The organism is Micromonospora sp. II (assembly GCF_001709195.1).
Classification (GTDB): Bacteria; Actinomycetota; Actinomycetes; order Mycobacteriales; family Micromonosporaceae; genus Micromonospora; species Micromonospora chalcea.
Genome location: NZ_LYXF01000024.1, coordinates 57672 through 115342 on the forward strand (window position 1 = coordinate 57672; position 57671 = coordinate 115342).

Annotated in this window: 21 protein-coding genes (2 of these 21 cut by a window edge); 17 read left to right on the top strand and 4 right to left on the bottom strand. The window is 74.2% G+C overall.

All coding sequences use genetic code 11. The features are described 5' to 3' along the window. The 7 genes from A8711_RS12380 to A8711_RS12410 all read left to right on the top strand — a co-directional run. A protein-coding gene (locus A8711_RS12380; protein WP_069088281.1) for a type I polyketide synthase crosses the window boundary here: on the top strand, nucleotides 1–4693 show its 3' portion. 9440 nt of this gene lie to the left of the window's left edge; only the last 4693 of its 14133 coding nucleotides appear in the window; the start codon falls outside the window, past its left edge; its stop codon occupies nucleotides 4691–4693. A gap of 47 nt (nucleotides 4694–4740) precedes the next feature. Next, nucleotides 4741–15690 carry a type I polyketide synthase gene (locus A8711_RS12385; RefSeq protein WP_069088282.1) on the top strand — a complete coding sequence of 3650 codons (10950 nt, stop codon included), beginning with the start codon at nucleotides 4741–4743 and terminating at the stop codon, nucleotides 15688–15690. A gap of 36 nt (nucleotides 15691–15726) precedes the next feature. Beyond that, on the top strand, nucleotides 15727–20721 hold the full coding sequence (locus tag A8711_RS12390; protein ID WP_069088283.1) for a type I polyketide synthase: 4995 nt from the start codon (nucleotides 15727–15729) through the stop codon (nucleotides 20719–20721). 46 nt (nucleotides 20722–20767) lie between these two features. Further along, entirely contained in the window at nucleotides 20768–30265 is a 9498-nt protein-coding gene (locus tag A8711_RS12395) for a type I polyketide synthase (RefSeq protein ID WP_069088284.1), read from the top strand. Nucleotides 30266–30290: 25 nt separating this feature from the next. Further along, entirely contained in the window at nucleotides 30291–35750 is a 5460-nt protein-coding gene (locus tag A8711_RS12400; RefSeq protein WP_069088285.1) for a type I polyketide synthase, read from the top strand. Between the two features lie 87 nt (nucleotides 35751–35837). After that, the gene (locus tag A8711_RS12405; RefSeq protein ID WP_030498869.1) at nucleotides 35838–36890 is read left to right on the top strand and encodes an ABC transporter ATP-binding protein; all 1053 of its coding nucleotides are present in this window, start codon (nucleotides 35838–35840) and stop codon (nucleotides 36888–36890) included. Then, nucleotides 36887–37726: an ABC transporter permease gene (locus tag A8711_RS12410; RefSeq protein WP_043322806.1), complete on the top strand. Its 840-nt coding sequence runs from the start codon at nucleotides 36887–36889 to the stop codon at nucleotides 37724–37726. Before A8711_RS12405 ends, A8711_RS12410 begins: the two co-directional genes overlap by 4 nt. A gap of 108 nt (nucleotides 37727–37834) precedes the next feature. On the opposite strand, the gene A8711_RS33065 is transcribed toward A8711_RS12410, so the two are convergent. Further along, on the bottom strand, nucleotides 37835–40657 hold the full coding sequence (locus tag A8711_RS33065; RefSeq protein WP_043322809.1) for a LuxR family transcriptional regulator: 2823 nt from the start codon (nucleotides 40655–40657) through the stop codon (nucleotides 37835–37837). A 513-nt stretch (nucleotides 40658–41170) separates the two neighbouring features. Then, nucleotides 41171–44026, bottom strand: a complete 2856-nt coding sequence (locus A8711_RS12420) for an AAA family ATPase (protein ID WP_069088286.1) — start codon at nucleotides 44024–44026, stop codon at nucleotides 41171–41173. Between the two features lie 1272 nt (nucleotides 44027–45298). On the opposite strand from A8711_RS12420, the gene A8711_RS12425 reads away from it, so the two are divergent. Then, nucleotides 45299–46672: an AMP-binding protein gene (locus A8711_RS12425; RefSeq protein WP_069088287.1), complete on the top strand. Its 1374-nt coding sequence runs from the start codon at nucleotides 45299–45301 to the stop codon at nucleotides 46670–46672. 42 nt (nucleotides 46673–46714) lie between these two features. On the opposite strand, the gene A8711_RS12430 is transcribed toward A8711_RS12425, so the two are convergent. Further along, nucleotides 46715–47152 (bottom strand): cold-shock protein, encoded by a 438-nt coding sequence (locus A8711_RS12430; RefSeq protein WP_069088288.1) that lies wholly within the window; start codon nucleotides 47150–47152, stop codon nucleotides 46715–46717. Nucleotides 47153–47308: 156 nt separating this feature from the next. On the opposite strand from A8711_RS12430, the gene A8711_RS12435 reads away from it, so the two are divergent. Next, nucleotides 47309–47971, top strand: coding sequence for a 4'-phosphopantetheinyl transferase (locus A8711_RS12435; protein ID WP_064445435.1), 663 nt, complete (start codon nucleotides 47309–47311; stop codon nucleotides 47969–47971). On the opposite strand, the gene A8711_RS12440 is transcribed toward A8711_RS12435, so the two are convergent. Next, nucleotides 47968–49380 (bottom strand): acyl-CoA synthetase, encoded by a 1413-nt coding sequence (locus A8711_RS12440; RefSeq protein ID WP_069088289.1) that lies wholly within the window; start codon nucleotides 49378–49380, stop codon nucleotides 47968–47970. The two genes, A8711_RS12435 and A8711_RS12440, sit on opposite strands and share 4 nt — an antisense overlap. 197 nt (nucleotides 49381–49577) lie before the next feature. Between A8711_RS12440 and A8711_RS12445 the strand changes: the two genes are divergently transcribed. The 8 genes from A8711_RS12445 to A8711_RS12480 all read left to right on the top strand — a co-directional run. Further along, entirely contained in the window at nucleotides 49578–50243 is a 666-nt protein-coding gene (locus A8711_RS12445; RefSeq protein WP_043322821.1) for an HAD-IA family hydrolase, read from the top strand. Nucleotides 50244–50547: 304 nt separating this feature from the next. Continuing rightward, nucleotides 50548–51489: an ABC transporter ATP-binding protein gene (locus tag A8711_RS12450; protein ID WP_043322824.1), complete on the top strand. Its 942-nt coding sequence runs from the start codon at nucleotides 50548–50550 to the stop codon at nucleotides 51487–51489. Further along, nucleotides 51486–52223, top strand: coding sequence for an ABC transporter permease (locus A8711_RS12455; protein WP_043322827.1), 738 nt, complete (start codon nucleotides 51486–51488; stop codon nucleotides 52221–52223). The genes A8711_RS12450 and A8711_RS12455 overlap by 4 nt, the downstream gene beginning before the upstream one ends. Before the next feature lie 254 nt (nucleotides 52224–52477). Continuing rightward, complete coding sequence (locus tag A8711_RS12460; RefSeq protein ID WP_030498879.1) at nucleotides 52478–52720, top strand: DUF5988 family protein; 243 nt, start codon at nucleotides 52478–52480, stop codon at nucleotides 52718–52720. A gap of 20 nt (nucleotides 52721–52740) precedes the next feature. Beyond that, nucleotides 52741–53121 (top strand): glyoxalase/bleomycin resistance/extradiol dioxygenase family protein, encoded by a 381-nt coding sequence (locus tag A8711_RS12465; RefSeq protein WP_064445437.1) that lies wholly within the window; start codon nucleotides 52741–52743, stop codon nucleotides 53119–53121. A 457-nt stretch (nucleotides 53122–53578) separates the two neighbouring features. Continuing rightward, nucleotides 53579–54142 (top strand): dihydrofolate reductase family protein, encoded by a 564-nt coding sequence (locus tag A8711_RS12470; protein ID WP_043322832.1) that lies wholly within the window; start codon nucleotides 53579–53581, stop codon nucleotides 54140–54142. A gap of 178 nt (nucleotides 54143–54320) precedes the next feature. Further along, a complete protein-coding gene (locus tag A8711_RS12475; RefSeq protein WP_255365611.1) occupies nucleotides 54321–56552 on the top strand; it encodes a hypothetical protein in 2232 nt (743 codons plus the stop codon). 141 nt (nucleotides 56553–56693) lie between these two features. After that, nucleotides 56694–57671, top strand: partial view of a glycosyltransferase gene (locus A8711_RS12480; protein WP_369830113.1) — the 5' portion only. 144 nt of this gene lie beyond the right edge of the window; only the first 978 of its 1122 coding nucleotides appear in the window; the start codon lies at nucleotides 56694–56696; the stop codon falls past the right edge of the window.

The window sequence follows — 57671 nt, forward strand, 5'->3', positions numbered from 1 at the left end:
CGACCCCGACCCCTATTCCACCGGCACCTCCTACGTCCGCAGCGGCGCCTTCCTCTACGAGGCGGCGGAGTTTGATGCCGGTTTCTTCGGGATTTCCCCCCGCGAGGCGTTGGCCATGGACCCGCAGCAGCGGTTGTTGCTGGAGGTTTCGTGGGAGGCGGTCGAGCGGGCAGGGGTTGAGCCTGGGGTTCTGCGGGGTTCGCGAACAGGGGTGTTCGTGGGCACGAATGGTCAGGACTATGGGGCCCTGCTGATGGTGGCGGGGGACGAGGTGGAGGGCTTCGCGGGAACGGGCAACGCCGCGAGTGTGGTGTCGGGTCGGGTGGCGTACGCGTTGGGGTTGGAGGGGCCGGCGGTGTCGGTGGACACGGCGTGTTCGTCGTCGCTTGTGGCGTTGCACCTGGCGGTGCAGTCGCTGCGGCGTGGCGAGTGCGACCTGGCCCTCGCCGGCGGCGTGACCGTGATGGCGACGCCCGGGCTGTTCGTGGAGTTCTCCCGGCAGCGGGGCTTGGCGGCTGACGGCCGGTGCAAGGCGTTCGCGGCGGGTGCGGACGGCACGGGCTGGGGCGAGGGTGTGGGCGTGCTGCTGGTGGAGCGGTTGTCGGACGCGCGGCGCAACGGTCACGAGGTGCTGGCGATCGTGCGGGGCAGTGCCGTCAACCAGGACGGCGCCTCGAACGGGCTGACCGCCCCGAACGGCCCGTCGCAGCAGCGGGTGATCCGGCAGGCGCTGGCCTCGGCGCGGCTCTCCGCGGCCGACGTGGACGTGGTCGAGGCGCACGGCACCGGCACCACGCTCGGCGACCCGATCGAGGCGCAGGCCCTGCTCGCCACGTACGGGCAGGAGCGCGACGAGCCGCTGCTGCTCGGCTCCGTCAAGTCGAACATCGGCCACACCCAGGCCGCCGCCGGCGTCGCCGGTGTGATCAAGATGGTGCTGGCGATGCGGGAGGGCGTGGTTCCCGCGACGCTGCACGTGGACGAGCCGTCGCCGCACATCGACTGGACCTCCGGGGCCGTCGAGCTGGCGATCGAGTCGCGGCCGTGGCCGGCCGTGGACCGGGCGCGCCGGTCGGCGGTGTCGTCGTTCGGCATCTCCGGCACGAACGCCCACGTGATCATCGAACTGCCCGAGGACCTGCCTACCGAGAGCGCGGAACCCGAGACCGCCACCGGCCGGAGCGCGGGGCTCGTGGCTTCCGACGTCGTCGTCTGGGCGGTGTCGGGGCGGTCGAAGGGCGCCCTGGCCGGTCAGGCCGCCCGCCTGGCCCGCCACGTCCGCGCGCACGCTGCCATCGACACGGCGGCGGTGGGCTGGTCTCTCGCCGCCACCAGGTCGGTGTTCGACCAGCGGGCGGCAGTGGTCGGGTCGGGCATGGAGGAGTTGCTGGCGGGGCTGGACGCTCTGGCGTCGGGGTCGCCGGCGGGGAACGTCGTTGCCGGCGCCGCCGTGTCCCATGGTGCGGGTGCGGTGTTCGTGTTCCCGGGTCAGGGTGCGCAGTCGGCGCGGATGGCGGCGGGTCTGGTGGGTCGTACGCCGGTCTTCGACGCGCGCCTGGCGCAGTGCCAGCGGGCTCTCGCGCCGTACCTGGATGTGGATCTGGTGTCGGTGTTGACCGGTGACGACGAGTCGTGGCTGGCGCGGGTGGAGGTCGTGCAGCCGGTGCTGTGGGCCGTCGGTATGGCGCTGGCGGCGGTGTGGCAGCACGCCGGGGTCACCCCGGCGGCGGTGGTCGGTCACTCGCAGGGTGAGATCGGTGCGGCCTGTGTCGCCGGGATTTTGTCGTTGGAGGATGCGGCGAGGGCTGTGGCGTTGCGGTCGCGGGCGCTGACGGTGCTGCGGGGTACCGGCACGATGGCGTCGGTGGACCTGTCTGCCGAGGCGGTCGCCGAGCGGTTGCCGGCGTTCCCGGGCGTCGGGGTGGCGGCGGTCAACGGCCCGTCCACGGTCGTGGTGTCGGGTCCGCCGCAGCCGGTTGCCGACCTGGTGGAGTCGTGCCAGGTCGACGGGGTGCGGGCGCGGTTGATCCCGGTGGACTACGCGTCGCACTCGGCGGCGGTGCAGGAGGTCGCCGAGCGGTTGCGCGCCGACCTGGCCGACGTGACGCCGCGACAGGGCAACGTCCGGCTCGTGTCCACCCTCACCGGGGACTGGGTGGACCCGTCCTCGATGACGGCGGACTACTGGTACGACAACCTGCGGCAGACGGTGCGGTTCGACGCCGCCGTGCGGGTGGCGGTCGAGGCGGGTCACACGACGTTCGTGGAGATCAGCCCGCATCCGGTGCTGACGATGCCGGTGACGGCGATCCTGGACGACGCCGGCGTGAGCGGGCATACGTTGGGCAGCTTGCGTCGTGGTGACGACGATCCGACGCGGTTGCTGACGAACCTCGCGACCGCCCACGCGATCGGCCTGCCCGTCGACCTGACGGCCGTGCTCGCCGAGACCGACGTGGTGGCACTGCCCACCTACGCCTTCGACCGCGGCCGGTTCTGGCCCACCGCCGTGACCGGGCAGGACGGCGCCGAGGAGACCCCGAACGGCGTCGACGCCGCGTTCTGGGCGGCCGTCGAACGCGAGGACCTGGCCGCGCTCGCGGAACTCACCGAGCAGGACGCGACGGAATCCCTGGAACGGCTGGGCGGGGCCCTGCCCGTGCTCGCCTCCTGGCGACGCCGGCAGCGCAACCGGTCCGCCCTGGACGACCTGCGCTACCGCACCGTCTGGCAGCCGTACACCGGCACGCCCGTCAGCTTCCTCCCCGGCGCCTGGTGGGTGATCGCCGACGCGCGGCACCCGGAGGAGGGCGAGGCCGCCGTCGCCGAGCTGTCCCGCCGGGGCGCCGACGTCCGGCTGGTGTCGCTGCCGGAGAACCTGACCGACCGGGCCGCCCTCACCGCACACCTGAGCGGTGTCACCCGTACCTCCGACGGCGGAACGGCTCCGGTCGACGGGGTGCTGTCCCTGCTCGCCCTCGCCGACGGCGCGGTCGACGACACCCAGCCGGTGCCGCCGTTCCTCGCCCGGTCGCTGGCGCTGATCCAGGCGCTCGGGGACCTCGACGTCGCCGCGCCGCTGTGGTGCGTCACCCGGGGCGCCGCCGGCACCACCCGGGGCGGCACCGCCGGCCGTCCGGAGCAGTCGCTGCTCTGGGGCCTCGGCCGGGTCGTGGCCCTCGAACACCCCGAGCGGTGGGGCGGCTTGGTCGACGTTCCGGCCACCCTGGACGACCACGGCTGGGACCTGCTCTGCGCCGCCCTCGCCGGCCTCGACGGCGAGGACCAGCTAGCGGTCGACGGCGCCACCGTCCTCGTCCGCCGGCTGGTACGCGCGCCCGGCGGGGAGGCACCCACCGACGAGGCCGGCTACCCGGGCACGACGCTGGTCACCGGCGGCACCGGCGCGCTCGGCGCGGAGGTGGCCCGCTGGCTGGCCGCCCGGGGCGCCGAGCACCTGATGCTCGTCAGCCGCCGCGGCGCGGACGCCCCCGGCGCCACGGCACTCGTCCGTGAGCTGACCGGGGCGGGCACCCGGGTGACCGTCGCGGCCTGCGACGTGGCCGACCGGGCCGCGCTGGCCAAGCTGCTCGACGAGGTGCCCGCCGACGCGCCGCTGACCAGCGTCGTGCACGCCGCCGGCGTGCTGGAGGACGGGGTGCTCGACGGGCTCACCCCCGACCGGCTCGCCACCGTCCTGCGACCCAAGGTGCTCGGCGCCCTGCACCTGCACGAGCTCACCCTCGGGCGGGAACTGCGCGCGTTCGTGCTGTTCTCCGCGATGGCCGGCCAGCTCGGCGCCGCCGGTCAGGGCAGCTACGCCGCCGCCAACGCCTACCTCGACGCGCTCGCCGAGCAGCGGCACCGCCAGGGCCTGCCGGCCACCTCGGTCGCCTGGGGCCCCTGGGCGGCCGGCGGGATGGCCGCCACCGACCAGGCCGTCGAGGAGCGCCGCCGGCGTACCGGCGTGGCCCGCCTCGACACCGCGCTCGCGCTCACGGCGCTCGCCCAGTGCGTCGCGCGGGGCGAGCCGGCGACGATGGTGACCGAGATCGACTGGGCCCGCTACGTGCCCGGCTTCGTGGCCGTGCGGCCCAGCCCGCTCATCGCGGGTGTGGCCGAGGCACGGCGGGCCGTCGCCGAGCGGGCCGAGGACACCGGCGTCTCCGCGGAGTCCCTGGCCGCCCTGCTCGCCGGGCAGACCGACGCCGAACGACGCAAGACCCTGCTGGAGCTGGTACGCGGGCAGGCCGCCGCGGTGCTCGGGCACGCCTCGATGGACGCCGTCGAGCCGGACCGGGCGTTCCGCGAACTCGGCTTCGACTCGCTGACCGCCGTGGAGCTGCGTAACCGGCTCACCGCGGCGACCGGCGTGCGGCTGCCCGCCACCGTGGTCTTCGACTACCCGACCGCCGYCGGGCTGGCCGAATACGTGCGGGCCGCGATCGTCGACGGCGGCGTGGCCGGGGTCGCACCGGTCTTCGGTGAGCTGGACAGGTTGGAAGCGGCACTCTCCGGCTCGGCGCCGGACCGCAGCGCCCGAATTCGGATCACCGAACGGCTGCGGGCGCTGCTGGCCTCCCTCAACGAGGCCGACGCCCCGGCGGACGGCGACACCGTCGCCGAGAAGCTCCAGGACGCGACGCCGGACGAGGTCTTCGACTTCATCGACCGCGAGCTGGGGATGTCCTGACGTGATCGCTGCTGCGACGACGGGTCAACACAAGGAGTGCGCGGTCCATGGCTGACGAGGCGAAGCTTCTCGACTACCTCAAGCGGGTCACCGCTGACCTGCACCAGGTGCGCCAGCGCCTGCGCGAGGTGGAGGCCGGTGAACAGGAACCGGTCGCCATCGTCTCCATGAGCTGCCGCTTCCCCGGCGGGGTGCGCTCTCCCGAGGACCTGTGGGAGGTGGTCGCGTCCGGCCGGGACGTGGTCACCGACTTCCCCGAGGACCGCGGCTGGGACCTCGGGTCGCTCTACGACAGCGACCCTGAACAGAGCGGCACGTCGTACACGCGGCAGGGCGGCTTCGTCCACGACCTGGCCGACTTCGACCCGGGCTTCTTCGCGATCTCCCCCCGCGAGGCGCTGGCGATGGACCCGCAGCAGCGCTGGCTGCTGGAGACATCGTGGGAGGCCCTGGAGCGGGCCGGCATCGACCCGCACTCGCTGCGCGGCAGCCGCACCGGCGTCTTCGCCGGCAGCACCGGCCAGGACTACGGCACCGTGCTGATGGGCGCCGCGCAGGGCCTGGAGGGGCACCTGATGACCGGCAACGCCGGCAGCGTGGTCTCCGGCCGGATCGCCTACACCTTCGGGCTGGAGGGCCCGGCGGTCACCATCGACACCGCCTGCTCGTCCTCGCTGGTCGCCCTGCACCTGGCGGGGCAGGCGCTGCGGCAGCGGGAGTGCACCCTGGCGATCGTCGCCGGGGTCACCGCCATGTGCACCCCGGCCGCCTTCGTCGAGTTCTCCCGGCAGCGCGGCCTCGCCGCCGACGGCCGCTGCAAGGCGTTCGCCGCCGCCGCCGACGGGACCGGCTGGTCCGAGGGCGTCGGCGTCCTGGTGCTGGAGCGGCTGTCGGACGCGCAGCGCAACGGCCACCCCGTCCTCGCCGTGGTGCGGGGCAGCGCCGTCAACCAGGACGGCGCCTCCAACGGCCTGAGCGCCCCGAACGGGCCGTCGCAGCAGCGGGTGATCCAGCAGGCGCTGGCCAACGCCGGCCTCGCCACCGGCGGCGTGGACGTGGTGGAGGCGCACGGCACCGGCACCCGGCTCGGCGACCCGATCGAGGCGCAGGCGCTGCTCGCCACGTACGGGCAGGACCGGGGGGACTCGGCGCCGCTGCTGCTCGGGTCGGTCAAGTCGAACATCGGTCACGCCCAGGCCGCCGCCGGTGTCGCCGGTGTGATCAAGATGGTCATGGCGATGCGGCACGGCGTCGTACCGCCCACCCTGCACGTGGACGAGCCGACGCCCGAGGTCGACTGGTCGGCCGGCGAGGTGTCGCTGGTGACCGAGGCGACGCCGTGGCCGGCGGTGAGCCGGCCGCGCCGCTCGGCCGTCTCCTCGTTCGGGGTGTCCGGCACGAACGCCCACACCATCCTGGAGCAGGCTCCGGCGCCCCAACAGTCTCCGTCGGCCGCCGCCGCGTTGCCGGTCGAGCGGCCGGTCGTGCCGGTGCCGGTGTCGGCCCGGGACGCGGCCGGCCTCGCCGCGCAGGCGGGCCGCTGGGCGGCCCGGATCGCCGCCGACGAGACCCTGCGGCCCCTGGACGTGGCCTTCTCGTCGGTCACCTCACGCTCCACCCTGGAGCACCGGGCCGTGGTCTCCGCGACCGGCCGTGAGGAGTTGCTGGCCGGGTTGCGTGCCCTGGCCGCCGGGCAGCCGTCGGGTGCGGTTGTCGTGGGCCAGGCCGGCGGCCGGGGTCCGTTGGCGGTGCTGTTCTCCGGCCAGGGTGCGCAGCGCGCCGGCATGGGCCGGGAGCTGTACGCCGAGTTCCCGGTGTTCGCTGCGGCCCTCGACGAGGCGTGCGGGCACCTGGACAGAGCCCTGCCGCGCCCGCTGCGTGAGGTGCTCTTCGCCGAGCCGGGTTCGGCTGAGGCGGAGCTGCTGGACCAGACGGTGTTCACGCAGGCCGGTCTGTTCGCGGTCGAGGTGGCGCTGTTCCGTCTCGTCGAGTCCTTCGGCGTCGCCCCCGACCTGGTCGGCGGCCACTCGATCGGTGAGGTCACGGCCGCGTACGTGGCGGGGGTGCTGTCGCTGGAGCACGCCTGCGCGTTGGTGGCGGCGCGGGGCCGGTTGATGCAGGCGCTGCCGACCGGTGGCGGGATGCTGGCGGTCGCGGCGGCCGAGGCCGATGTGGCGGCGGCGCTGGACGGGTTGGCCGGTGTAGGGATCGCGGCGGTCAACGGTCCGCAGGCTGTTGTGGTCTCCGGTGCCGTCGAGGCCCTCGACGAGGTGGAGCGGGTCTGGAAGGACCGGGCTGTGCGGACGCGTCGGCTCGCGGTCAGCCACGCGTTCCACAGTCCGTTGATGGAGCCGATGCTCGCTGATTTCCGGGCCGTTCTCGACGGGTTGGAGTTCGCCGCGCCGGTGCTGCCGGTCGTGTCGAACGTGACCGGTGCCCTGGCCGGCGATGAGATCCGCACGCCGGAGTACTGGGTGCGGCACGTGCGCAAGGCGGTGCGGTTCGCTGACGGGGTCGCCGCGCTGCGCGCCGCTGGGGCGGACACGTTCCTGGAGGTCGGCCCACGTAGCGTGCTGACCGCGATGGCGGCCGACATCCTGCCCGCCGACGACGCCGTGCTCGCCGTGCCGGCGCAGCGCGCGGACCGGCCCGAGGTGCACGGGCTGCTGGCCGGGCTGGCCGAGTTGCACGTGCACGGGGTTGCGGTCGACTGGCGGCAGTGGTTCGCCGACACCGGCGCGCGGCGCGTCGACCTGCCCACGTACGCCTTCCAGCACCAGCGCTACTGGCCCGAGGCGGGCGCCGGGTGGACCGGCGACGTCACCGCCGTCGGCCTGCGCCCCGCGCAACACCCCCTGCTCGGGGCCGCCGTCGGCGTCGCGCACGCCGAGGGATTCCTGTTCACCGGCCGGCTGGCCCGGCGTACCCACCCGTGGATCTGTGACCACGTCGTCTTCGACACCGTGCTGCTGCCCGGCACGGGCTTCGTCGAACTCGCCCTCCAGGCCGGCGCGCACGTCGGCGCGGACCACGTCCGCGAACTCACCCTTGAGTCGCCGCTGATCCTGCCGGAGACCGGGGGCGTCGACATCCAGCTCTGGATCGGCCCGGCCGACGAGACCGGCTGCCGGTCCGTGTCGCTGCACTCCGCCCAGGACGGCGAGCCGGCCGAGGGCGCGGGCGAGCGGACCTGGACCCGCAACGCCAGCGGCGTGCTGGCCAGCGGCCCCGCCGCCCCGGGCGGCCCCGCCGGTTGGTCCGACCTGACCACCTGGCCGCCGCCGGGCGCCACCGAGGTCGGCACCGACGACCTCTACCTGAACCTTTCCGCCCAGGGCTACGACTACGGTCCGTCCTTCATCGCCCTGCGCTCCGCGTGGCGGCGCGGCGACGACCTCTTCGCCGAGCTGGCGCTGCCCGAGGCCCCCGCCGCCGAGGCCGGCGGATACGGCCTGCACCCGGCCCTGCTCGACGCGGCGCTGCACACCCTCGGCCTGACCACGCCGGCCGGAGAGCCTTCAGGGGCGGGCATGCCCCCGGGGTACGGCCGGCTGCCGTTCTCCTGGAACGACGTCGCCCTGCACGGCGCCGGGGCCGCGGCGGCCCGCGTCCGGGTCTCGCACACCGGCCCCGACAGCATCTCGCTGCTGCTCACCGACGTCGCCGGTGCGCCCGTCATCTCCGTCGGCTCCCTGGTCCTGCGGCCGGTCTCCGCCGACCAGCTCCGCACCGCCTCCGGCGGCGGCACCGAGTCGCTCTTCCAGGTCGATTGGGCGCCGCTCGCGCTGCCCGCCAGCCCGTCCACTGTCGACTGGGCGGTCATCGGCGACGCCGCGGCGCTCACCGACGCGGTCGCGGCCACCGGCACGGCCGTGGCGGCGTACCCCGACCTGACGGCCCTGGCCACGGCGATGGACGACGGCACGGACGCGCCCGCCGTGCTGGTCCTGCCGTTGCTCGACCCGCCCGCGTCGGCGGACGTGCCGCGCGCCGTCGCCGAGGCGACCCACCGGGTGCTTGCCGTGCTCCAGCAGTTCCTCGCCGAGGAGCGCTACGCGGTGTCCCGGCTGGTGGTGCTGACCTCGGGCGCGGTCGCCACCGACCGGGACGCCGACCTGACCGACCTGGCCGGCACCGCCGTGATCGGCCTGCTCCGCTCCGCCCAGTCGGAGAACCCCGACCGGTTCGTGCTTGTCGACGTCGACGACGTGGCCGGCTGTGCCGCCGCGCTCGTCCCGGCCGTCGCGACCGACGAACCGCAGGTCGTGATCCGCGCGGGTGTCGCCGCCGGCGCCCGGCTCACCCGGGTTCCCGCCCCGGCCGAGCCGCCGGCCGCCCCGTTCGACTCCGACGGCACCGTCCTGATCACCGGCGCCACCGGCACCCTCGGCCAGCTGATGAGCCGGCACCTGGTCAGCACGTACGGCGTCCGGCACCTCATCCTCACCAGCCGGCGCGGCCGCGCCGCCGGGGGCGTCGCGGAGCTCTGCGCCGAGCTGGAGGCGCTCGGCGTGAGCGTCACCGTCGCCGCCTGCGACGTCGCCGACCGCGCCGCCGTGGCCGAGCTGCTGGCCGGCATCCCGGCGGAGCACCCCCTCACCGCCGTCGTCCACGCCGCCGGCGTCCGCGACGACGGCGTCATCTCCTCGCTCACCCCCGAGCGGATGGACGGCGTGCTGCGGCCCAAGGTCGACGCCGCGTGGCACCTGCACGAGCTGACCGCCGACCTCGGCCTGAAGGCGTTCGTCTCGTACTCCTCGCTGGCCGCCACCGCAGGCGGCCCGGGCCAGGGCAACTACGCCGCCGCCAACGCGTTCCTCGACGGGCTGGCCCACCACCGCAAGGCGCGCGGCCTCGCCGCGCTCACCCTCGCCTGGGGCCTCTGGGCCGACCGCAGCGGCATGACCACCGAGCTGGACGACGTCCACCTCAACCGGATCTCCCGCTCCGGCGTCGCCGCCATGGAGGCCGAGGAGGGGCTCGCGCTCTTCGACGTGGCCTGCCGCACCACCGACGCCGCGCTCGTCCCGGCCCGGCTGGACCTCGCCGCGATGAAGGTGCAGTTCGCCGGCGGGAGCATCCCGCCGCTGTACCGGGCGCTGATCCGCACGCCCGCGCGCGCCGCCGCGGCCACCACCGGCGCGTCACTGGTGCAGCAGCTCGCCGGGCTGGGCGACGCCGAGCGGGCCGCCGCGCTGGTCGAGATCGTCCGCGGGCAGGCCGCCGCCGTGCTCGGCTACCCCGACCCGGCGGCCATCGAGCCGCGCCGGGCGTTCAGCGAGTTCGGCTTCGACTCGCTGACCGCCGTCGAGATGCGCAACCGGCTCAACAACGCCTTCGGGATGCGGCTGCCGGCCACCCTCGTCTTCGACTATCCGACCCCGCACGACCTGGCGGGCTTCCTGGGTACGGAGATCGCCGGCACCCCGGTCCCCGTGCGACCCGCGACGACCACCGTGCCGGTCGGCGACGACGAGCCCCTCGCGATCATCGGCATGGCCTGCCGGCTGCCCGGCGGCGTGTGGTCGCCCGACGACCTGTGGCGGCTGGTGGTCGACGGCGTCGACGCGATCAGCGACCTGCCGACCGACCGTGGCTGGGACCTCGACAGCCTCTACAGCCCCGACCCCGACGCCCCCGGCACCTTCTACGCCCGCGGCGGCGGCTTCCTCAGCGGCGTGGACCGGTTCGACCCCGGGTTCTTCGGCATCTCGCCCCGCGAGGCCCTGGCCATGGACCCGCAGCAGCGGCTGCTGCTGGAAACCACCTGGGAGTCCTTCGAGTCCGCCGGCATCGACCCGGCCGACGTACGGGGCAGCAGCACCGGCGTCTTCGTCGGCACCAGCGGCCAGGACTACGGCTCGCTGCTCGCGTACTCGCCGGAGGCCGCCGAGGGCTACATGCTGACCGGGATGACCAGCAGCGTCATCTCCGGCCGGGTGGCGTACACGTTCGGACTGGAGGGGCCGGCGGTGTCGCTGGACACGGCCTGCTCCTCGTCGCTGGTGGCCCTGCACTGGGCCGGTCAGGCGCTGCGGCGCGGCGAGTGCGACATGGCCCTCGCCGGTGGCGTGATGGTGATGGCCACCCCGACCGCCTTCGTCGAGTTCTCCCGGCAGCGCGGCCTGGCCGCCGACGGCCGGTGCAAGTCGTTCGCCGCGTCCGCCGACGGCACCGGCTGGTCCGAGGGCGTGGGCATGCTGCTCGTGCAGCGGCTCTCCGACGCGCGCCGGCAGGGCCGCACCGTGTACGCGGTGGTGCGCGGCTCGGCGATCAACCAGGACGGCGCCTCCAACGGGCTGACCGCCCCGAACGGTCCGTCGCAGCAGCGGGTGATCCGCCAGGCGCTGGCGTCGGCCCGCCTTACCACGGCCGACGTGGACGTGGTCGAGGCGCACGGCACCGGCACCACGCTCGGTGACCCGATCGAGGCGCAGGCCCTGCTGGCCACGTACGGGCGGGAGCGGCCCGCCGACCGGCCGCTGCTGCTCGGCTCGATCAAGTCGAACATCGGCCACGCCCAGGCCGCCGCCGGGGTGGCCGGTGTGATCAAGATGGTGCAGGCCATCCGGCACGGCCTCGTCCCGGCGACGCTGCACGTGGACGAGCCGTCCCCGCACATCGACTGGACCTCCGGCGCCGTCGAGCTGGCCACGGAGTCGCGGCCGTGGCCGGCGGTGGACCGGCCGCGCCGGGCGGCGGTGTCGTCGTTCGGCATCTCCGGCACGAACGCCCACGTGATCATCGAGCAGGGTGACGAGCCGGTCGACGCCGCACGCGTGGACACCCGGCCCGGCCTCGTGGATTCCGGCGTCGTGGCATGGCCGCTGTCGGGGCGGTCGAGGGAAGCCCTGACCGGCCAGGCGGCCCGGCTGGCCCGGCACGTACGCGAGCACGGCGAGGTCGATGCGGCGGCGGTGGGCTGGTCCCTGACGACGACCCGGTCGACGTTCGACCACCGGGCGGCAGTGGTCGGGTCGAGCACGGAGGAGTTGCTGGCGGGGCTGGACGCTCTGGCGTCGGGGTCGCCGGCTGGCAACGTGGTCGCGGCGACGTCGTCGTCGCACGGTGCGGGCCCGGTGTTCGTGTTCCCGGGTCAGGGTGCGCAGTCGGCGCGGATGGCGGCCGGTCTGGTGGGTCGTACGCCGGTCTTCGACGCGCGGTTGGCGGAGTGCCAGCGGGCGTTGGCGCCGTATCTGGACGTGGACCTCGTGTCGGTGCTCACCGGTGACGACGAGTCGTGGCTGGCGCGGGTCGAGGTCGTGCAGCCGGTGCTGTGGGCCGTCGGCGTCGCCCTCGCCGCCGTGTGGCAGCACGCGGGTGTGGTTCCGGTGGCGGTGATCGGTCACTCGCAGGGTGAGATCGGCGCGGCGTGTGTGGCGGGGATTCTCTCCCTGGAGGACGCGGCGAAGGCGGTGGCGTTGCGCTCCCGGGCCCTGACCGCGCTGCGGGGCACCGGGACGATGGCGTCGGTCGACCTCCGCGCGGACGCGGTGACGGAGCGCCTGCCGGGCTTCCCCGGGGTGGGCGTCGCGGCGGTGAACGGCCCGTCGACGGTCGTGGTGTCGGGTCCGCCGCAGCCGGTCGCGGATCTGGTGGCGGCGTGTCAGGCCGACGGGGTGCGGGCGCGGTTGATCCCGGTGGACTACGCGTCGCACTCGGCGGCGGTGCAGGAGGTGGCCGAGCGGTTGCGCGCCGATCTGGCCGACGTGAGCCCGCAGCCGGGGCACACTCGGCTCGTCTCGACGTTGACGGGGGACTGGGTCGATCCGGCGTCGGTGGACGCCGGCTACTGGTACGACAACCTGCGGCAGACCGTGCAGTTTGACGCCGCCGTGCGGGTGGCGGTCGAGGCGGGTCACACGACGTTCGTGGAGATCAGCCCCCACCCGGTGCTGACGATGCCGGTGACGGCGATCCTGGACGACGCCGGCGTCACCGGGCACACCCTGGGCAGCCTGCGCCGCGGTGACGACGACCCGACGCGGCTGCTGACCAACCTCGCCACCGCCCACGCGATCGGCCTGCCCGTCGACCTGACGGCCGTCCTCGCCGGGACCGACCCTGTCGCCCTGCCCACGTACGCCTTCGACCACCAGCGGTACTGGGTCGAGCCGCCGGCGCACCGGGCGCAGGACGTCAGCTCCGCCGGTCTCCAGGACGCCGGGCACCCGCTGCTCAGCGCCACGCTGACGTTCCCCGACAGCGAGCGGATGGTCTTCACCGGGCGGCTGTCGGTGCGTACCCACCCGTGGCTCGGCGAGCACCGGGTGATGGACAACATCCTGCTGCCCGGCACCGCCTTCGTGGAACTCGCCACATACGCCGGTGCGCAGGCCGGCTGCCCGACGGTGGAGGAGCTGACGCTGCTCGCCCCGCTCGTCCTGCCCGAACTCGGCGCGCTCCAGGTGCAGCTGACGGTCGGCGACCGCGACGACGACGGGCGGCGCACCGTCCAGCTCCACTCCCGGCCCTACCGGGACGGCTCCGACGAGATCCTCGCCGACGTCGCCTGGACCTGCCACGCCACCGGCCTGCTCGGCCCGCAGCCGGCCGACGCCGCGCCCGCCTTCGACCTGGGGGTGTGGCCGCCGCCCGGCGCGACGCGCGTCGAGTCCGACGACTTCTACTCCGGCATCGAGGCGACCGTCTTCGGGTACGGGCCGGCGTTCCGGGGTCTGCGTGCCGCGTGGATCCGCGACGACGAGGTCTTCGCCGAGGTCGAGCTGCCCGCCGGCCACCACGCCGAGGCCGGCCGCTTCGGCGTGCACCCGGCGCTGCTCGACGGCGCGCTGCAGGCCATGTCGATCGGCGGCTTCCTCGGCCGGATGGGCGACGGCGCCGACGTCGGCGTGCCCCGTCTGCCGTTCGCCTGGACCGGGGTCTCCCTGCTCGCCGCCGGGGCCACCGCCCTGCGCGTGCGCGTCGCCGCGGCCGGCGAGGTCGGCGTCTCGTTCCAGGTGGCCGACGCCACCGGCGCCCCGGTGCTGCACGTCGACTCGCTGATCATGCGCCGTGTCTCCGGGGACTCCCTCGGCGCGGCCCGCTCCGGCCGGCACGAGTCGCTGTTCCAGGTGGACTGGCCCGTGCTGCCGGTGCCCACCGGCCCCGTGCCGGCGGCCATCCGCTGGGTGGCGCTCGGCGACGACCTGGTGCTCAGCGCGGCCTGCGAGGCGGCCGGTGCCCGGGTGCGTACCGACGTCGGGCTCGACACCCTCGGCGACCTGCTCGCCGGGGGTGAGCCGGCGCCCGAGCTGGTGATCGTCCCGGTCGGCGACGCCGGGAACCCGTCGGACCCGGAGCTCGCCGCGCAGGCGCGCGCCGCCACGCACCGTACGCTCGCCGCGTTGCGGACCTGGCTCGCCGACGACCGGTTCGCCGACTCGCGGCTGGTGCTCGTCACCCGGGACGCGGTCGCGGCGGGGGAGCAGGAGCAGGTGAACCTGCGCCAGGCCCCGGTCTGGGGCCTGCTGCGTGCCGCCCAGCTCGAACACCCGGGCCGGTGCCAGCTCGTCGACCTCGACGACGCCCCGGACAGCGCCGCCGCGCTGGCCGCCGCCATCGCCTCCGGCGAGCCGCAGCTCGCCGTGCGCGACGGGCAGGTCCGCACCCCACGGCTCGGCCGGGTTCCGGCCGGTGTCGAGCCGCTGCCCGGCGGGATCGACCCGGCCGGCACCGTGCTGATCACCGGCGGCACGGGCGTGCTGGGCCGCATCCTGGCCCGCCACCTCGCCACCAGCCACGGCGTACGGCACCTGCTGCTGGCCGGGCGGCGCGGCGCGGCGGCCGAGGGGATCGGCGACCTGGTCGACGAACTCGCCGGCTCCGGTACGGAGGTGACCGTCGCGGCCTGCGACGCCGCCGACCCCGAGGCCCTGTCGGCGCTGCTGGCCGGGGTGCCGGCAGCGCACCCGCTCACCGCCGTGGTGCACGCCGCCGGCGTCCTCGACGACGGCGTGCTGGAGTCGATGACCCCCGAACGGGTGGACGCGGTCGCCGTGCCGAAGATCGACGCCGCCTGGCACCTGCACCGCCTCACGGCCGACGCGAACCTTGCGGCCTTCGTCCTGTTCTCGTCGGCGGCGGCCACGCTGGGCAGCGCCGGCCAGTCCAACTACGCGGCGTCGAACGCCTTCCTCGACGCCCTCGCGGCGCACCGCCGGGCACGCGGGCTCGCCGGCATCTCGCTCGCCTGGGGCCTGTGGGCGCAGGCCAGCGGCATGACGGGCCACCTCGGCGGCGACGACGTGCGGCGGATGGCCGAGCAGGGCGCCACCGGCCTGGCCACCGAGCAGGCGCTGGATCTCTTCGACGCCGCGTGGCGGCTCGACGCGGCAACCGTCCTGCCGATGCGCCTGGACGTCGGGACGCTGCGCGGGCAGGCGGAGACCGGCACCCTCGCGCCCATGCTCCGGGCCCTGGTCCGGGTGCCGCTGCGACGCTCCATGGACGCCACCGGTGCCCGCTCCGGCGGGGTGCAGCTCGGCCGGCGGCTCGCCGGACTGGCCGCCCCGGAGCGGCTCAAGGTGGTGCTCGACGTGGTACGCGCGAACATCGCCGCCGTCCTCGGCCACGCCGGCTCGGACGCGGTCGACCCGAACCGGCTCTTCACCGACCTGGGCTTCGACTCGCTCACCGCCGTCGACCTGCGCAACCGGCTCAACAGCCTGTCCGGCCTGCGGCTGCCGGCGACGCTCGTGTTCGACTACCCGACGCCGACGGCGCTCGCCGAGAAGCTGACGAGCGAGATCGCCGCCGACGCGGCGCCCTCCACCCAGCCGCTCTTCCAGGGCATCGACACGGTGGAGAGCCTGCTCACCGCCATCCCGCTCGACCCGGCGGCCCGCGCCCGGTTCACCGCCCGGATGCAGGACCTGCTCGCCAAGGCGTCCGACCTGGCGGCCGGGCCCGCCGTCGAACCGGACCGGCCAGACCTCGAATCGGCCAGCGACGACGAGATCTTCGACTTCATCAGCAAAGAGTTTGGAATCTCCTGAGATGACCAACCTTCGGACCGAGGCAGGGGCCACCCGATGAGCGACGACAAGCTGCGGTACTTCCTGAAGCGGGTGACAGCCGACCTGCACGACACCAAGCGCAAGCTGCAGACCGTCGAGGCCCGCGACCAGGAGCCGCTGGCCATCGTCTCGATGAGCTGCCGCTTCCCGGGTGGCGTGCGGTCGCCGGAGGACCTGTGGGAGCTTGTCGCCGACGGCCGGGACGCGCTCACCGAGTTCCCGGACGACCGGGGCTGGGACCTGGAGGCGCTCTACGACCCCGACCCGAACAAGCCGGGCAAGAGCTACACCCGCATCGGCGGGTTCCTCGACGGCGCCGGTGACTTCGACCCGTCCCTGTTCGGGATCTCGCCGCGTGAGGCCCTCGCCATGGACCCGCAGCAGCGGCTGCTGCTGGAGACGTCCTGGGAGGCCGTCGAGCGGGCCGGCATCGACCCGCTGTCGCTGCGCGGCAGCTCCACCGGTGTCTTCGTCGGGCTGAGCACCTCGAACTACGGCATGGGTCTGCCGAACGTGCCCGAGGGCGTCGACATGTACATCGGCACCGGCAACACCACGAGCGTGGCGTCCGGCCGGATCTCGTTCACCCTCGGCCTCAACGGCCCGGCCGTCACCGTGGACACCGCCTGCTCCTCCTCGCTGGTGGCCCTGCACCTCGCCGTGAACGCCCTGCGCCGCGGCGAGTGCGACCTGGCCATCGCCGGTGGCGTCACCGTCATGGTCACCCCCGGCGTGTTCGTCGTCTTCTCCCGGCAGCGCGGCATGTCCGTCGACGGCCGGTGCCGGGCCTTCGCGGCCGGCGCGGACGGCACCGGCTGGGGCGAGGGCGGCGGCGTGCTCGTCGTGGAGCGGCTGGCCGACGCCGAACGCAACGGCCACCCGGTCCTCGCCGTGATCCGGGGCAGCGCCCTCAACCAGGACGGCGCCTCCAACGGGCTCACCGCCCCCAACGGCCCCTCTCAGCAGCGGGTCATCCGCCAGGCCCTCGCCAACGCCCGGCTCGGCTCCGCCGACGTCGACATGGTCGAGGCGCACGGCACCGGCACCACCCTCGGCGACCCGATCGAGGCGCAGGCGCTCATCGCCACGTACGGGCAGGACCGCCCGGCCGACCGTCCGCTGTGGCTGGGCTCGGTGAAGTCGAACATCGGCCACACCCAGAGCGCCGCCGGCGTCGCCGGGCTGGTCAAGATGGTGATGGCGCTGCGTAACGGCGTCATGCCGGAGACCCTGCACATCGACGAGCCGTCCCCGCACGTGGACTGGACGGCCGGGGCGGTCTCCCTGCTCACCGAGTCCAAGCCGTGGCCGGAACTGGACCGCCCCCGCCGCGGCGGCGTCTCCTCCTTCGGGGTCAGCGGCACCAACGCCCACGTCATCCTGGAGGAGTACCGCCCGCGCGTCGCCGAGGCGGCGACCGCCGACGGCGGGCAGGCGGACGGGACCGGCGCCGTCGAGCCCGCGCGCCGGCCGGGCCTGGTCGCCTCGGACGTGACCCTCTGGCCCGTGTCGGCCCGGTCGAGGACCGCCCTGGGCGGGCAGGCGGCCCGGCTCGCGGACTTCCTGCGCAGGCGCGGCGAGATCGATCCGGCGGCGGTCGGCTGGTCGCTGGCCACCACCCGCTCGACGTTCGACCACCGTGCCGCCGTCGTCGGGTCGACCGCCGACGAGCTGCTGGCCGGGCTGGACGCCCTCGCCGCCGGCCAGCCGGCGGGGAACCTCGTCACCGGTACGGTCACCAGCGCCGGCGCAGGTCCCGTCTTCGTGTTCCCGGGTCAGGGGGCGCAGTCGGCGCGGATGGCGGCCGGGCTCGTCGGTCGTACGCCGGTGTTCGACGCGAAGCTGGCCGAGTGCCAGCGGGCCCTGGCGCCGTACCTCGACGTGGACCTCGTCGCGGTGTTGACCGGTGACGACGAGTCGTGGCTGGAGCGGGTCGAGGTCGTGCAGCCGGTGCTGTGGGCCGTCGGCATCGCCCTGGCGGCCGTGTGGCGCGCGGCGGGCGTCGTCCCGGACGCGGTGATCGGTCACTCCCAGGGCGAGATCGGCGCGGCCTGTGTCGCCGGGATCCTGAGCCTGGAGGACGCCGCGAAGGCAGTGGCGTTGCGGTCGCGGGCGCTGACGGTGCTGCGGGGGACCGGGACGATGGCGTCGATCGACCTGTCCGCCGACGCGGTCACCGAGCGCCTGGGGGAGTTCCCGGGCGTCGGAGTCGCGGCTGTCAACGGGCCGTCCACCGTCGTGGTGTCCGGCCCGCCGCAGCCCGTGGCCGACCTCGTGCAGGCGTGCCAGGCGCAGGGCGTCCGCGCCCGGCTGATCCCCGTGGACTACGCGTCGCACTCCGAGGCCGTGCGGCAGGTGGCCGAGCAGCTCCGCGCGGACCTGGCCGGCGTCACCCCGCGGGCCGGCCACACCCGGCTGGTCTCCACCCTCACGGGCGAGTGGGCCGACCCGCTCACCATGGGCGCGGAGCACTGGTACGACAACCTGCGGCAGACCGTGCAGTTCGACGCCGCGGTCCGTACGGCGGTCGCCGCCGGGCACACCACGTTCGTCGAGATCAGCCCGCATCCGGTGCTGACGATGCCGGTCACCGCGATCCTCGACGACACCGGCGTGAGCGGGCACACCCTGGGCAGCCTGCGCCGGGGCGACGACGACGCGACCCGGCTGCTGACCAACCTCGCCACCGCGTACGCCGTCGGCCTGCCCGTCGACCTGGCGGACGTCCTCGCCGAGACCGAGGTCGCGCCGCTGCCCACGTACGCCTTCGACCACCAGCGGTTCTGGCTCGACGGCAGCGGCGGGCCCGACCTGGAGACCCTGCTGTCGGGCATGAGCGGCGACCCGGGCGACGCGGGCTTCTGGGCCGCCGTCGAGAGCGGGGACGTCACGGCGCTCGCCGAGACCATCGCCACCGAGGAGACCCCGGCACACGAGGTTCTCGACGCGCTGCTGCCGGCCCTGCCGATGCTCACCTCCTGGCGCCGGCAGCGGCGCCGGCAGGCCGACATCGACAGTTGGCGCTACCAGGACACCTGGAAGCCCCTGACCGGCGTCGCCAACCGGGGCATGGACGGCACCTGGGTCGTGGTCATGCCGACCGGCGACATCATCGAGCCCTGGCAGGACGCCTGCGTCGAGGCGATCGCGGCGGCCGGCGCGACGCTCGTGCCGGTGGCCGTCTCCACGCCCGACGTCGACCGCGACCAGTTCGGCAAGCTGCTGCAGGAGGCGCTCGCCGCCGGACCGGGCGGCGACGCCACCGCCGACGTCGCCGGCGTGGTCTCGCTGCTCGCCTTCGACGAGCTGGCCCACCCGCTGTACCCCTCCGTGCCCGGCGGCTTCGCCGCCACCGTCGCGCTCTTCCAGGCCCTCGGCGACATCGGCCTGCGCGCGCCGATGTGGAGCGTCACCTCCGGCGCCGCGTCGGTAGGCATGGCCGACCTGCTGCGCGCCCCGGCGCAGTCGCTGGTCTGGGGCTTCGGCCGGGTCGCCGCGCTGGAGCACCCGCAGCGCTGGGGCGGCCTCGTGGACCTGCCCGAGGCCGTGGAGGACCGCTGTGCCGACCTGCTGGTCGCGGCCCTCACCACCGCCGGGGACGAGGACCAGATCGCGGTACGCCCGAGCGGCCTGCTCGCCCGCCGGCTCACCCGCGTCCCGCTCGGCGACAGTCAGCCCGCCAACCCGTGGCAGCCGTACGGCACGGCGCTCGTCACCGGTGGCACCGGCGCGCTCGGTGGGCACGCCGCCCGCTGGCTGGCCCGCAGCGGTGTGGAGAACATCGTCGTCGTCAGCCGGCGGGGCATGGCCGCGCCCGGCGCGCAGCAGCTCGTCGACGACCTCACCGCGCTGGGCGCCCAGGCCACAGTGGTCGAGTGYGACGCCTCCGACCGCGACGCCCTGGCCGAGCTGATCGAGGCGATCCCCGCCGAGTACCCGCTCACCGCGGTCGTGCACGCCTCCGCGGTCCTCGACGACGCCATGATCAACGACATCCGGCCCGAGCAGATCGAACGGGTGCTGCGGGCCAAGGTCGACGTCGCGTACAACCTGCACGAGCTGACCCTCGACCACGAGCTGTCCGCGTTCGTCATGTTCTCGTCCTTCGCCGGCAGCGTGGCCAGCTCCGGCGTCGGCAACTACGCCCCGAGCAACGCGTTCCTCGACGCGCTCGCCCAGCACCGCCGGGGCCTCGGCCTCACCGCCACCTCCGTCGCCTGGGGGGCGTGGGCCGGCGGCGGCATGGCCGACGGGCCGCTCGGCGAGCTGCTGCACCGCCACGGCGTACCCGAGATGACCCCGGAGGCGGCGATCACCGCGCTGCACCAGGCCGTGGACCACGGCGAGGCGTTCCTCACCATCGCCGACATCGCCTGGGAACGGTTCTCCGTCGCGTTCACCGCCACCCGGCCCGGTCCGCTGATCAGCGACCTGCCGGACGTGCGGCGGCTCGCCGCCGCCGAGGCGATGGACAGCGTGGAGGCCGGCGACGGCCCGGAGTCGTTGCGGGAGCGGCTCGCCGGGCTGCCCGCCGCCGAGCGGTTCGCCGTGCTGCTCGGCCTGGTCCGTGGCCAGGTCGCCGCCGTGCTCAACTACCCGTCCGCCGACTCCGTGGACGAGCATCGGGCGTTCCGGGAGCTGGGCTTCGACTCCGTCACCGCCGTCGAGCTGCGTAACCGGCTCGGCGCGGCCACCGCCGTGGCCCTCCCGGTCACCCTGGTCTTCGACTACCCGACCCCGACGACCCTGGCGGAGTACCTCTACGCCGAGGTCGCCCACGACGACGTGGTCACCCCGAACGCGCTCCTCGACGATCTGGACCGGATCGCCGAGGGCCTCGACGTGGTCGCCCGGGACGAGGCGGCCCGGGTGCGGGCCACCGTACGCCTGCAGGCGATGCTCTCCCGGCTCGGCCAGGACAGCGGTGGCGCCGACATCGGCCGGCACCTCGACGACGCCACCGACGACGAACTGTTCGCGATGGTGGACAAGGACCTCGGCATCTCCTGACCCAGCTCCAGCTCTCTCCCGTCTCTTTCGAGGAAGCGGCACTCCGATGGCCAACGAAGACAAGCTCCGCGACTACCTCAAGCGGGTCATGGCTGATCTCCACGACACCCGCCGCCGACTCAGCGAGGCCCAGTCCCAGGAACTGGAGCCGGTGGCGATCGTGGCGATGAGCTGCCGGTTGCCGGGCGGGGTGCGCAACCCCGACGACCTGTGGGAGCTGTTGCGGGACGGCCGGGACGCCGTCGCGCCCTTCCCCGACGACCGGGGCTGGGACCTGGAGCGCCTCTACCACCCCGACCCCGACCACCCGGGCACCTCGTACGCCCGGGAGGGCGGGTTCGTCGACGGGGCCGGCGACTTCGACTCCGCCTTCTTCGGCATCTCGCCGCGCGAGGCGCTGACCATGGACCCCCAGCAGCGGCTGCTGCTGGAGACCTCCTGGGAGGCGGTAGAGGCCGCCGGCATCGACCCCGCCTCGCTGCGCGGCAGCCGGACCGGGGTGTTCGTCGGCACCAACGGGCAGGACTACGGCACCCTGCTGATGATGTCGCCCGACGGCGACGAAGGGCACTCGATGACCGGGGGCGCGGCGGCCGTCGCGTCGGGCCGGGTGTCGTACGCCCTCGGGCTCGAAGGACCGGCCGTATCCATCGACACGGCCTGCTCGTCGTCGCTGGTGGCGCTGCACCTCGCCGTGCAGGCGCTGCGGGCGGGGGAGTGCGACCTGGCGCTGGCCGGCGGGGTGACCGTGATGGCCACCCCGGGCCTCTACATCGGATCCAGCCGGCAGCGCGCACTCTCCACCGACGGGCGCTGCCGGTCGTTCGCCGCCGCCGCCGACGGTGCCGGGTTCTCCGAGGGGGTCGGCTGGCTGCTGGTCGAGCGGCTGTCGGACGCCCGCCGCAACGGCCACCGCGTCCTGGCTGTGGTCCGCGGCACCGCCGTCAACCAGGACGGCGCGTCGAACGGGCTGACCGCGCCCAACGGGCCGGCCCAGCAGCGGGTCATCAGCCAGGCACTCACCTCCGCCCGGCTCTCCACCGCCGACGTCGACGTGGTGGAGGCGCACGGCACCGGCACCAGGCTGGGCGACCCGATCGAGGCGCAGGCGCTCATCGCCACGTACGGGCAGGACCGTGACGAGGCACCGCCACTGCTGCTCGGCTCGGTGAAGTCGAACATCGGCCATGCCCAGGCCGCCGCGGGCGTGGCCGGCGTGATCAAGCTGGTGCTCGCCATCCGGCACGGCCTCGTGCCGGCGACGCTGCACGTCGACGCGCCGTCGCCGCACGTCGACTGGACGGCCGGCGCGGTGGAACTGGTGACGCAGGCCCGCCCGTGGCCGGAGACGGGCCGGGTACGCCGGGGCGCCGTCTCCTCGTTCGGCATCTCCGGCACCAACGCTCACGTGATCATCGAGCAGTCGGCTGAGCCGGTCGAGTCGGATGCGGGTGGGCGTGGGGCGGGGTTGGTCGCTTCGGATGTGGTGGCCTGGCCGGTGTCGGCGCGGTCGGGGACGGCGTTGGCCGGTCAGGTTGCCCGGCTTGCGCGGCACGTGCGTGAGCGGGGTGGGATCGATCCGGTGGAGGTGGGCTGGTCGTTGGCGGCTACCCGGTCGGCGTTCGATCATCGCGTCGTTGTCGTCGGGTCGTCCGTCGAGGGGTTGCTTGCCGGGCTGGATGCCTTCGCTGCCGGTCAGCCGGCGGGGAACGTGGTCACGGGGGTGGCGTCGAGTCCGGGTGCGGGTCCGGTCTTCGTGTTTCCGGGTCAGGGCGCGCAGTCGGCGCGGATGGCGGCGGGGCTGGTGGGTCGTACGCCGGTGTTCGACGAGTGTCTGGCGGAGTGCCGGCGGGCGTTGGCGCCGTATCTCGATGTGGATCTCGTGTCGGTGCTCACGGGCGAGGACGAGTCGTGGCTGGACCGGGTCGAGGTGGTGCAGCCGGTGCTGTGGGCCGTCGGTGTCGCTCTGGCAGCGGTGTGGCGTGCGGCGGGTGTGGTTCCGGACGCGGTGATCGGTCACTCGCAGGGTGAGATCGGCGCGGCGTGTGTGGCGGGCATTCTGAGCCTGGAGGACGCGGCGCGGACGGTGGCGTTGCGGTCGCGTGCGCTGGCGGTGCTGCGGGGTACCGGGACGATGGCGTCGGTGGACCTGTCGGCCGAGGCGGTGGCCGAGCGGCTGCCGGCGTTTCCGGGTGTCGGGGTCGCGGCGGTCAACGGCCCGTCCACCGTCGTGGTGTCGGGTCCGCCGGAGCACGTCGCCGGCCTTGTCCAGGCGTGCGGGGCCGAGGGTGTTCGTGCCCGGCTGATCCCCGTGGACTACGCGTCGCATTCGCCCGCGGTGCAGGAGGTCGCCGAGCAGCTTCGGGCGGACCTGGCCGGTGTCGGTCCGCGGGCCGGTCACACCCGGCTCGTGTCCACTCTCACCGGGGACTGGGTGGATCCGGCGGTGATGACCGCTGACTACTGGTACGACAACCTGCGGCAGACTGTGCTCTTCGACGCGGCCGTGCGGACGGCTGTTGCTGCCGGGCACACCACGTTCGTCGAGATCAGCCCGCACCCGGTGCTGACGATGCCGGTCACCGCGATCCTCGACGACGCCGGTGTGAGCGGGCACACCATCGGCAGTCTGCGTCGTGGTGACGACGACGCGACCCGGCTGCTGACCAACCTCGCCGCCGCGTACGCCGTCGGCCTGCCCGTCGACCTGACGAGGGTGCTGCCCGCCGTGGCCACCGTCGACCTGCCCACGTACGCCTTCGACCACCACCGGTACTGGCCCGCGCCGCCGCTCTTCCTCACCGCGGCCGACGCCGCCCCGGACATCGACCGCTGGCGCTACCGGGTCACCTGGCGGGCCCTGCCCGACCTGCCGCTGACCTGGCTCGCCGGCACCTGGCTCGTGCCGGTGCCCGCGGCGCTGGGCGACGACCCGCTGGTCACCGACGTGCTGTCGGCCCTCGGCAACTTCGGCGCGGACGTCGTCCCGGTGGAGTTGGACGTCACACACGACCCGGCGGCGCTGGCCGAGCGGCTGAGCGCCGCGCTCACCGGCCCGGACGGACCCGTCGCCGTGCTCTCGCTGCTGGGTCTGGACGAGCGGGCGCACCCGGAGCACCCGGCCACCTCGCTGGCCGTCTCGGGCACCGCCCTGCTGGTGCAGGCGCTCGGGCTGCTCGGCGTCGAGGCGCCGCTGTGGTGCGCCACCCGGGGAGCCGTCGTGGCCTGCGCCGACGACCCGGCGCCGCGCCCCGCCGCCGCCTCCGTCTGGGGGCTCGGCCGCGCCGTCGCCCTGGAACACCCCGCCCGCTGGGGCGGCCTGCTCGACCTGCCCGACGTGCTCGACGCGCAGGCCGGCGCGCTGCTCTGCGCGGCGCTCGGCGCCAGCGGTGGCGAAGACGCCTTCGGCGACGACGGCGCGGAGCAGTCCGGCCGGGGCGAGGACCAGCTCGCCGTCCGCGCCTCCGGCGTCTTCGTCCGCCGCCTCACCCGGATCACCGAACCCGAGCCGGTCGACTCCGGCGACGCGGACGACACCCGGCGGATGCACGGCACCGTGCTGATCACCGGTGGCACCGGCGGACTGGGCGGGCATCTGGCCCGCTGGGCGGGCCGCTCCGGCGCCGCGCACGTCCTGCTGGCCAGCCGGCGCGGCCCGGACGCCCCGGGCGCCGCCGAGCTGGAGGCGGAGCTGACCGGTCTCGGCGTACGGGTCACAGTGGCCCGCTGCGACGTCGCCGACCGGGCACAGGTGGCCGACCTGCTCGCCGCCGTCCCCGCCGACGCCCCGCTGAGCGCCGTGCTGCACACCGCCGCCGTCCTCGACGACGGCATCGTCGACACCGTCACCGCGCAGCGCCTGCACACCGTCGCCGCGTCGAAGTGCGTCGCCGCGCTGCACCTGGACGAGCTGACCCGCGACCTCGACCTGGACGCCTTCGTGCTCTTCTCCTCGGTGGCCGGAACCACCGGCAACGCCGGGCAGGGCGCGTACGGGGCGGCCAACGCCTTCCTCGACGCCCTCGCCGAGCGGCGCCGGGCCGAGGGACTGCCGGCCCTCTCGGTGGCCTGGGGCGCCTGGCGCGGGGCCGGCCTGCCCGCCGAGAACGAACGCGCCCAGGAACGGCTGCGCCGGGGCGGCATGATCGGCATGGACCCGGAACTGGCCGTCGAGGCCCTCGCCCGGGCGCTGCGCCGCGACGAGCCCACCACAGTCGTCGCCGACATCGACTGGGCCCGTTTCGCCCCCGCGTTCACCCTGGTACGGCCCAGCCCGCTGATCGGCGACCTCGCCGAGGCCCAGGAGGCGACGCAGCCGGCCGGGCAGCAGGAGGCCGCCGAGGAGGAGACGGGCGTACCGTCGGCCCTCGCCCGGCGGCTCGCCGCGCTCGCGCCGGGGGAGCGCACCGCGACACTGCTGGAGCTGGTGCGGCAGTGCGCGGCGACGGCCCTCGGCTACGGCGCCGCCGACGACATCCCGGCCACCCAGCCCTTCCGCGACCTCGGCCTGGATTCGCTGACGGCAGTCGACATGCGCAACTTCCTGGCCGCCGCCACCGACCTGCGGCTGCCCGCGACGCTCGCCTTCGACTATCCGAACCCGACGGTGCTCGCCGCGCACCTCGGCGAACTGCTCACCGGGATCGTCCCCGACGCGACCACCCCCGCCCCGACCGCCGCGGCCGAGGACGACGACCCGATCGCCATCGTGGCGATGAGCTGCCGCCTGCCCGGTGGGGCGGACACCCCGGAGCAACTGTGGCAGCTCCTCGCCGCCGGCGGCGACGCCATCGGGGAGTTCCCCACCGACCGGGGCTGGGACCTGGACCGGCTCTTCGACTCCGACCCGGAGAAGGAGGGCACCAGCTACGCCCGTGAGGGCGGCTTCGTCACCGGCGCCACCGACTTCGACGCCGGCTTCTTCGGCATCAGCCCCCGCGAGGCCCTCGCCATGGACCCGCAGCAGCGGCTGCTGCTGGAGGCGTCCTGGGAGGCGGTCGAGCGGGCCGGGATCGACCCGCACACGCTGCGCGGCAGCGCCACCGGCGTATTCGTCGGCACCAACTACCAGGACTACCGCAACCTGATGTTCAGCGCCGAGGGCGCCGAGGGGCACCTGATGACCGGCAACGCCGGCAGCGTCCTGTCGGGCCGGGTGTCGTACACCCTCGGGCTGGAGGGGCCCGCCGTCTCGGTCGACACCGCCTGCTCGTCGTCGCTGGTCGCGCTGCACTGGGCCTGCCAGGCGCTGCGCCGCTCGGAGTGCTCACTCGCCCTGGTCGGCGGCGTCACCGTCATGTCCACCCCCGGGGTGTTCGTCGGCTTCAGCCGGCAGCGGGGCCTCGCCCCGGACAGCCGGGTCAAGGCGTTCGCCTCCGCCGCCGACGGCACCGGCTGGGGCGAGGGCCTCGGCCTGCTGCTCGTCGAGCGGCTCTCCGACGCCCGCCGCAACGGTCACCCGGTGCTCGCGGTCATCCGGGGCAGCGCCGTCAACCAGGACGGCGCTTCCAACGGCCTCACCGCCCCGAACGGGCCGTCGCAGCAGCGGGTGATCCGGCAGGCGCTCGCCAACGCCGGCCTCGCCCCGGCCGACGTGGACGCCGTCGAGGCGCACGGCACCGGCACGAAGCTCGGCGACCCGATCGAGGCGCAGGCCCTGCTCGCCACGTACGGCCGGGAGCGGCCCGCCGAGCAGCCGCTCTGGCTCGGCTCGATCAAGTCGAACATCGGTCACACCCAGGCCGCCGCCGGTGTCGCCGGGATCATCAAGATGGTGCTGGCGCTGCGGCACGGCTACCTGCCGCAGACCCTGCACGTGGACGAGCCGACCGACCAGGTGGACTGGAGCGTCGGTGCGGTCGAACTGCTCCGCGAGGGCCGCCCCTGGCCGGTCACCGACCACCCGCGCCGCGCCGCCGTCTCCTCGTTCGGCATCAGCGGCACCAACGCGCACACCATCCTGGAGCAGGCCCCGGAGCCGGTCGAAGCCGAGCAGCCGACCGGTGACCCGGCGCGGCTGCCGGTGGTGCCGGTGCTGCTGTCGGGCCGTTCGGGGCTCGCGCTGGCCGCCCAGGCGCAGCGCTGGTCCGAGCAGCTCACCGGGCTGGAGGCGCCACGTACGGTCGACGTCGGCTGGTCGTCGGCCGTCGCCCGGGCCGCCCTGGAACACCGGGCCGTCGTGCTGGCCACCGACCGGATCGCGCTGGGCGCCGGGCTGCGCGCCCTCGGCGCCGGCGAGGACGCGCCGCTGGTGGTCACCGGCGTGGCGGTGCCCCGGCCGAAGGTGGCGTACCTGTTCTCGGGACAGGGCGCCCAGCGGGCCGGGATGGGTCGCGAGCTGGCCGAGGCGTTCCCCGTCTTCGCCGCCGCCCTGGACGAGGCCTGCGCCGCCCTCGACGCGCACCTGCCCCGCCCGCTCAGGCCACTGCTCTTCGCCGAGCCCGGCACGCATGAGGCCGAGGCGCTGGACCGCACCGAATTCACCCAGCCGGCGCTGTTCGCCGTGGAGGTGGCGCTGTTCCGGCTGTTCGAGGCGTGGGGGGTCCGCCCCGACGCCGTCGCCGGGCACTCGATCGGCGAGATCGCGGCCGCCCACGCCGCCGGTGTGCTCTCCCTGGCCGACGCCGCCGAGCTGGTCGCCGCCCGGGGCCGGCTGATGCAGGCGCTGCCGGCCGGGGGCGCGATGCTCGCCGTCGCCGCCACCGAGGCCGAGGTGACCGCCACGCTCGGTGAGCGGGCCGACCGGGTCTCCGTCGCGGCCGTCAACGGCCCCGCCGCGGTCGTGGTCTCCGGGGCCGGCGACGCCGTCGAGGAACTGGCCGCCCAGTGGGCCGCCCGGGGTGTCCGGGTCCGGCGCCTGGCGGTCAGCCACGCGTTCCACAGTCCGCTGATGGATCCGGTGCTCGACGACCTCGCCGCCGTCGCCGGACGGCTACGGTACGCGGCTCCGAGCATCCCGATGGTCTCCACCGTCACCGGCGCGCCGGTCGACGCGGCGGAGATCGGCGCGCCCGGCTACTGGGTGCGCCACGCCCGCGAGGCGGTACGCTTCGCCGACGCCGTCGTGGCACTGCGCGAGCGCAACGTCACCGGCTACGTCGAGATCGGCCCGGACGGGGTGCTCACCGCCCTCGCCCAGGCCGTCCTGGCCGAGGCCCCGGCCGGCGGCCGGGCCCCACTGGTGGTGCCCGCCCTGCGCCGGGACCGCGCCGAGCCGAGCACCCTGCTGCGCGCGCTCGCCGCGCTGCACACCCACGGCGTCTCCCCGGACTGGTCCGCCGTCTACGCCGGTACCGGCGCCCAGCGGGTCGAGCTGCCCACCTACGCGTTCGACCGGCAGCGCTACTGGCCGGAGCCGCCGCCGTGGGCCGCCCTCGTGGCCGCCGACGAGGCCACCGAGGTCGAGCGCCGCTTCTGGGCCGCGGTCGAGGCCGAGGACCTGGAGTCGCTGGCCCGCGACCTCGACGTGCACCGCGACCAGCCGTTCGGCACCGTGCTGCCCGCCCTGTCGGCGTGGCGCCGGCGCGGCCGGGAGCAGGCCCTGGTCGACGGCACCCGCTACCGGGCGGTCTGGGAGCCCATCGCGGAGACCTCGCAGGAGCAGGACCCCGGCCGGTGGCTGGTGCTGCTGCCCGCCGACCGGGCCGACGACCCCGACCTGCACTCCTGCACCTGGGCCCTGGGCGCCGAGGTGAGCATCGTGCCCGTGGACACCGCCGCCGACTCCGAGGAGCTGTGCGGCGGGTTCGCCGACGTGCTCACCGAGGCGCTCGGCGCGGGCGACGGGCCGCTGTCGATCCTGTCCTTCCTCGGCCTGGACGACGCCCCGCACGCCGAGCACCCGGCGCTGCCGCGCGGCCTCGCCGCGACCGTGCACCTGCTCCAGCAGCTCGTCGACCTCGACGCCTCGGTCCGGCTCTGGTGCGTCACCCAGGGCGCCGTCGGCCTCGGCGACAACGACGCCCCGGCCAACCCGCGGCAGGCGATGCTGTGGGGCCTGGGCCGGGTGGCCGCGCTGGAGCAGCCCGCCCGCTGGGCCGGCCTGGTCGACCTGCCCACTGACCTGGAGCCGTGGACGGCGATGCGTCTCGGCGGCATCCTCACCGGCGGCGGCGTGGAGGACCAGCTCGCCGTCCGCGAGTCCGGGGTGCTGGTGCGGCGGCTCGTACCGGCCACCACCACCGACGGGGAACTCACGCCGTGGCAGCCCCGGGGCACGGTGCTGATCACCGGCGGCGCCGGTGCGCTCGGTGGGCACGTGGCCCGCTGGGTGGCCGCCGAGGGCGCGCAACGGGTGGTGCTGACCAGCCGGCGGGGGACCGGCACCCCGGGCGCCGCCGAGCTGATCTCCGAGCTGGCCGGGCTCGGCGTGGACTGCCGGGTGGTCCGCTGCGACGCCGCCGACCGCGCCGCCGTCACCGACCTCCTGGCCGATCTCCGGCGGGAGGGGCCGCCGCTGCGCGCGGTGGTGCACGCCGCGGGGGTCAGCGAGGTGGTGCCGCTGGCCGACACCACCCTGGAGGACCTGGCGTACGTCATCGCCCCGAAGGTCTGCGGCGCCGAACACCTCGACGAGCTGCTCGGCGACGCCGAACTGGACGCGTTCGTGCTCTTCTCGTCCATCTCGGCGGTGTGGGGCAGCGGCGGACAGGGCGCGTACGCGGCCGGTAACGCCTACCTGGACGCGCTCGCCGAGCGGCGACGCGGCCAGGGCCGGGCGGCCACCTCCATCGCCTGGGGACCGTGGACCGAGTCGGGCATGTACACCGAGGGTGCGGCGGAGCAACTGCGCCGCCGCGGCCTCCAGGTGATGCCGCCCGGCGTGGCGATGGCCGGGCTGCGGCACGCCCTGGCGGTCGGCGACAGCTGCGTCACCGTCGCCGACGTCGACTGGGCCACCTTCCAGCCGCTGTTCACCTCGCTGCGGCCCAGTCCGCTGCTGGCCGACCTGCCGGCCGTACGCGGGCTGGCCGCCGCCCCCGCCGAGGCGCCGGAGGCGGTCGCGCCCGGCGCCCGGGACCTGCTCGCCGGGCTGCGGGCGCTGCCGGACGACGAGCGGCGGGCCGCACTGCTGGAGATGGTGCGGGTCGACGCGGCGAAGGTGCTCGGCCACCCCTCCGCCGACGCGATCGAGACCGACCGGGGCTTCCTGGACCTCGGCTTCGACTCGCTCACCGCCGTGGAACTGCGCAACCTGCTCACCGCGGCGACCGGGCACGACCTGCCCACCACCGTCGTCTTCGACTACCCCACCCCGGACGGCCTGGCCGGCCACCTGTACGAGCAGCTCTTCGCGGGCGCTGCGGGGGACGACGGCGACGGCGGCGACGAGGAGTCCGTGCGCCGGGCCCTCGCCGCGATCCCGCTCGACGAGCTGCGGCAGGCGGGCCTGCTCGACCAGCTGCTCCAGCTGGCCCGTACGAGTGCCGGCACGCCGGCCGTGGCGTCCGCTGCCCCGGTCACGCCGTCCGCACCCGAGACCCAGATCCGCGAACTCGACGTCGCCGGCCTGGTCCGGATGGCCCTGGAAGGCTCCGACTCGTGACCCGGCCGGCCCTGAGGAGCGCCCGATGAATGTTTCCCTGGACGAGGTCGTCGGCGCGCTGCGTGCGTCCCTGCTCGACAACCAGAAGCTCAAGCAGCAGAACCAGCAGCTCACCGCCGCGCTCAGCGAACCGGTGGCGATCATCGGCATGAGCTGCCGGTTCCCCGGCGGTGTCGGGTCACCCGAGCAACTGTGGGACCTGGTGGCCGCCGGCGGCGACGCGATGTCGGCGTTCCCGGACGACCGGGGCTGGAACCTGGGCGCGCTCTACGACCCGGACCCCGACCCCGACAGCCGGGGCACGTCGTACGTGCGTGAGGGCGGGTTCCTCTACTCCGCCGGGGACTTCGACCCGGCGTTCTTCGGCATCAGTCCCCGCGAGGCCCTCGCCATGGACCCGCAGCAGCGGCTGCTGCTGGAGACCGCCTGGGAGGCGTTCGAGCGGGCCGGCATCGACCCCACCCGGCTGCGCGGCGCGCCCACCGGTGTCTACGCGGCCACCAGCAGCCAGGGTGACTACGCGGCCCTGCTCACCGGGGTCACCGGCGGCGTCGAGGGCTACCTCGGCACCGGCAGCGCCGCAGCCGTGGCGAGCGGCCGGATCTCCTACGCTCTCGGGCTGGAGGGGCCGGCGGTCACCGTGGACACCGCGTGCAGCTCGTCGCTGGTCGCGCTGCACCTCGCCTGCCAGGCGCTGCGGCTGGGCGAATGCACGATGGCGCTGGTCGGCGGGGTGTCGGTGATGGCCACCCCGACCGTCTTCGTGGAGTTCTCCCGGCAGCGGGGCCTGTCCACCGACGGCCGGTGCAAGTCGTTCGCCGCCGCCGCCGACGGCACCGGCTGGTCCGAGGGGGCCGGCATGCTGCTCGTCGAGCGGCTCTCCGACGCCCGCCGCAACGGCCACCCGGTCCTCGCCGTGCTGCGCGGCAGCGCCGTCAACCAGGACGGTGCGAGCAGCGGGCTGACCGCTCCGAACGGCCCGTCGCAGCGCCGGGTGATCCGGCAGGCTCTGGCGAACGCGGGGCTGGGTGCCGACCAGGTCGATGTCGTCGAGGCGCACGGTACGGGCACCACGTTGGGTGATCCGATCGAGGCGCAGGCGCTGATCGCGACGTATGGGCAGGGTCGGTCCGCGGATCGGCCGTTGTGGCTCGGCTCGGTGAAGTCGAACATCGGGCACACCCAGGCGGCGGCGGGTGTGGCCGGGGTGATGAAGATGGTGCTGGCGATGCGGCACGGGGTGCTGCCGCCCACGCTGCACGTGGACGAGCCCACCCCGCACGTCGACTGGTCGGCCGGGGCGGTGTCCCTGCTGACCGGCCCGCAGCCATGGCCGGAGACCGGGCAGCCACGCCGGGCCGCGGTCTCCGCGTTCGGCATCAGCGGCACCAACGCACACGTCGTCATCGAGCAGGCCGCCGCGACGGACACCGACGACGTCCGGCCGGCCGGTACGCCCGCCCCGCCGGTACCGTGGATCGTCTCGGCCCGCTCCGCACCGGCCCTGGCCGGGCAGGCGCGGCGGCTGCTGGCGCATCTGGCCGATCACCCCGATCTGACCCCCGCCGACGTGGCGTACTCGCTGGTCACCACCCGGGCGGCCCTGCCGTACCGGGCAGCGGTGATCGGCGGGGACCGCGACGCGCTGCGGGCCGGCCTGCACGCGGTCGCCGAGGAGCGCGACACCCCCGGCGTGGTGCGAGGCGTGGCCCGCCCGGCCGGCAAGGTCGCGTTCCTCTTCACCGGGCAGGGTGCCCAGCGCCTCGGCATGGGCGCCGAGCTGTGCCGCCGGTTCCCGGTCTTCGCCGCCGCCTTCGACGAGGTGGCCGGGGAGCTGAACCGGCACTTGAGCCGGCCGCTGCGGGAGGTGGTCTTCGCCGAGGCCGACTCGCCCGGCGCGGATCTGCTGGACCGTACCGAGTTCACCCAGCCGGCGCTGTTCGCCTACGAGGTCGCCGCATACCGGCTGGTCACCGCCTGGGGGCTACGCCCGCAGTTCCTGCTCGGCCACTCGGTCGGCGAGCTGGCCGCGGCACACGTCGCCGGGGTGCTGTCGCTGGCCGACGCGGCGACCCTGGTGGCCGCCCGGGCCCGGCTCATGCAGCAGTTGCCGCCCGGCGGGGCGATGCTGGCGGTGCAGGCGTCCGAGGCGGAGGTGGTCCCGCTGCTCGACGAGCGGGTGTCCCTGGCCGCCGTGAACGGCCCCCGGTCGGTGGTGCTCTCCGGCGACGAGGAGGCCGTGCTCGCGGCCGGGCGGCGGCTGTCCGCCGAGGACCGGCGGTCCCGTCGGCTGCGGGTCAGCCACGCCTTCCACTCCGCCCGGATGGACGCCATGCTGGCCGACTTCCGGATCGTCGCGGAGAAGGTCGCGTGGCACCCGCCGAACCTTCCGATCGTCTCCGACCGCACCGGCGAGCCGCTCACCGCCGCCCAGGCCACGGACCCGGGCTACTGGGTCGACCACGTCCGGGACACCGTCCGTTTCCACGCGGGCGTCGCCACCCTCGCCGCCGGCGGCGTCGGAACCTTCGTGGAACTCGGCCCCGACAGCGCCCTGACCGTGCTGGCCCGGGAGTGCCTGCCCGACATGGAACCGGCGGCCTTCGTGCCGCTCGCCCGCCGGGACCAGCCGGAGGCGACCACGCTGCTCGCCGCCCTGGCCGCGGTCGACCTGCGCGGTGCCGGGGTCGACTGGGCGGCTCCCTTCGACGGCAGCGACGCCGCGCGCGTCGAGCTGCCCACCTACGCCTTCCACCGCGAGCGTTTCTGGCCGGACCCGCCCACAGTGGATCTCATCCCGCCCGCCGCGACCGGAGAGGACGAGGAGTTCTGGGCGGCCGTGGCGCAGGGACGACCGGCCGAGCTGGCCGCCGAGCTCGGCCTGCCCGCCGACCGGCAGGACGCGCTCGCCGACGTGCTGCCCGCCCTCGCCTCCTACCGGGACCGGCGGCGTCGCGGATCGGAGCTGGACGGGCTGCGCTACCGCGCCGACTGGGAACGCGTCGACCTGTCCCCGGCCCGTACCACGCCGACCGGCCGATGCCTGCTGGTGGCCGGGGCCGGCACCGACGCCACCGCGGTGCTCACCGTGCTGCGCGCCGAGGGCCTGGAGCCGACGCTGGTCACGGTCGGAGACGACCTGGACGCCGTCGCCCGGGCCTCGCTCGCCGACGGCACCTGGTCGGTCGTGGTCTCGCTGCTGGCGGCGGAGGACCCGGCGGCCGGCGCGGGAACCGGCGCGCTCGCCGGGACGGCCGCGCTGGTGCGGGCCCTCGCCGCTGCGGGGAACGGCACGCCGATGTGGACCGTGACCCGGGGCGCGGTGGCCGTCGACGCGCACGACGCCGCTCCCGGCGTGGCCGGGGCGTACCTCTGGGGCCTGGGCCGGGTGCTGGCGCTGGAGCAGCCGCGCGTGTGGGGCGGGCTGGTCGACCTGCCGGCGGAGCCGGACGACGTCGCGCTCGCCGCGCTCGCCCGGGTCGTCGCGTCCGGCGGCGACGAGGACCAGGTGGCGGTACGCGCCGGCGGGGTGTATGCCCGGCGGCTCCGCCGGGCCCCGGCCGGCGCCACCGATACGGACTGGCGGCCCCGCGGCGCGGTCCTGGTGCACGGGTCCGCGCAGGTGCGTACCCCGCACCTGCTGCGCTGGCTCGCCGAGCGCGGCGCGTCGCACCTCGTCCTCGTGGGGCCGGTGGCGGATGCCGACCCGCCCGGCCCGGACGTCACAGTCACCGCCGTCGGCGACCTGGACGGGCTGCCCGAGGTGCTGGACCGACTGGCCGCCACCGGCAGCGAGATCCGCACCGTCCTGCACATCGCCGACTCCGACGGGGCCGGCGACCCGGTGGCGGTGCTGGACCCGCACGAGCTGGCCGACGCCGTGGCCGCCCGTACCGCCGCCGTGGAACTGCTCGGCCGGGCCTGCGCCGGCCTGCCGGTCGACGAGTTCGTCGTCTTCGCCTCGACGGCCGCCGTCTGGGGCAGCGGGGGAGCGGCGGTCGCCGCCGCCGTGGGCGCCGGGCTGGCGGCGCTGGCCGCGGGCTGGCGTGCCGCCGGCCGCCCGGCCACCGTCGTCGCGTGGGTGCCCTGGGCGGACGAGATCACCGACGCGGCGCAGTTGCGCCGCCGGGGGGTCCGGCCGCTGCCCGCCGACGTGGCCCTGTCCGCGCTGGGGCAGGCTCTGGTCCGCGGCGACGACCAACTGGCCGTGGCCGACCTCGACTGGCCCGCGTTCGTGCCGGCCTTCACCGCCGTACGGCCCAGCGCGCTACTGCGCGGCGTGCCCGAGGCGACGGCCGGCGCGGAGCCGGGGGCCGGCGACGCCGCGACCGATCCCGCCCGCGCGCTGCGCGAGCGGCTGGCCGGCGTTCCGGCCGGCGACCGGCACCGGATCCTGCTGGACCTGGTCCGGGCGCGGGTGGCCACCGTCCTCGGGCACGCCTCGCCCAACGCGGTCGAGGCCGACCGGGACTTCCTGGAACTCGGCTTCGACTCGCTGACCGCACTGGAACTGCGCGACGCGCTGCGCCAGGAGACCGCGGTGGAGCTGTCGGCGACCCTGCTCTTCGACCACCCCACCCCTACGGAGCTGGCCGTTCACCTGCTCGGCCAGCTCCTCGGCGCGGACGACGCCGGTGGACCTGCCGGGGAGAGTGCCGGCGGCGGACTGCTCGGTGGGTTGTTCAACCAGCCGAAGGCGCGCGAGGACCCGGCCGGGTATGCCGAACTGCTGGTCAAACTCGCCCAGTTCCGCCCCCGCTTCCGCGAGCCGGCGCAGCTCACCCGCCCGGCCGGCATCCTCCGGCTGGCCGAGGGCGGCGCCCGGGCGCAGTTGGTGTGCTGCTGCACGATGTCGCTGCTCTCCGGCGCGCACGAGTACGCCCGGCTGGCCGCCGGCTTCCGGGGCGTACGTGACGTGTGGGCCCTGCCCAACCCCGGGTTCGGCGTGGGCGAGGAGCTTCCCGCCGACCTCGACGCGCTGCTGCGGGTGCACGCCGACACGGTGCTGCGTACCGTCGGTGCCGGCCCGTTCGTGGTGGCCGGTCACTCCGGTGGTGCGATGGTGGCCAACCTGCTCGCCGGGGAGCTGGAACGCCAGGGCCGCCCGCCGGACGCGGTGGTGCTCATGGACACCTACCCGGCCGACAGCGAGGTGCTCGGCGGGTGGGTGCCGCAGCTTCTCGACGGGATGATCGACCGGGACACCGCGTACACGCCGATGGACGACTGGCGGACGACGGCGTGGGCGGGCTACCTGCCGCTGTTCCTGGACTGGCAGCCGACCGAGATGGCGGCGGCGACCCTGCTGGTGCGGGCCACCGAGCCGCTGGGGGAGTGGGACGGCGAACCGGACGGCTGGCGGTCGCGCTGGCCCTACCCGCACGAGGCTGTCGACGCGGCCGGCGACCACTTCAGCATGGTCGCCGACCGGGGGCCGGAACTCGCCGGCACGGTCCAGCGCTGGCTGGCCGCGCGGGGTCTGTGACCGGTTCCGCCCCTGGCGTGCCCCTAGCGCCCCCTATCGGCACACATACATCTATCGGACCGACGTTCCAGGACGGAGCATGACGACGTGGACGAGGCAGTGGTGGTCACGGAGCTGGTCAAGCGGTACCAGCCCAACATGCCACCGGCGGTGGACGGGCTGAGTTTCTCCGTCGCCGCCGGTGAGGTCTTCGGCCTGCTCGGGCCGAACGGTGCGGGCAAGACGACGACGATCGGGGTGCTGACCACACGGGTGCGGGCCACCTCGGGCCGGGCCCGGGTGTGCGGCGCGGACGTGATCGGCTCGCCCGCCGCCGCCCGGCAGTTGCTGGCGGTCGTACCGCAGCGGGTGAACCTGGACCGGGCGCTGACCGTCCGGCAGAACCTGCTGTTCCACGCGGCCTACCACCGGGTGCCCCGGGCGCAGCGCATCCGGCGGGCGGACGAGCTGCTGGACCAGATGGGGCTCAAGGACTTCGCGAACCACCGCACCGACTTCCTGTCGGGCGGCCTCGCCCAGCGGACGATGATCGCCCGCGCGCTGATGCACTCGCCCCGGGTGCTCTTCCTCGACGAGCCGTCGGCGGGCCTCGACCCGCAGTCCCGGCTCTTCGTGCACGACCGGATCGCCGAGCTGAAACGGGACGGCGTGACAGTGGTGGTCACCACGCACGACATGGACGAGGCGGAGAAGCTCTGCGACCGGGTCGGCATCGTCGACCACGGCAAGCTGCTCACCATGGACACGCCGTCCGCGCTGACCCGTACGCTGCCGGGCAGCAGCACCCTGACCCTCGTGGTGACCCCCGGCGCCTCCGCCGAGGAGGTGCGGGCCGCGCTCGATGCGATCCCCGACGTGGAGCAGGTGGAACACTTCAAGATGACCGCCAAGGTGCCCGTCGCCGCGCCGGCGTTTCCCGGCATGCCGGCGATGCCGATGCCCGCCCCGGTCCCGGACGCGCCCGCCGACTCGGACGCCCCCCTGTCCTTCCGGGTCTACACCAGCGGTCAGCCGGCCAACGCCATCCCGATGGCGATGAAGATCCTCGCCGACCTGGGTTGCGAGGTTCGTGACCTCAACATCGGCCAGCCCAGTCTGGAAGATGTCTTCATCCACCTGACCGGAAGGGAACTTCGGTGAGCGTCACCGCCCCCGCCCCCCCGTCCGCGCCGTCACCGCCCGCGGCGCCGCCGCCGGTGCGCGCGCTGGACCAGCTCGCCACCTTCCGCGCGGTGCTCTCGCGGGACCTGTTCGTCACCGGCCGGGAGCTGATCGGCTTCCTGCTCCAGGTCTTCATCCAGCCGCTGTTCATGCTGCTGATCTTCGGCAAGGTGCTCAGCGACCTGGGCTACGCCAGCGACGACTTCTCCAACGTGCTGCTGCCCGGCGTCATCGCGCTGAACGCCTTCCTGATCGGCCTGGAGAACACCGCGCTGCCGATGATGATGGACTTCTCCTTCACCCGGGAGATCGAGGACCGCCTCCTGGCGCCCATGGCGACCCCGCTGGTGGCGCTGGAGAAGATCGTTTTCGGGGGCATCCGTGGCCTGATCGCCGGTGTGGTGCTGATCCCGGTCGGCATGCTCATGCTCGGCGTCACCTGGCCCTGGGCGGTGGTGCTCAAGGTGGTCGGGGTGTTGGCGATCGGCGCGCTGGTCGGCGCGGCGGTCGGTCTCGCCTTCGGCACCCTGGTGCCCACGCAGCACATCCAGATCATGTTCACCGTGGTGATGACCCCGATCATGTTCACCGGCGCCACCCAGTTCCCGCTGCTCGGCCTGGACTCGCTGCGCTGGTATCAGGTGATCTGTTCGCTGAACCCGCTGACCTACATCAGCGAGGCGACCCGGTCGCTCGTCGGCCCGCCGGGGGTCGAGTCGCTGCCGCTCTGGCTGTGCATGTGTGTCCTCACCGGGGTCTTCGTGGTGTTCTCGGCGATCGGCATGCGTGGCTTCATGCGCCGCGCCATGGACTGACCGCCCGGACGCGATCCGCCGAGGGCCCGAACCGCAGATGCGGTTCGGGCCCTCGCTTTCGCCCCGTGTCGCAGGGGGCCGGTGGTCACCGCGCCCCTGCGACAGCCGTCAGGACGTGGCGCTCTGTGCCTCGTCGGCCAGCGTCTCGGCATACACGACGAGCCGGGACGGCAGGTCGGTCCGGCGCTTCACGTCGAGCTTGCGGTAGACCCGGGTCAGGTGCTGCTCGACAGTGCTCACCGTGATGAAGAGCTTGCTGGAGATCTGGCGGTTGGTGTGGCCGTGTGCGGCCAGCGCGGCAACGCGCCGCTCGGCGTCGCTCAGCCCGTCGTCCGGTTCCTGGAGTTCGGCGGCGGCCGGGTACGCCGGCAGTCCACTGCCCGGCTCCCGGCGAATCAGCCGCTGAGCCAGCACCGACGCCCCGCAGTCCTGCGCGAGCTGGTAGGCGCGGCGGACGAGCAGCCGGGCGCGGGCGGAGTCTCCGGCGCGCTGCAGCGTCTGACCGGTGTCGCCGAGGGCGCGGACGAGCTCCAACCGGTCGCCGCTGGACTGGAGCAGGTTGACCGCTTCGGAGAGCAGCTTGCGCCGGTGGTCCTGGGCGGCGGTGGTGGCGAGCAGGCGCAGCGTACGGCCCCGGGTCCGGTCGTCGACCCCGTGCGGCACCCGCAGTTGCTCCTGCAGGAGCTGCATGGCCTGCGTCTTGTTGCCGACGCTGAGCTGCACCCGGGCCAGCTCCAGCCGCCACGGCACCAGTCCGGCCGCGTCGATCCCCCACGTGCGCATAAGCTCGCCGCAGCGCCGCAGGTCGGTGGTGGCGGCGTGCGGCCGGCGTACGGCCAGGTGGTGCCGGCCGCGTGCGGCCAGGTAGTGCAGGCCCAACGGGGTGCGGAAGATGCCGGGCGGGGTCGGGTGGGCCAGCCACCGGTCGGCCTCGGCGAACCGGCCCGACTCCGTCGCGGACGCGATCAGGGTGGACAGCGGTCCGGCGATCGCCACTCCCCAGGCGGGGGCTGGCATGTCCTCCAGGGCCGCGCGGGCGTGGTGCTCGGCACCGGGCAGATCGCCGACGCGCAGGGCCGCCTCCGCCCGGATCGCCCGGATCACCGCCCGCCAGCCCGGCGCGTGCTGAACCACCGGCCGGTCGAGCAGCACGTCGCCCCAGACCACGGCCCGGTCCGACCGGCCGGCCCAGAGCAGCGCCAGCAGGGGCGCGGTCAGCAGGCCGAGGGCGCCGTCGTCCGTGTGGTGGCGCTGCAGGATCTGCTCGGCGGTCGGCGCCGTGTCGTTGTCGGCGGTCGGCGTCAGCGCGGTGCCGAGCACCGTGACCGCCTGCAGGAGCGGGCTGACGGTGGTCGGGGCGCCGGCCGCGCGGCTCCAGGTGGCCGGCGTCTGCCGTACGCTCGCCAGGTGGTCCGGGTGGGAGAGGGAGACCAGAAGCTGCATGATCCGCAGGCGGCCGGGCGGGGTGGCCGGAGCCTGCTCCTCGTCCGCCGAGAAGCCGCTGACGGCCTCGGCAGCCTCGTCGACGCGGCCCTGCCAGAGCAGGTACGGCACCGCGGAGAGGCTCGCATCGGTGGACCAGCCGGCGGCGCGCGCCGTCTGCACCAGCTCCGTCAGCTGCCCGTTCACCGTCAACGGGTTGAGCTGCCAGCGGGCATTCACCAGCATCTCGGTGGTGGCGGTGCGTTGCCGCTCGTCCACCGGCGCGCTGGCGAGCAGCCGCAGGCAGGCCGCCGCCACGTCGGGCCGGCCGGACGAGAGCGCGTGACCGGCGGCGTCCTGGAGCACCGGCACCCGCCAGCCGGCCACCGTCGCACCGGCGGCCACGAGGTGCTCGGCTACCACGCTCGCCTCGGCGCCGCGGTCGTGCAGCACCTCGGCGGCCCGCTGGTGCAGGGCGCGCCGCTCGTCGGCCGACATGTCAGCGAGGATCGAGTGCAGGATACGCGAGTGGCGTAGCTGGTCGGACTCCATCAGACCCGAGGTACGCAACACCCGCACCGCCGGGACCGTGGTCGCGGGCATCACGTCGAGGAGGTGGCCGAGCAGTTCGGCCGACGCGGGCCGGTCGAGCACGGCGAGCGCCTGGGCCACCCGGCGTACCCCGGGCTCGTGGCGGTAGAGACACCCGAGGACGGCCTGGTCGAACGCGTCACCGACGGACGGAAGGTCGTGGTCGCTGCCCCCGCCACCGGCCCGTTCGTCGAGCAGCGCCCGGGTGAGCAGTGGATTGCCTCCGGTCATCCGTACGTAGTGTTCCGCGGTCCTGCGGGTGTCGGCGTCGTCGACGGCGCCCTCGACCAGCCGGGCGACGGCGTCGACGGTCAGTGGTGGCAGGCCGATCCGGGAGAAGTGCGGCTGGCTGAGCAGCTCGGCGCGGAACAGCTGGTGCGGCGGGCGCAGCGTCGACGCCTCCGCGAACACGACCATGATCCGGGCGTGGCGCAGCCGCCGGGTCACGTAGAGCAGGCAGTGCAGCGAGGCCGGGTCCGCGTGGTGCACGTCGTCGACGAGGAGGACCAGGGGCCCGTTGGCCGTCAGGTCGATCAGGGTGGTGAAGAGGCCGTGCAGCAGGGGTGCCCAGGCCCGGTCTACGTCGGACGCCTCGCCGCCGACTTCGGGCAACGGCACCGCGGAGGTGGCGTCGCGCAGCAGCTTCCCGACGTGGGCGGCGGCCTCCGGGGCGAGTCGTGCACTGTGGAACAGCTGCCCGACGACTCCCAGGTGGAGACCGCGCTCCGCCCGCGAGCCGGTCGCGCTCATCACCTGCCCGCGGGAGCCGGCCGTCCACTCGCCGAACGACTCCAGCAGACTGGTCTTGCCGCTGCCCACGGCACCGGTGACCAGCGCGACGTGTCCGCGCTGCTGCTCTTCGCACGCGTGGAACACGCGCCGCAGACGGGTGATCTGTTCCTCTTGCTGAACCAACACCTGCGCGTAAGCCCTCCTTGTACGCGGCGCGGGCCTGGAAACGCCGGTGCGGCCCGACACCGCCACCCCTGCCGGAGACAGCCGCCCCTCCGCCCGCGTCTCGACGGGTAGGGGTGGAGCGCGCCGGGCGGCCACGCCGGGTGGACCTGAAATCCTTCGTCGGACCGGTCTTCTCGCCGTACGGTCCGCGTGTCGAGGCGAGTCTGGCACCGGCATGATGGTGCGACAACGGGCGTGAGACCCCATCGTTTCGCATCCAAACCTGCGGGCCCCGGAAGGCATTTAGGGGTTGCGCGGTTCGGGGTGATGGGTGTTGGAGCCGATCGGCCCGGGGGAGGCGACACGCCGGTGAGCGGCTGGTGCCGGGGCGTACGGCTCGATGGTGCCACACCGCGATTCCCGGCGCACGCCGATGATACCCACAGTGGTGGTGAGCGAACTCTTCGCGACGGTCGGCGAGGGTGACGGTCGCGTGACGCCCGTCGGCTGTTCCGTGCGGAAGCCCGACCGGGATCAGCGCGGCCGAGGGCCGGACGGACGGCCGCCCGGGGGGTCCGTGCCCCGCGTCAGCGGATCCAGCACCGTCGTGCCGGAGCGGTCGAACCGCAGCCGTCCGGCGAGTTCGCCGCGCGAGTTGACGTCCAGCTTCCGGTAGATGCGCGTCATCCGCTGTTCGATCGCGCTGACCGTCAGGAAGAGCTTCTCGGCGATCTCACGATTGGTGTGACCCTGGGCGGCCAGGGTGGCCATCCTGGATTCGGTGTCCGTCAGGCCCTGGACCAGGACCGCCGCATCCGCCCGGCTGCCGGTGGCGCCGTCCCTGGTGGACAGGGCGCTGGGCCACAACGTCGGGATGCCGCACTCCTCCGCGAGAGCCCGGGCCGACCGGGTCGCGGCGCGGGCCTGCCGCCGGTCGCCGGCCTGCTCGTAGGCGTGACCGAGGTCGGCAAGGTTGTGCGCCAGTTCCATCCGGTCGCCGCACTGCCGCAGCAGCCGTACGGCGCTGCGCAGGTGCGGGATCCGTTCCTGTCCCTCCTCGGTCGCGGCCAGAACCCGCAGGGCCGCGGCCCGGTACCGGACATGGACGGGCCGCAGCCGGGCCAACTCGTCGCGCACCAGCTTGCGCGCCTGCTGACGGCGGCCCATCCGGAGCAGTGCCCGAGCCGACTCGGTGCGCCACGGCACCAGGCCCGAGAAGTCCAGCTGCCACCGCTGCATCAGCTGCCCGCAGAGCTGGAAGTCGGCCAGCGCGGCCTCGGGGCTTCCCGCGGCGAGGGCGTGCGTCCCGCGGGCGTGCAGGTAGTGCAGCCCGAGCGGGGTCTCGAAGATCGCCGGCGGCACCGGCACCTGAAGGCAGGCGGCCGCCGTGTCGAGCTGGTCCATATAGGTCAGGGCCCGTATCCGGACGGCGAGAGGTATCCCGATCACCACCCCCCAGCCTTTCGGCGAGAGCTGCCCCAGTGCCTCGTCGGCCAGCTTGCCGGCGCGGGGGAGGTCGCCGAGCCGGCCGGCGACGGCGGCCCGCAGGGCGGTGAGCGTGGCCGAGGGGGTGGGGTGGTGCGGGGTGGCGAGGTGGCGGTCCAGCCGGTCGCACCAGTCGTCGGCCAGGTCGAGCTGGTCGGCGTAGATCATGGCGATGAGGGCGCAGATGACCCTCCACATGTGCGGTTCGTCGTCCGGCCCGGTGGTCGACAGTGTCCGCTCGGCCTTCTCGACCACGCCCGCGTCACCCCGGGCCAGCACGCCGGACAGCAGGATGACTCCGCTGAGCCCGTGCTTGACCCGGGCCAGCGTGAGCGGATCCCGCGCGGCCACGGCGGGCGCGGGCCGGTCGACCATGACCCCGGGATAGAGCGTCGAGATCCAGCCGGTGATGATGAGCAGCTCGGCCACGGACTGCGGATCTGCGGGATCCGACCGCTCGCTGAGGTGCCTGACCAGGTCGACGGCCTTGTCGATCTCACCGTGCCAGAGGAGGTACTGGATGGGACCGGCGGCCTGTTGGCTGCCGAGGTGCCCGGCCCGGATGGCGGTGGCGACGCTGACCAGGTGGGGGATCGTGGCCTGCGGGTCGAGTCGCCACTCGGCGCGCGCCAGCGCGGAGCGGATCCGCGCCCGCAGACACTCGCCGACGCCACTGCGGTGCGCCCGGCGCAGGTACCGCAGGGCGGTCTCCACCTCGCCGTCGAGCAGCGCCTGCTCGCCGGCGTCCAGCAGGGTCTGCGCCATCCAGGGTTCGGCCAGCTCGCCGATGTCCACCAGGTGCGGCGCGATGCGGGCCGGGGGCGCGCCGTCGTCGTGCAGCAGGCGGGCTGCTCCCAGATGCAGCCGTACGCGTTCCTCGGCGGTCATCCCGTCGATCACGGCCTGGGTCACCGCCGGATGGCGCAACCCCTGTTCGTCGATCAGCCCGGCGCTGGTCGACTTGTCGACAGCGCCCAGCGCGGGGTGCAACCGGGCGTCGACGAGATGCGGCAGCAGGCTGCCGTGCAGCGGCTCGCCGGTCACGGCGAGCACTCGGGCGGCGTTGAGCACCAGGCGGTCGCAGCGGTACAGGCAGCTCAGCACGGCCTCCCGGAACGACTCGCCGACCGCCGGGGCGCCGGCGGACCGTGGCGCGGCTGCCTGGTCATCGGCGAGCGCGTGCACCAGGAGCGGATTCCCGCCGCTGATCCGGTGGCTCTCCTCGGCGATGCTGCGGGCGAGCGGGATGTCGAGCCGCTGGGCGAGCAGCTGGAACGTCCCCTCGGCGGTGAGCAGCGGCAGGCGGATGCGGTGCAGCTTCGCCGGTTGCAGCATCTCGGCGTGCACGTCCGCCTGCCACGGCCGGGTGCGTGGCGCCTCCGTCAGGACCATCAGCACGGATAGGCCGGAGAGCCGCCGGGCCACGTAATCGAGACAGCGCAGCGACGGCACGTCCGCGTGGTGGATGTCGTCCACCACGATGACCAGCGGCCCCCGCGAGGTCAGTTCGAGCAGGGCGCGCCCGATGGCGGCGGTGAGCCGGGCGTTCTCCGCGTCCGCCGGATCGGCGTCGCTCCATGCGAGGGCGCCCGCGTCCAGCAGCCGGGCGAGGCGGGCCCGGATGTCGGGGGCGTCCGCGGCGCACGACGGCACCGCGCGGACGAGCTGCCGGACGACCTCCAGCGGTACGCTGCGCTCCGCGCGGGAGGCGCTCGCGCCGATGACCCGTGCTCCGGCGTCGCAGGCGCGCCGGGCGAAGGCCTGTGAGAGCGCGGTCTTGCCGGAGCCGACCGGGCCGGTCAGCACGGTCACCGGCCGGTCGGTCGGCGAGGTGCCGCCGCGGAGCAGGTCTGCGAGTCGGCGCTCCAGCAGGCCGAGCTGGCTCGAACGCTCGGTCAGCTCCATCACCGCCCCCTCCGGGGGAGGGCCGGGTGCCCGGTGCGGCCCGACAGCTCGACCAAATTGGAGACCGGCAATTCTTGACCCATTCCATTATCGGCAAGGATCGACTGGTGTCGAGCCTTGCCGGTGCGCCATCGACCGACTTGACCGGTTGGCTGCTGCGAGCCGTGTTCCCGTGTGCGTCGGCGATAATTCCCCAGCTCTCTCGGGGTCGACACTTCCTATCGACCTGCTTGATGGTGGGAGTATGGCAGTTGGGCAATTGGGCGGCAAGCCGAGTTGTGTAAAGGATGGGCAAACATGGGTTACTTGTCTCGGGTGACCCGACCGGGGGTGGCGACGGAAAGTCGCCGGCTGGTCCCGTACCGTGACAGAGCGCTCTCCTGAGCCGATGGTTCCGCTTATTCGGCCCGCCTGCTGATTGGCGAATGGGCTCTTCCGTGCTAATCCGACGTCCGGGCGTTACCGGTCGCTCTCGCCGCAAGGTTCGAGGCTGCCGCGGTCGCGGCGTGCGGAGGCGTCGAGCTGGGCGTCATCGTCGTTGAACTCGGCGTTCGTGACCCCGCCCGTGCCGATCCCGGCGCGGGCGGGCGTGGTGCCGGAAGCTGCTGTGGAGGTGTCGTCCGCCCCCGGGGCGGGGCCGTGGGGTCCGGTCGGGGCTCCGGCAATTGCCGGAGGCGCTCGATTGTTGCGATGTAAGGCATTGATGCCGGAACTGCGATCGATGCCTGTCCGGCCCTGCCGGCGGTCGAGGCTTGGTGTGCGTCGGCGGGCCACGATTCGGACGTTTGGGAGATTCTGCGATTATGTATGAAAAAGAATTATGAATCCGAGTGTCCCGTTGGTTGCGGAGGCCTGCGGTCCCATCCGGCCCGAAGGCTGATCTAATGCGGCACACGTCAATGCGATAAAGCCGTGACGGCGAGCTGCCGGGCATCGAGGAGGACGTTTTACGGTCGATTTTCGCTCGCTGAGGACAAATGCGGCCTCTGCATTGTTCGCCGAGCCGGAGTGAGCGCTCGTGTCGGCCGTTGTGTCAGGACGGCCGGGATTCGGTCCTAGCTGGCCAGTAGGCCCGGACAGGGGGATTCGGACTCGGCGGCTAGGGGTTGTGCCCGACGATAGCCCGGCCCTAATTTCGGGGCACCCGGTCTCCACCGTCTGGATAGCCGGACATGGGGCCGTGCAGGCCCGAGACCTGAAGGGTTCTGTGGCCGTCGTGATGTCCCAGCTGCCGCCGCGACTCGTTGCGGCCCCGCGCAGGGGATAGCGGAGATGACGCTGCTGCCGGTGCTGCGTGGATTCGGTGCGGATCGGGCCGACGCGGTCACGGTGGCCGGAGAAGCCCTCTCCAGCGAGGCCCTGCTGGGCTGCGTCACCGCCGTCGCTGATCGGATCAGGGGCGCGACCGCGGTCGCGGTCGACGGCACACCGACGCTGGAAGCGGTGGTCGGAATGCTCGGCGCCCTCCTCGCCGGGGCACCGCTCGTACCGCTGCCTCCCGGCGCCGACGAACGCGAACGCCGCCGTATCCTGCGGCAGTCCGGAGCGACGGTGATCCTCGGCCGTGCCCCGTCCGGGGCCGACGGCCTGTCCACGATCCCGGTCGACCTGCGAGAACACGCCTCGACGCGGCATCCCGAGCCCGCCCCGGGCAGCGACGCCGTCATCCTCTACACAGGTGGCGCATCAGGGCCGCCACGAGGGGTGCGCATCTCGCGCCGCGCCATCGCCGCCGACCTCGACCTTCTGGCCCGTGCGTGGCACTGGAGCGAGGAGGACGTGGTCGTCCAGGGCACCCCGCTGTTCCGGGCGTACGGTCTGGTCGTCGGCCTGCTCGGCGCGCTGCGGGCCGGCAGCCGTTTCGTCCACCTCGACCACGCCGGCACCGGGCCGGTCGGCTCCGTGCACCTGGCGTCGCCCGACCAGTGGGCGAAGATAGCGCTGGACGGCCACCGGGCCCGGCCGCTGTCCGCGGCGCGGATCCTCGTTTCCGCGGACGGCCCGCTGGCCCGCGCCGTGGCCGAACGGCTCCGACTGCTCACCTCGCACCGGCCGGTGCAGGCCTACGGCACCACCGAGACGCTCGTCGCGCTGACCGGGCGCCCCGGCGACCGTACGGTGCCGGGCGCTGTCGGCACCCCCCTGCCCGGCGTCGAGACGCGCGTGCTGGACCGCGAGGACCGGCCGGTGCCGGCCGACGGCCAGTCGGCGGGCGAGCTGAGCGTCTGCGGGCCGATGCTGTTCAGCGGGTACGTCGGCGGGCGGAGCCTCGCCGCCGGTCGCTGGCACGCCACCGGGGACCTGGCCAGCGTGGCCCCCGACGGCACGTACCGGATCATCGGGCGACGCGGGCTCGACGTGGTGCACAGCCGGGGCCGGCGGATGCCCGCCGGGCAGATCGAGGAGGCGTTGCTGAGCCACCCCGGCGTGCGCGACGCCGCCGTCGTCGGCACGCCGCACCACGCGCTCGGCGAGCAGGTCACCGCCTACGTCGTCGCCGAGGGGGTGACCGCGCAGGTGCTCATCGACCACGTCGGCCGGTACCTCTCGGCGGGCCAGCGCCCCCGGCGGGTGCACTTCGTCGACGAGTTGCCGCGCAGCGCCTTCGGGCGGATCAGGAAGTCCCTGCTGATCGCCGGCGGCTGAGCCGGCCGGACAGGGGGCAGCGGTGACCCGCCCCCGCCACGGTCAGCCCTCCACCCAGCCGTGCCGCCGGGCCAGCTCCAGCATCCTCGCACGTACCGCCACGATCTGCGCTCCGGTCAGGTCCGACACGGAGGTCACCAGCGCCTCGGTGGTCTCCGCGGAGAAGGCCCGCTCGGAGAGGACGTCGCACAGGCCCTCGTCGTCCTCCGCGCCGCCCGTGGCCTGTCCGCTGTCCCTGCTGCGCCCGCCGCCGACCGTGACGCCGGACACCCGCACCAGCACGGCCTTGGGCCCGCGCTCGGTCTCCACCGCGTCGTACTCGACCGGGACGCCGGGCGTCAGTGCCCACTTGTCGCCGTCGAGCATGTTCGCGTGCACGAACACGTCGTCGCTGCCGTCGTCCGGGGCGATGAACCCGTAGCCCCGCACCTCGTCGAACCGCACCACTTTGCCAGTGAGCATCGCCATTCCCGCGTCCATCCGCCCCAAATCCAGGTGCCCCGCCCGCAGGACCGGGACGGCGCTCAGAGTGGCACCTGTCCCGTGCAGGCCGGCACCCGTACCCGACCCCTATGGTGCACCTATCGCCGAGGCCCGCCGCGGCGAGGGGTGCCGCAGCGCCTACCATCGGCCAACGTGATCGAGCAGATCCTGCCCTCCACCGTGGCGGTGTCCGAGTCCTTCACCGATCCCGCCGGCGTGACCCTGTTCCCCGAGGAGGAGGCGCTGGTGGCACGGTCGGTGGAGAAACGACGCCGGGAGTTCACCACCGTGCGGCACTGCGCCCGGCTGGCTCTCGGCGAGCTGGGCCTCGCCCCGGCGCCGATCGTCTCCGGCGCACGCGGTGCCCCGCTCTGGCCCGACGGCGTGGTCGGCAGTATGACGCACTGCGATGGCTACCGGGCGGCGGTCGTCGGCCGTACGGCGGCGTTCGCCAGCCTCGGGGTGGACGCCGAGCCGCACGCCCCGCTGCCCGACGGGGTGCTCGGAGCGATCGCCCTGCCGGCCGAACGGTCGCGCACCGTCACGCTGGCCGCGGTCCGCCCCGCCGTCTGCTGGGACCGGCTGTTGTTCAGCGCCAAGGAGGCGGTGTACAAGGCGTGGTTCCCGCTCACCGGCCAGTGGCTGGACTTCTCCGAGGCGGACATCGTGTTCGACCCGGCCGGCACGTTCGAGGCCCGGCTGCTGGTGCCCGGTCCGGTGCTCGGCGGGGCCGAGGTGCGGGCGTTCGCGGGCAGGTTCCTGGTCGAGCGGGGACTGGTGGTCACCGCGATCAGCATCCCGGCGGTCGCGTCCTAACCGTCGGCGCTGAGCCGCGTCTTCTGCACCTTGCCCAGGGCGTTGCGGGGCAGGGCGTCGACCAGGCGCACCTCGCGTGGTCGCTTGTGCGCCGAAAGGTGCCGGGCCACGAAGTCGATCAGCTCGGCCTCGCCCACCCCGTCGCCCACCACGTACGCGGTGACCTGCTGACCGAGGTCGGGGTGCGGTGTGCCCACCACGGCTGCCTCACGGACCCCCGGGTGCGTCAGCAGGGCGTCCTCCACCTCCCCCGCGCCGATCCGGTAGCCACCGCTCTTGATCAGGTCGGTCGACGCCCGGCCGACGATCCGGTGCCAGCCGTCCGGGTCGACGGTGGCGACGTCCCCGGTGCGGAACCAACCGTCCGGGGTACGGCTCGCCGCGTCGGCGTCCGGACGGTTGAGGTAGCCGTCGAACAGCGTGGGGCCGGTGACCTGAAGCTCGCCCATCGTCGCCCCGTCGGCCGGGAGCGGGGTGCCGTCGTCGCCGACCAGCCGCGTACGGACCCCGGGCAGCGCCAGCCCGACGGTGCCGGGCCGGCGTGGGCCGTCCGTCCGGGCGCTCACAGTGATCAGGGTCTCGGTCATCCCGTACCGCTCGACGACCCGGTGACCGGTGAGGGTGGCGAGGTCGGCGAAGACCGCCGCCGGCAGCGCCGCGCTGCCCGAGACCAGCAGCCGCGCCGGACGCAGCGCCCGGGCCGCGTCCGGGTCGGCGGCGATTCGGGACCACACCGTCGGCACCCCGAAGTACATCGTGCCGTTGGCGGCGGCGTACCGGTCGGGGCGGGGGCGGCCCACGTGGTGCAGCCGGCCGCCCAGCCGCAGTGGTCCGAGCACGCCGAGCACCAGCCCGTGCACGTGGAACAGCGGCAGGCCGTGCACCAGCAGGTCGTCCGGCGTCCATGCCCAGGCGTCGGCCAGCCCGTCGAGGCAGGCGGCGATCGCGCGGCGGGAGATCACGGCGCCCTTCGGGGCGCCGGTGGTGCCGCTGGTGTAGAGGATCACCGCGGTGCGGGCCGGATCCGGCTCGGGGTGGACGGTGTCCGACCGGCGGGTCAGGTCGACGGGTACGACGGGCCGGCCGGCGTCACCGACGGTGCGTTCCGCGCCGGCCGGGACCAGCAGCGCCGTCGCGCCCGAGTCGCGCAGGATGTGATCGCGCTCCATCGGCCCGGCGTCCGGCGGGATCGGCACGACCGCAACCCCGGCCGTCAGCGCGCCCACCACGCCGACCACGGTCTCCAGGGTGGCGGTGGCCTCGATCGCCACCCGGTCGACGCCGCGCAGCTCGTCGGCCACCGCCGTGGCAAGGCGGCGAAGCTCCACCCAGGACGCCGCCCGGCCGCCGACCCGGATCGCGTCCGGGTGCTCGTCGGTTGTCTTCGTCAGCCAGCCCAGCAGCGGCATGGTGCGATCCTCTCAGCGGCCCGGTCCGAGCCCTGCCGGGGGCCGCGACGCCGGTAGGGTCGTGGGGTACCGCCGGATCCGGGCGGGCGAGTGCGCCGCCGGTGGGCCGGGAGAACGGTCCTGACCGTAGTCGGGGGTCTCCGCGGCCTGCCACCCCTACCGGCCGTGGCGGTCGTGCGGGCGGGGAGGTGACATCGATGGTCGCGAGGGCGACGGCGGCACCCGACGGTGTCCGGGCGGTGGTGTTCGACCTCGACGGGGTGCTGGTCGACAGCCTCGCCGTGGCCAGAGAGGCGTTCGCCCTCGCCTACGCCGAGGTGGTCGGCGACGGCCTGGCCCCGGTCGACGAGTACTGCCGCCACCCGGGCCGGTACCTGCCGGAGGTGCTGGAGCTGATGGGTCTGCCGGCGGCGCTCGCCGAGCCGTTCGTGCGGCAGAGCAACCGCCTTGCACACCGGGTCAGCCCGGTCGTCGGCGCGGCGGAGCTGCTGCGCACCCTGCGTCGGCGGGGGATCGGGCTCGCCGTGGCCACCGGCCGCAGCGGTGTACGCGCCCGGGACCTGCTCGGCCGGCTCGACCTGTTGCCGCTCGTCGACCACGTGGTGGGCTCGGACGAGGTGCCCCGCCCGAAGCCCGCGCCCGATATCGTACGGCGGGCGCTGCACCTGCTCGGGGCCCGGCCGGAGGAGGCGCTGATGGTCGGCGACGCGCCCAGCGACCTGGCCAGCGCGCGGGCGGCCGGGGTGACGGCGGTGGCCGCGCTGTGGGGCGAGTCCGACGAGGAGACGCTGCGCGCGGCCGGCCCGGACGTCGTTCTGACCCGGCTCGACGAGCTGCTGCCGCTCTGCCCGGCACGGCGGTGACGAGCCACACCGGATCCGTGGGCGAGAAGCCGCCCGGAGCCGCCGCCCGCCCGGACGGGACGCCCGGACACCTGGCGTGACCGGGCGACACCCCTGTCGCCGGGCGGTACCCCTGTGGAGGATGGTTTCCCGCCTCGACACCCCCGATTCGTCACCTGATCAGTTGATCGGGACATCGGTTGCGCGGATGATGTCGGGCGTCGGTCGGCCCGGGTCCGGCCCGTTGCCGCGGACCGACGCCGCGATCAGCCGAGTGGTCCGCCCTTCCCGGCGGCAAACCGCACATGAAGGAGGACCATCCCGGATGCCGGTCATCGAGGTCGATCATCTGCAGAAGCGGTACGGCGAGAAGGTCGCGGTCGACGACGTTTCCTTCACCGTCGAGCAGGGCGAGATCTTCGGCGTCCTCGGCCCGAACGGCGCCGGCAAGACGACCACTGTGGAATGCGTGCAGGGGTTGCGCCGTCCCGACGGCGGGACCGTCCGGGTGTTCGGGCTGGACCCGGTGCGCGACCGCACCGAGGTGCGCCAGCGCGTCGGCGCCCAGCTCCAGGAGAGCCAACTGCCGGACAAGGTGCGGGTGCGGGAGGCGCTGGACCTGTACCGGTCCTTCTACCGCAACCGGGCCGACATCGACGAGCTGCTGACCGACCTCGGCCTGGCCGAGCAGCGCAACACCTACTTCCAGAAGCTCTCCGGCGGGCAGAAGCAGCGGCTGTCGGTGGCCCTGGCGCTGGTGGGCAGGCCGGAGATCGCCATCCTCGACGAGCTGACCACGGGCCTCGACCCGCAGGGCCGCCGGGACACCTGGGATCTCGTCGAGCGGATTCGCGACCGCGGCGTCACCGTCGTGCTGGTCACCCACTTCATGGAGGAGGCGCAACGACTCTGTGACCGGATCGCGATCATCGACAAGGGGCGGATGGTGGCCATCGACAGCCCCGCTGGCCTGCTCGCCCGGGTCGGCAGCGAGCACCGGGTGCACTTCCGCCCGGCGGAGCCGGTCGAGGACGCCCTGCTGCTCGCCGCGCCCGACGTGACCGGGGTCAGCCGCTACGGGGCGGAGGTGACGGTGACCGGCACGAAGGACGTGCTCCAGTCGGTCCTGGCAGTGCTCAACGGGCGCGGGACGACCTACACGGACCTGCGGGTCGAGCAGCCCACCCTCGACGACGCCTTCGTCGCCCTGACCGGCCGCGGCGGCCGGGCCGCCGCGCAGTCCCCGACCGACGGGAGGTCGTCGTGAGCGCCCTGTCCAAGCTGATCGCCGTCGAGACGAAGCTGTTCCTCCGGGAGCCCGTGTCGTTGTTCTTCGTCTTCGCCCTGCCGATCGGCCTGATGCTCGTCTTCGGCCTGCCGCAGCGTGCCGGTACCGCCGCCGACACCGGCCAGCACGCCGAGCAGACGTTCCTGCCGTCRCTCGCGCTGGCTCTCACCATCGGCATGCTCGCGCTCTTCACCCTGCCGATGGCGCTGGGCATCTACCGGGAACGCCGGATCCTGCGCCGTCTGGCGACCACCCCGGTGCAGCCCGCGCTGCTGCTGGTCGCCCAGGTCGTGGTCAACCTCGTGATGGGCGTGCTCGGTGCGGTGGTCACCTCGATCGCCGTGCGGTTCCTGCTGGACCAGCCGGCGCCGGCCAACCTGCCCGGGTTCGTACTGGCCTTCCTCCTCGGGGTCGCGTGCCTGTTCGCCGTCGGCCTGCTGATCGCGGCGCTGGCGCCGTCGGCCCGGGCGGCACAGTCGATCGGCCCCGCGCTGTTCTTCCCGCTGCTCTTCCTGGCCGGCGCCTGGCTGCCCCGCGACCGGATGCCGGGTGCCCTGGCGGCCGTGGCCGACTACTCGCCGCTCGGCGCGACTGTCGACACCATCGGCGCGGCGTGGGCGGGGGCCGACCCCGAGCTGCCGCAGCTGATCGCCCTGGCCGTCACGGCCGCCGTCGCCGCCCTGGGGGCGACGCGGTTCTTCCGCTGGGAGTGAGCCCGCCTCCCGACCGGGCTGGTCCGCCGGCATCGTCGCTGCCCAGGGCCGTTTCTAGGGGTGCGCTAAGGGTGCTCACGAAATGTGATCTGCACTACGTTCGGAGCTGAACGGGTGGCCGCTCACCGGACAAGGACGTTCGACCGCGGAGCGTCCGTTCACCCGGCAACGGGTGTCGTTGGACCTGTGTGGACCGAACCGCGTCGCCCCTGCGGCGGCTCGTGGGGTGTGCGGAATGCGACGGAGGTCGTGCCATGAAGGACGTTTCGCAAGCTGATCCGGTCGCCCGGGACGCCGCCGGCGTCATCGATGTCGTCCTGGAGGGCGGCCCGGCCGGCCTGCCGGCCGATCTGCGCAGCCGTCGGGTGTCCAGGGCCGAGAAGAAGATCAAGATCCTGTACTACGGCGGGTACGAGCACTTCGAGCGGGGCACCGCCGCCGCGACGGTCGAGCCGGTGGTCTTCCGCTGGACCGGCCGGACCCGGATCGCCGAGTAGCGAAGGGACGCAGCAGTCTCATGCGGGCACAGGACCAGCGGACGGGACCGCACCTGACGGTCAGCGACACGAGCGAGGCGATCGCCTTCTACACGGACGTCTTCGACGCCGTGGCCATCCAACGGGAGTGCCTGCTCGACGGGCATGTCGTGCACGCGGAACTGGCCGTCGGCGGTCATCGCCTGATCGTGAGCGAGTGGTGGGAGGCGGGCGACCCGTCGGTGGCCGCGAACCGTGACGAGGTGTTGACCATCGAGCGGACGGACCCCGAGTCGGTGCTGCGGCGGGCGGTGGCCGCGGGCGCCCATGTCGAGCCGCCGGCTGCCCCGTCGCACCAGGTCACGTTGCGCGACCCCGCGGGCCTCTGCTGGACCGTCGTCGGCCCGCAGCGGGCGGGGTAGGGCGAGTCCCGGCGGACCCGGGACAGGCCGCGGGAACCCGTGCGTACGGCGCGGGTTCCCGCGGCCTGTCCGGCGGGACGTCGCCGGAGTCCGCGCGGTGCGCGGCGCCTGGGCGCTTCTCCGGTCTCCTGGTCAGCCGCGCGGCGGTCCCGCCGACAGTCCGGCTTCCGCCGTCAGGTCCTGAGTCGTACGCGGGCCGGCGGGGGCGACGATCAGCTGATCGTCTGCCGGGCCGACGGTTCCCTCAGCGCCTCCGCCACCAGCGTACGCAGCCGCCCGGCGGTCGCCCCGGCCGGCACACGCGGCGGTGGGCGTGCACCGTTCGCCGTTGGTGTCGGCCGGAGGTGTCGGATCTGGGCAGGGGTGTTCGTAGTCAATGAGCGGGGCAGCCCACGAGGCTGCTGGGTGATGCGCCCGTGCGTCCAGGCTGTTGCGGTTGACCATCGAGAGGTAAGGCATGGCCAAGCTGATCTATGTGAACAACGTGTCGCTCGACGGCTACATGGAGGACGAACGCGGCGCGTTCGCCTGGTTGCCGATGGACGACGAGGTGTTCGTCGTCTACACCGATCTCCTGCGGTCCGTGGGCACGTTCCTCTACGGACGGCGGCTGTACGAGGCGATGGCCGTCTGGGAAACCGACGCCGCTCTGGCCGGGCAGTCCGACCTCATGGCCGACTTCGCAAGCGCCTGGCAGGCAGCGGGAAAGGTCGTGTACTCCACGACCCTCGCCGCGGTGTCGACCGCCGACACCCGACTCGAACGCCGCTTCGACCCCGCCGCGGTACGCGAACTGAAGGCCACGGCCGGCAGCGATCTCACCGTTGGAGGTGCAAACCTCGCGGCGCAGGCTCTTGAGGCCGGGCTGGTCGACGAGTGCCAGCTGTTCGTCTGGCCCGTGGTCGTCGGCGGGGGTAAGCCGGGCCTGCCGTCCGGCATGCGCGTCGACCTCGAACTCCTCGACGAGCGCCGATTCCGAAACGGCGTCGTACACCTCCGCTACCGCCCTGTCGGGCAGTGAACGACGGCCCGTCCGATCGCCTGCGCTTGCGTGAAGGTGGGGCGCTGACGGCTGATCCGACCGGATGAGGTCGACCATCACCCACTTCGGTGAACGCATCCCGGGCGCGGCTCAATCCCCGCTCTCGGTGTTCGGTGTTCGGCAGCGGCACCGTGGCAGCTTCTGTGACCCTGTCCTGGTGAGCGCGCCCGGTGACGAGGCTGTCGAGCTGCGTGTTCACGGGGTCTCCGGCGCGTCGGCGGAGACCATCGTCGATCATCCGATCGTGGTGCGGGTGGCGGGGGACCGGCACGCCGGGTTCTACCGGGTCCGGGAGGGACTCGGTCGGGCGGGCGGCGCCACCGCCGGGGTGGTGGTGGAGGCGTACCGGTGGGGGGCCCTGACCGCGGGGGTGGCGGTGCGGACGGCGTCCATGCTGCTGCTGTTGCCGTTCATGCTGGGCAACCTCGCGGTCTGGCTGCGCCCCACCCTGGCGGACCGGTTCGGCCTGCTCGGCGGGTTGTGTCGCCTGCTCGCCGGGTCGCTGACCGTGGCGTTCACGCTCGCGCTGGTCGGGGTGAGCATGAACCTGCCCGGCTGGCAGTGCGTGCCGTACGTGGAGTGCCGGCAGGGGCGGCCGTACCTGTCCTGGCTGGCGGCGTTGCCAATGGGCCCGCGCCTGGCGGTGCTGGCATTGGTGCCGCTGCTGGCGTTGCGGGTGTTCTGGGCCGTCGGCGCGCGCTCGGCGCGTGCCTTCGAAGGCTTCGAGGCCGCCCCGCCACACGAGCGGCTGCTGGAGTCGACCGGGAGCCTAGCCGCACCGGGGATCTGGCACGACGAGCGGATGACGTCGTGGCTGCGTCAGATCCATGTCGGGCTGGRCGCCGGCACTGTTTACCTCAGCCTGGTCGTCGCGGTGTCACACGATCGGTGGAACGGCGTAGCCGTCGCGCTGCTCGGCCTCACCGGCGGACTCGTGCTGTTCTGCGCGGCGCTGCTGCTGGTGACAGTGAGCGTGAGGTGGGCCGGCCCGCTGCGACGCCTGCTGTGGATCCTCGTCGCGGTGGCCACCGTGTCGAGTCTCGGATACGCCGTGTCCCGACGGGAGGTGCCGGTGGTGGCCGGGCAGATGCCTGGCTACGAGGGCGCGGCCGCCGGCCTGGTCACCGCGCAGGGACTGCTGCTGGTCCTGATCGCCGCGGTGACGCTGGCGCGGCAGCACACCCGGCCGGCCGGCTCGCGCGCGCTGCTGCGCGGACTCGGCACGCCGCTGGTGGCGGCGATGTCGGTCACGGTCACCTCCGCCTACACCACCACGTTGGTGTTCCGCACCGCCGACCATCTCGACCGGGGCCGCATCCCCGACCCGATCCGGCCCAGCCCACCTGCGCTGGGCCCACTGGAACCACCGGTGGCGTACTGGTGGGCCGCGCTCGCCGGGCTGGCCGCGTTGCTCGTCGTCACCGCGGCGATTGCCCTCACCCTGCCCGCCGCCCGGCGCCGTCGTCGGGCGTACGCGCGACGCGTGGTCGAGCGGGACTACCCCGACGCGCCCGCTTCGGCGGCGCCGCGGCTGGCCGCGGTCCGCGACACGGTCGCCCGCTCCTTCGTCACCGAGGAACTCGGGCCGACCCTGGTCGCGTTCTTCGTGGTCTCCTCACTCGGGCTCGCCACCGTGGCGCTCGACCTCGTCGGGATCGGCCCCACACAACTCGCCGCCCGCCTCAATCGGCGCCACGACGTCCTCGCCGTGCTCACCGCATATGTCACCGACATCGGTATCTGGATCATCAGCCTCATCGTCGTCGGACTGCTGATCCTGGCCTACCGCGCGTACCGGTCGCCGGAGACCCGCCGGCTCGTCGGCGTGTTGTGGGATCTGGGCACCTTCTGGCCCCGGACGGTGCACCCGTTCGCACCGCCCTGCTACGCGGCGCGGGCCGTGCCCGAACTGACGCGGCGGGTCTGTGCACTGGCCGCGCATGGGCCCGTGGTGATCTCCGGGCACAGCCACGGCTCGGTGCTGGCCGCCGCCACCGTCCTGCACCTGCCATCCGAGACTCTGCCACGGATCGCGTTGCTGACCCACGGCAGCCCCCTGTACCGGATCTATGCCCGCCTCTACCCGGCCTACCTCGGCGAACGGGTGCTGTGCGAGCTCGGTGAGCGGATCGACTGGCGGTGGCGCAACCTGTGGCGTGATACCGACCCGATCGGCGCGCCGATCTTCGACCATCCCGACCTCACGCCTGGCGTACCTCGGGAGGCCGCAACTGTCGACGTGCGGCTGCGCGATCCCCGCGGTGTCACCGTGGAGCCGACGGACACCGTTCCGCCCGCAGTGGAACGCCACTGGCCGTATCACACGCAACCGGAGTACCAGGACGCTGTCAGGCTCCTCGTCGGGAGGATCCGTGGCCGTGCGCCGTAGGTGGTGAGGTCAGGTTCGGGGCGCGGCCTGGACGACCACGGGGGGAGTCGCCCAGGCCGCGTCGGTGGTCAGGTGTGACGACGGTGACAGCGGGTACCCGCGCCCGTGAACAACGGGTGGCGGGAGCATCCTCATGCCCGGATCCCTCCCGGAACGTGGCCTGCACCGGATCACCGGTGTGGCGGCGGAGGGATCGTCGTGGTGTCGGCCGACATCGGCGCGGGCCACGACGCCGCCGCCGCTGAACTGGCTGCCCGGCTCGCCCTCGACGGCGTCGAGGTGCACCACCTCAACTTCTTCACGTCCCTGCCCAAGCCCCTGCACGGGATGATCCGCGAAGGTTACCGGTCGCTGTTGCGCTGGTGCCCGCTCAGCTACGACGCCTTGTTCACGATCACCGACCGTTCGCCACCGCTGGTGGCTATGATCAGGTCCGCCTTACGGTCGGCCCGCCGGCGGATGCTGATGCAAATGCCGCCGGACACCGGCCTGGTCGTGTCGACGTTCCCGTTCGCCAACCAGATCCTCGGCCCGCTGCGCCACAGCGGGAGGCTGAGCACACCGGTCGTCACCTATGTCACCGACTTCGTCATCCACCCGACCTGGATGGCGACCGGCGTCGACACCTACTGCGTGATCCACGAGGCCACCCAGCAGCAAGCCGCTGTTCGTGGCGCACCGGACGTCCGACTCGTCGACCCGCTTGTACCCGCCCGCTACCGGCCACCGACGGATGCCACCAGACGCGCCGCCCGCGCCCAGTTCACGCTGCCCGAAAAGGGAAGACTAGCGCTCATCGTCGCCGGGTCCTGGGGTGCCGGCGACGTGGCCCGTACCGCCAGGGAGGTACTGGCCGCCGGCTGTGTCACACCGGTGGTGGTATGCGGACGAAACGACAGCCTGCGCCGGCGCCTGGCCGGCTTTCCCGGGCACGTCATGGGCTGGGTCGACGACATGCCCACCCTCATGCAGGCGGTGGACCTGATCGTGGAGAACGCTGGTGGCCTCACCTGCCAGCAGGCACTGGCCGCGGGTCTGCCCACCATCACCTATCGCCCGCTTCCCGGCCACGGCCGAGCCAATGCGCAGGTGCTCGCCCGCGCAGGCCTGACCACCTAC

Excerpts from the sequence above, each read along its gene's own strand:
- A8711_RS12385 (WP_069088282.1), top strand. The coding sequence starts at position 4,741 with ATGGCTGACGAGGCGAAGCTTCTCGACTACCTCAAGCGGGTCACCGCT.
- A8711_RS12395 (WP_069088284.1), top strand. The coding sequence starts at position 20,768 with ATGGCCAACGAAGACAAGCTCCGCGACTACCTCAAGCGGGTCATGGCT.
- A8711_RS12400 (WP_069088285.1), top strand. The coding sequence starts at position 30,291 with ATGAATGTTTCCCTGGACGAGGTCGTCGGCGCGCTGCGTGCGTCCCTG.
- A8711_RS12420 (WP_069088286.1), bottom strand. The coding sequence starts at position 44,026 with ATGGAGCTGACCGAGCGTTCGAGCCAGCTCGGCCTGCTGGAGCGCCGA.
- A8711_RS12425 (WP_069088287.1), top strand. The coding sequence starts at position 45,299 with ATGACGCTGCTGCCGGTGCTGCGTGGATTCGGTGCGGATCGGGCCGAC.
- A8711_RS12430 (WP_069088288.1), bottom strand. The coding sequence starts at position 47,152 with ATGGACGCGGGAATGGCGATGCTCACTGGCAAAGTGGTGCGGTTCGAC.
- A8711_RS12440 (WP_069088289.1), bottom strand. The coding sequence starts at position 49,380 with ATGCCGCTGCTGGGCTGGCTGACGAAGACAACCGACGAGCACCCGGAC.
- A8711_RS12445 (WP_043322821.1), top strand. The coding sequence starts at position 49,578 with ATGGTCGCGAGGGCGACGGCGGCACCCGACGGTGTCCGGGCGGTGGTG.
- A8711_RS12450 (WP_043322824.1), top strand. The coding sequence starts at position 50,548 with ATGCCGGTCATCGAGGTCGATCATCTGCAGAAGCGGTACGGCGAGAAG.
- A8711_RS12460 (WP_030498879.1), top strand. The coding sequence starts at position 52,478 with ATGAAGGACGTTTCGCAAGCTGATCCGGTCGCCCGGGACGCCGCCGGC.
- A8711_RS12465 (WP_064445437.1), top strand. The coding sequence starts at position 52,741 with ATGCGGGCACAGGACCAGCGGACGGGACCGCACCTGACGGTCAGCGAC.
- A8711_RS12470 (WP_043322832.1), top strand. The coding sequence starts at position 53,579 with ATGGCCAAGCTGATCTATGTGAACAACGTGTCGCTCGACGGCTACATG.